This is a genomic window from Agrobacterium sp. 6Ca8, from assembly GCF_055382765.1.
The window spans coordinates 285158-342455 of the sequence record NZ_AP026434.1; the positions used below are offsets into that span (position 1 = coordinate 285158).

At 58.6% G+C, this 57298-nt stretch carries 50 protein-coding genes (2 of these 50 cut by a window edge); 28 read left to right on the forward strand and 22 right to left on the reverse strand.

The annotated features are described in order from the left end of the window. Positions 1-637, reverse strand: partial view of an SDR family oxidoreductase gene (locus tag ACZ5A6_RS15505; RefSeq protein WP_464111094.1) — the 5' portion only. Its footprint begins 197 nt before the window's first position; 637 of the gene's 834 nt are visible here — the first part of the coding sequence; the start codon lies at positions 635-637; its stop codon lies beyond the left edge, outside the window. 182 nt (positions 638-819) lie between these two features. Here ACZ5A6_RS15505 and ACZ5A6_RS15510 point away from each other — a divergent pair, with 182 nt between their 5' ends. Beyond that, positions 820-1737, forward strand: a complete 918-nt coding sequence (locus ACZ5A6_RS15510) for a YihY/virulence factor BrkB family protein (RefSeq protein WP_003511315.1) — start codon at positions 820-822, stop codon at positions 1735-1737. Here ACZ5A6_RS15510 and gluQRS read toward each other — a convergent pair. Continuing rightward, entirely contained in the window at positions 1705-2589 is an 885-nt protein-coding gene (gene gluQRS / locus ACZ5A6_RS15515; RefSeq protein WP_003511314.1) for a tRNA glutamyl-Q(34) synthetase GluQRS, read from the reverse strand. The genes ACZ5A6_RS15510 and gluQRS overlap by 33 nt on opposite strands. 72 nt (positions 2590-2661) lie before the next feature. Between gluQRS and ACZ5A6_RS15520 the strand changes: the two genes are divergently transcribed. Continuing rightward, positions 2662-3309 carry a DNA-3-methyladenine glycosylase family protein gene (locus ACZ5A6_RS15520; protein ID WP_464111095.1) on the forward strand — a complete coding sequence of 216 codons (648 nt, stop codon included), beginning with the start codon at positions 2662-2664 and terminating at the stop codon, positions 3307-3309. 15 nt (positions 3310-3324) lie between these two features. Here ACZ5A6_RS15520 and ACZ5A6_RS15525 read toward each other — a convergent pair whose 3' ends face one another. Next, positions 3325-4743 carry a helix-turn-helix domain-containing protein gene (locus tag ACZ5A6_RS15525; protein WP_035251494.1) on the reverse strand — a complete coding sequence of 473 codons (1419 nt, stop codon included), beginning with the start codon at positions 4741-4743 and terminating at the stop codon, positions 3325-3327. A gap of 118 nt (positions 4744-4861) precedes the next feature. Between ACZ5A6_RS15525 and ACZ5A6_RS15530 the strand changes: the two genes are divergently transcribed. The 8 genes from ACZ5A6_RS15530 to ACZ5A6_RS15565 all read left to right on the forward strand — a co-directional run bounded on the left by ACZ5A6_RS15530 (position 4862) and on the right by ACZ5A6_RS15565 (position 14917). After that, a complete protein-coding gene (locus tag ACZ5A6_RS15530; protein ID WP_003511311.1) occupies positions 4862-6394 on the forward strand; it encodes an acyl-CoA carboxylase subunit beta in 1533 nt (510 codons plus the stop codon). 100 nt (positions 6395-6494) lie between these two features. Continuing rightward, entirely contained in the window at positions 6495-7391 is an 897-nt protein-coding gene (gene yghU, locus ACZ5A6_RS15535) for a glutathione-dependent disulfide-bond oxidoreductase (protein ID WP_003511310.1), read from the forward strand. Positions 7392-7516: 125 nt separating this feature from the next. Continuing rightward, complete coding sequence (locus ACZ5A6_RS15540) at positions 7517-7894, forward strand: hypothetical protein (RefSeq protein WP_013761770.1); 378 nt, start codon at positions 7517-7519, stop codon at positions 7892-7894. Between the two features lie 35 nt (positions 7895-7929). Next, positions 7930-8493, forward strand: a complete 564-nt coding sequence (locus tag ACZ5A6_RS15545; RefSeq protein WP_003511308.1) for an RNA 2'-phosphotransferase — start codon at positions 7930-7932, stop codon at positions 8491-8493. Beyond that, positions 8490-10493, forward strand: coding sequence for an acetyl-CoA carboxylase biotin carboxylase subunit (locus ACZ5A6_RS15550; RefSeq protein ID WP_464111096.1), 2004 nt, complete (start codon positions 8490-8492; stop codon positions 10491-10493). The genes ACZ5A6_RS15545 and ACZ5A6_RS15550 overlap by 4 nt, the downstream gene beginning before the upstream one ends. A 118-nt stretch (positions 10494-10611) precedes the next feature. After that, positions 10612-12753 (forward strand): methylmalonyl-CoA mutase, encoded by a 2142-nt coding sequence (gene scpA / locus ACZ5A6_RS15555; protein ID WP_464111097.1) that lies wholly within the window; start codon positions 10612-10614, stop codon positions 12751-12753. A 13-nt stretch (positions 12754-12766) separates the two neighbouring features. Then, complete coding sequence (mce, locus tag ACZ5A6_RS15560; protein ID WP_003511303.1) at positions 12767-13183, forward strand: methylmalonyl-CoA epimerase; 417 nt, start codon at positions 12767-12769, stop codon at positions 13181-13183. 189 nt (positions 13184-13372) lie between these two features. After that, positions 13373-14917, forward strand: coding sequence for a glycerol-3-phosphate dehydrogenase (locus tag ACZ5A6_RS15565; protein ID WP_464111098.1), 1545 nt, complete (start codon positions 13373-13375; stop codon positions 14915-14917). 19 nt (positions 14918-14936) lie between these two features. Here the strand turns inward: ACZ5A6_RS15565 and ACZ5A6_RS15570 are convergent, their stop codons facing one another. Further along, positions 14937-16169 carry an ROK family protein gene (locus ACZ5A6_RS15570; RefSeq protein ID WP_464111099.1) on the reverse strand — a complete coding sequence of 411 codons (1233 nt, stop codon included), beginning with the start codon at positions 16167-16169 and terminating at the stop codon, positions 14937-14939. Positions 16170-16411: 242 nt separating this feature from the next. Here ACZ5A6_RS15570 and xylF point away from each other — a divergent pair, with 242 nt between their 5' ends. From xylF to ACZ5A6_RS15585, 3 genes are all read left to right on the forward strand, one after another. After that, positions 16412-17452 carry a D-xylose ABC transporter substrate-binding protein gene (gene xylF / locus ACZ5A6_RS15575; protein WP_003511300.1) on the forward strand — a complete coding sequence of 347 codons (1041 nt, stop codon included), beginning with the start codon at positions 16412-16414 and terminating at the stop codon, positions 17450-17452. An 80-nt stretch (positions 17453-17532) separates the two neighbouring features. After that, positions 17533-18846 (forward strand): sugar ABC transporter permease, encoded by a 1314-nt coding sequence (locus tag ACZ5A6_RS15580; RefSeq protein WP_003511299.1) that lies wholly within the window; start codon positions 17533-17535, stop codon positions 18844-18846. An 18-nt stretch (positions 18847-18864) separates the two neighbouring features. Beyond that, positions 18865-19647: an ATP-binding cassette domain-containing protein gene (locus tag ACZ5A6_RS15585; RefSeq protein WP_065659662.1), complete on the forward strand. Its 783-nt coding sequence runs from the start codon at positions 18865-18867 to the stop codon at positions 19645-19647. Positions 19648-19847: 200 nt separating this feature from the next. Here the strand turns inward: ACZ5A6_RS15585 and ACZ5A6_RS15590 are convergent, their stop codons facing one another. The 7 genes from ACZ5A6_RS15590 to ACZ5A6_RS15620 form a co-directional block, all read right to left on the reverse strand. Next, the gene (locus ACZ5A6_RS15590; protein ID WP_003511296.1) at positions 19848-20078 is read right to left on the reverse strand and encodes a hypothetical protein; all 231 of its coding nucleotides are present in this window, start codon (positions 20076-20078) and stop codon (positions 19848-19850) included. A 94-nt stretch (positions 20079-20172) separates the two neighbouring features. Next, complete coding sequence (locus tag ACZ5A6_RS15595) at positions 20173-20610, reverse strand: helix-turn-helix domain-containing protein (RefSeq protein WP_025595440.1); 438 nt, start codon at positions 20608-20610, stop codon at positions 20173-20175. Between the two features lie 69 nt (positions 20611-20679). Continuing rightward, positions 20680-21885 carry a hypothetical protein gene (locus ACZ5A6_RS15600; protein WP_464111100.1) on the reverse strand — a complete coding sequence of 402 codons (1206 nt, stop codon included), beginning with the start codon at positions 21883-21885 and terminating at the stop codon, positions 20680-20682. Continuing rightward, positions 21882-22595 carry a TfuA-like protein gene (locus ACZ5A6_RS15605; protein WP_464111101.1) on the reverse strand — a complete coding sequence of 238 codons (714 nt, stop codon included), beginning with the start codon at positions 22593-22595 and terminating at the stop codon, positions 21882-21884. The genes ACZ5A6_RS15600 and ACZ5A6_RS15605 overlap by 4 nt, the downstream gene beginning before the upstream one ends. Next, positions 22595-23701, reverse strand: a complete 1107-nt coding sequence (locus ACZ5A6_RS15610) for a YcaO-like family protein (RefSeq protein ID WP_464111102.1) — start codon at positions 23699-23701, stop codon at positions 22595-22597. Before ACZ5A6_RS15610 ends, ACZ5A6_RS15605 begins: the two co-directional genes overlap by 1 nt. 127 nt (positions 23702-23828) lie before the next feature. After that, a complete protein-coding gene (locus ACZ5A6_RS15615) occupies positions 23829-24257 on the reverse strand; it encodes a hypothetical protein (protein ID WP_003511290.1) in 429 nt (142 codons plus the stop codon). A gap of 8 nt (positions 24258-24265) precedes the next feature. After that, positions 24266-26218: a BTAD domain-containing putative transcriptional regulator gene (locus tag ACZ5A6_RS15620; protein ID WP_464111103.1), complete on the reverse strand. Its 1953-nt coding sequence runs from the start codon at positions 26216-26218 to the stop codon at positions 24266-24268. A 173-nt stretch (positions 26219-26391) separates the two neighbouring features. On the opposite strand from ACZ5A6_RS15620, the gene ACZ5A6_RS15625 reads away from it, so the two are divergent. Then, positions 26392-26877 (forward strand): hypothetical protein, encoded by a 486-nt coding sequence (locus tag ACZ5A6_RS15625; protein WP_065704399.1) that lies wholly within the window; start codon positions 26392-26394, stop codon positions 26875-26877. 188 nt (positions 26878-27065) lie between these two features. Further along, positions 27066-27389 (forward strand): hypothetical protein, encoded by a 324-nt coding sequence (locus ACZ5A6_RS15630; protein ID WP_236762999.1) that lies wholly within the window; start codon positions 27066-27068, stop codon positions 27387-27389. Positions 27390-27418: 29 nt separating this feature from the next. Here ACZ5A6_RS15630 and ACZ5A6_RS15635 read toward each other — a convergent pair whose 3' ends face one another. Next, positions 27419-28558, reverse strand: coding sequence for an ROK family protein (locus tag ACZ5A6_RS15635; RefSeq protein WP_464111104.1), 1140 nt, complete (start codon positions 28556-28558; stop codon positions 27419-27421). A gap of 94 nt (positions 28559-28652) precedes the next feature. Between ACZ5A6_RS15635 and ACZ5A6_RS15640 the strand changes: the two genes are divergently transcribed. The 6 genes from ACZ5A6_RS15640 (at position 28653) to ACZ5A6_RS15665 (ending at position 34889) form a co-directional block, all read left to right on the forward strand. After that, positions 28653-30026, forward strand: coding sequence for an ABC transporter substrate-binding protein (locus ACZ5A6_RS15640; protein WP_464111105.1), 1374 nt, complete (start codon positions 28653-28655; stop codon positions 30024-30026). A gap of 67 nt (positions 30027-30093) precedes the next feature. Then, entirely contained in the window at positions 30094-31005 is a 912-nt protein-coding gene (locus tag ACZ5A6_RS15645; protein ID WP_019564841.1) for a carbohydrate ABC transporter permease, read from the forward strand. Then, entirely contained in the window at positions 31005-32093 is a 1089-nt protein-coding gene (locus ACZ5A6_RS15650; RefSeq protein ID WP_019564840.1) for a carbohydrate ABC transporter permease, read from the forward strand. Before ACZ5A6_RS15645 ends, ACZ5A6_RS15650 begins: the two co-directional genes overlap by 1 nt. Before the next feature lie 5 nt (positions 32094-32098). Continuing rightward, positions 32099-33211, forward strand: coding sequence for an ABC transporter ATP-binding protein (locus tag ACZ5A6_RS15655; RefSeq protein WP_464111106.1), 1113 nt, complete (start codon positions 32099-32101; stop codon positions 33209-33211). 11 nt (positions 33212-33222) lie between these two features. Beyond that, positions 33223-33948 (forward strand): glycerophosphodiester phosphodiesterase, encoded by a 726-nt coding sequence (gene ugpQ / locus ACZ5A6_RS15660; RefSeq protein ID WP_112391320.1) that lies wholly within the window; start codon positions 33223-33225, stop codon positions 33946-33948. Between the two features lie 26 nt (positions 33949-33974). Then, positions 33975-34889 carry a TIM barrel protein gene (locus ACZ5A6_RS15665; RefSeq protein ID WP_162697984.1) on the forward strand — a complete coding sequence of 305 codons (915 nt, stop codon included), beginning with the start codon at positions 33975-33977 and terminating at the stop codon, positions 34887-34889. Between the two features lie 78 nt (positions 34890-34967). On the opposite strand, the gene eglC is transcribed toward ACZ5A6_RS15665, so the two are convergent. Further along, complete coding sequence (gene eglC, locus ACZ5A6_RS15670; protein WP_112391318.1) at positions 34968-36365, reverse strand: endo-1,3-1,4-beta-glycanase EglC; 1398 nt, start codon at positions 36363-36365, stop codon at positions 34968-34970. Positions 36366-36574: 209 nt separating this feature from the next. Here eglC and greA point away from each other — a divergent pair, with 209 nt between their 5' ends. After that, complete coding sequence (gene greA / locus ACZ5A6_RS15675) at positions 36575-37057, forward strand: transcription elongation factor GreA (RefSeq protein WP_065687892.1); 483 nt, start codon at positions 36575-36577, stop codon at positions 37055-37057. Positions 37058-37131: 74 nt separating this feature from the next. Here the strand turns inward: greA and ACZ5A6_RS15680 are convergent, their stop codons facing one another. Then, complete coding sequence (locus ACZ5A6_RS15680) at positions 37132-38514, reverse strand: O-antigen ligase family protein (RefSeq protein ID WP_464111107.1); 1383 nt, start codon at positions 38512-38514, stop codon at positions 37132-37134. Positions 38515-38650: 136 nt separating this feature from the next. Beyond that, entirely contained in the window at positions 38651-39988 is a 1338-nt protein-coding gene (locus ACZ5A6_RS15685) for an SGNH/GDSL hydrolase family protein (RefSeq protein WP_448805638.1), read from the reverse strand. Positions 39989-40408: 420 nt separating this feature from the next. On the opposite strand from ACZ5A6_RS15685, the gene ACZ5A6_RS15690 reads away from it, so the two are divergent. Then, on the forward strand, positions 40409-41557 hold the full coding sequence (locus ACZ5A6_RS15690) for a glycosyltransferase family 4 protein (protein WP_464111108.1): 1149 nt from the start codon (positions 40409-40411) through the stop codon (positions 41555-41557). 55 nt (positions 41558-41612) lie between these two features. Further along, entirely contained in the window at positions 41613-42707 is a 1095-nt protein-coding gene (locus ACZ5A6_RS15695; RefSeq protein ID WP_112391315.1) for a glycosyltransferase family 4 protein, read from the forward strand. 38 nt (positions 42708-42745) lie between these two features. Here the strand turns inward: ACZ5A6_RS15695 and ACZ5A6_RS15700 are convergent, their stop codons facing one another. The 7 genes from ACZ5A6_RS15700 to ACZ5A6_RS15730 all read right to left on the reverse strand — a co-directional run bounded on the left by ACZ5A6_RS15700 (position 42746) and on the right by ACZ5A6_RS15730 (position 52363). Then, positions 42746-43951 carry a glycosyltransferase family 4 protein gene (locus ACZ5A6_RS15700; protein ID WP_080801517.1) on the reverse strand — a complete coding sequence of 402 codons (1206 nt, stop codon included), beginning with the start codon at positions 43949-43951 and terminating at the stop codon, positions 42746-42748. 88 nt (positions 43952-44039) lie between these two features. Further along, positions 44040-45563, reverse strand: coding sequence for an O-antigen ligase family protein (locus ACZ5A6_RS15705; RefSeq protein WP_080801513.1), 1524 nt, complete (start codon positions 45561-45563; stop codon positions 44040-44042). 69 nt (positions 45564-45632) lie between these two features. Continuing rightward, complete coding sequence (locus ACZ5A6_RS15710; RefSeq protein ID WP_080801510.1) at positions 45633-46292, reverse strand: hypothetical protein; 660 nt, start codon at positions 46290-46292, stop codon at positions 45633-45635. Between the two features lie 10 nt (positions 46293-46302). Further along, a complete protein-coding gene (locus ACZ5A6_RS15715) occupies positions 46303-48558 on the reverse strand; it encodes a polysaccharide biosynthesis tyrosine autokinase (protein WP_065704374.1) in 2256 nt (751 codons plus the stop codon). A gap of 130 nt (positions 48559-48688) precedes the next feature. Then, complete coding sequence (locus ACZ5A6_RS15720; protein ID WP_113472758.1) at positions 48689-49597, reverse strand: hypothetical protein; 909 nt, start codon at positions 49595-49597, stop codon at positions 48689-48691. Positions 49598-49783: 186 nt separating this feature from the next. Further along, positions 49784-50902, reverse strand: a complete 1119-nt coding sequence (locus ACZ5A6_RS15725; protein WP_035199581.1) for an acyltransferase family protein — start codon at positions 50900-50902, stop codon at positions 49784-49786. Positions 50903-51034: 132 nt separating this feature from the next. Continuing rightward, positions 51035-52363 carry a hypothetical protein gene (locus tag ACZ5A6_RS15730; protein ID WP_112391312.1) on the reverse strand — a complete coding sequence of 443 codons (1329 nt, stop codon included), beginning with the start codon at positions 52361-52363 and terminating at the stop codon, positions 51035-51037. Between the two features lie 469 nt (positions 52364-52832). Between ACZ5A6_RS15730 and ACZ5A6_RS15735 the strand changes: the two genes are divergently transcribed. From ACZ5A6_RS15735 to ACZ5A6_RS15750, 4 genes are all read left to right on the forward strand, one after another. Further along, the gene (locus tag ACZ5A6_RS15735) at positions 52833-54068 is read left to right on the forward strand and encodes a glycosyltransferase family 4 protein (protein WP_111842175.1); all 1236 of its coding nucleotides are present in this window, start codon (positions 52833-52835) and stop codon (positions 54066-54068) included. 161 nt (positions 54069-54229) lie between these two features. After that, positions 54230-55717 (forward strand): lipopolysaccharide biosynthesis protein, encoded by a 1488-nt coding sequence (locus tag ACZ5A6_RS15740; RefSeq protein ID WP_065687884.1) that lies wholly within the window; start codon positions 54230-54232, stop codon positions 55715-55717. Next, entirely contained in the window at positions 55702-57027 is a 1326-nt protein-coding gene (locus ACZ5A6_RS15745; protein ID WP_112391309.1) for a polysaccharide pyruvyl transferase family protein, read from the forward strand. Before ACZ5A6_RS15740 ends, ACZ5A6_RS15745 begins: the two co-directional genes overlap by 16 nt. Positions 57028-57036: 9 nt before the next feature. Beyond that, a protein-coding gene (locus ACZ5A6_RS15750) for a glycosyltransferase family 4 protein (RefSeq protein ID WP_113048834.1) crosses the window boundary here: on the forward strand, positions 57037-57298 show its start. Its footprint extends 956 nt past the window's final position; only the first 262 of its 1218 coding nucleotides appear in the window; its start codon is at positions 57037-57039; the stop codon falls past the right edge of the window.

Sequence of the window (57298 nt, forward strand, 5' to 3'; positions counted from 1 at the left end):
CCAGCTGACGCTTGTATTCCACAGCATGGGCCGAGTTTTCCAGATCGATCTTGTCCCTGACGTGGGCAAGCGCCGTCGTGGTGAATTTCGACGTGATCGGCCCCGGTTCGATCAGGCTCACATGGATGCCGCTGCCCTGAAGTTCCATGCGCAGCGTGACGCCAAGGCCCTCGATCGCGAATTTCGATGCGGTATAGGCACCACGATAACGATAGGGAACAAGGCCGAGAATGGAGGAGCAATGCACGATGCGCCCTGAACCGCGCTGGCGCATGAAGGGAATGACCCGCCGCGTCAGATCGTGCCAGCCGAAGACGTTGGTTTCGAATTGCTGCCGCAGTGCTTCCACCGGCAGATCCTCCACAGCACCCGGCTGGCCATAGGCGCCATTGTTGAACAGCGCATCGATGCGGCCTCCGGTTCTGGCCGCAACCGTATCCAGGAGAGCCGCGATGGTTTCGGGCTTGGTATAGTCCATGATCAGGGTTTCTATGCCCTGATTTTCGAGCGCGGCCATATCGACGATGCGACGCACGGTGGCAAACACCCTCCAGCCGTCGCGGTGAAGCGCGCCGGCACAATGGGCTCCGATGCCCGAGGAACATCCGGTAATTATGATGACGGGTTTTTCAGGCATCTATGCCGCTCCGGAAAACCGAATGTTGCGCTGGCCCGATGGTCTGGCCTGTGAAAATTGTATTGCGCAAAATCTGTATGCCTGCGGGAACCGAAAGGCGGGCTTGTGCGCTGTACAAAGTAGAGCTGACTTCCCATATTCGGGGCGAAGTTACAAATGAAATGCCGATGAATGGAGGCGACATGGTTGCCGCAGTGCGCCTGGCAGGCAAGGTTGCCTTCGATGCCTATTCTCATTTTGCCGAGGATGACGGCTGGGCGATGGCGAGCCACATGGCGCTTTCCATCCTGCTGGCGCTGTTCCCGTTCCTGATTTTCGGTACGGCTTTGGCCGGTTTTCTGGGGGCTGACCAGTTTTCCGAGACGGCGGTGCATCTGATTTTTGACACCTGGCCGGAAGCGATCGCAGGTCCGCTTGCCGCGCAGGTGCAGCAGGTCCTGACCATTCCGCGCGGCGGACTGCTCACGATTTCGGTGCTGGCGGCCGCATATTTTGCCTCCAACGGCGTCGAGGCGCTACGAATCTCGCTCAACCGCGCCTATCGCGTCACGGAAACGCGCTGGTGGTACATCACCCGTCTTCTCAGTCTGCTTTATGTGTTGATCGCAGTGGTGGTCTTTACCGGCATCAGCATCGTGCTTGTTGCGGTGCCGGTCGCAACGTCATTTGCCGAGCAGCGATTTCCCTGGCTGACGGATGCGCTGAACACGGTTTCCAGCCTCGGACTTTACGGCACCATCGTCGTTCTGACGGTCGGGCTGGTGGCGGCGCATCTGTGGCTTCCGGCCGGCAAACGCCGCATCTGGGATGTCTGGCCTGGCATTCTGCTGACAATGATCTTCTGGGTCATCGGCGCGGCGATCTTTGCCTATTACCTCTCCACCTTCGCCAATTATGCCGCCACCTACGCCGGTCTGGCCTCGGTGATGGTGGTTCTGGTGTTTCTTTACATGGTGGGTGTCATCTTCATGCTGGGTGCGGAAGTGAATGCCGCTCTGATGAAATACAAGGTCCGGCAGATCATCCGCCGCAATATCGCCGGCAACAGTGCGCGCCGCGAGCAGGTGCTAGAGGAGCCCGACAAGCCGGCGGATATCTGACGGCGTTTTTCCTTCCGCCCGAAGCGCTGAAAGGCCGGTGCTGCCTTCGCTTTTCGAGAGCTTGCGCCCATCAGCACCCAAAATCAGCCGGTGGTGGTGATAAGCGGGTGGCGATAGGTCAAGCAATTGTTGCAGCAGCCGGTGAATGGCGGTTGCGTTAAACAGATCCATGCCGCGCACCACATGGGTGATGCCTTGCAGCGCGTCATCCACCACAACGGAAAGATGATAGCTGGAGGGGGCGTCGGAGCGCGACAGCACCACATCGCCCCACAGCGCCGGCAAAGCTTCGATTTCCCCGGTCTGCCCGTCGCCGCTCTCGCGCCAGAACAGCTTGCTGTGCAAGGTGCGGACCGCCTTTTCCATGTCGAGCCGCCAGGCGTGTTGCCTGCCTGATGCCAGAAGTTCGGCCCGTTCCGCCTGCGGCCTTTGCCGATCTATTGCGGGGTAAAGCGGCGCGCCGTCGGGATCGCGCGGCCAGAGCCTTCCCTCTGCCTCAAAGGCCCTGACAATGGCTTTCGTCTCACCCCGGCTTAAGAAGGCGGGATAGGCGAGGTCGGCCTCGACCAGCCTGTCGAGTGCTGTGCGATACTCATCGAAGTGCTCCGATTGCCGCCGCACCGGCTTTTCCCATTCCAGTCCCAGCCAGCCAAGATCATCATAGATCGCCTGCTCCAGCTCCGGAGTGCAGCGCGTCTGGTCGATATCTTCGATGCGCAGCAGAAAATGGCCACTGTTTTCCCGCACCATGTCGTGGTTCAGAAAAGCGGAAAGCGCATGGCCCAGATGCAGGGCGCCATTGGGGCTGGGCGCAAAACGATAAACCGGTTTTTGACGGACGGGCGAAGGCATGGTTTCTTCTGCCATGTTTTGAAGCGCCTCGCCACCCGGTGCCGGGCCAACGTGAATATGGGCTGTGCAGACATGAAAATCATCAGGGGCCTCGACGATATCAGCGAAGGTATGGCGCATCTTGCCCGCCTCGATCCGGCTCTTAGCCTTATTATCGAAAAAGCCGGTCCGCTGGAGTTGCGTATTCACGAGCCCGGCTTTGCGGGCCTTGCCCATATCGTCGTGTCGCAGATGGTGTCGCGCGCCAGCGCGAACGCCATATGGGTGCGTATCCTTGCCGGCACGGGCGGGGCGGTGACGGCGGAAAACTATCTGGCGGTGCCGGAAGAATTGCACGCCACTTTCGGCCTTTCCCGGGCCAAGGCAACAACGCTGGAAGGGTTGGCGCACGCGGTTGCGGATGGCCGCATCGATCTTGATGCCGTCAGTCGCAAGGAAGCAGATTTGGCCCTTTCGGAGCTGGTGGCGCTTCGCGGCATTGGTCCGTGGACGGCGGAAGTCTATCTGATGTTCTGCGGCGGCCACCCCGATATTTTTCCGGTTGGTGATGTGGCGCTGCGGGCTGCGGTGGGCCACGCGCTTTCGCTCGAGGCACGGCCGGATGGGAAATGGCTGGCGGCGCGGGCGGAACTCTGGACGCCCTGGCGCTCCGTCGCCGCCCGGCTGTTCTGGGGCTACTATGCAAATATCATGCGGCGCGCGATGGTGCCGCTGCCCTGATATGGCCGCGCGGCGCTAGAAGTCTGCGATCCGGTAGGGCAAGGCTCCGCGTGAGAGATGATCGACATGTAGTTTGCGTTTTAGCGGCGGTACGGCGCGCTGCACGCAATCGACCCTTTCGCAGACCCGGCAGGAAACGCCGATGGGCTTGAAGGAGGCGGTATTGGCGAGATCGAGTGTATCGGCATAGACGAAATTCTGCGCATGGGAAATTTCGCAGCCAAGCGCGATGGCATAACGTGGCCTGTCCGTGTTGAAACCGGCGCCGGCTTTTTCGATCTGTGTGGCGATGGAAAGATAGCGCACGCCGTCAGGTGTTTCCGCCAGCTGGCGTACTATCCTGTCGGAGCTTTCGAAGGCCTGATGAATGTTCCAGAGCGGACAGGCCGCGCCGAAACGGGCAAATTGCAGCCTTGTGGCGCTGTGGCGTTTGGTGATGTTGCCAGCCCGGTCGATCTTGGCGAAAAAGATCGGCACGCCTTTCTGACCAGGGCGTTGCAAAGTGCTGAGCCTGTGGGCCACCTGTTCAAGGCTCGCGCCGAAGCGCACGGCCAGAAGTTCCAGATCGTGGCGCAATTCCTGCGCGGCCCGGTGAAATTGCCCATATGGCAGGATCAGCGCGGCGGCGAAATAGTTGTGAAGGCCGATGCGACAGATTTCCGCGGCTTCGGCGCTACGGAAACCGGCGCCGGCCAGCACTCTGTCCACGGTTGCTCCCGCATGAAGCTGGGCGATCTGAAGCGCAAGCTGAAAACAGCGGGTCGGTGCTGCCATGTAGGAACTGAGCGCCAGCGTTTTGCCGGCCGGATCGAAATGCCGGATCAATCCGCCCGCCGCCTCCGTTCTGGTGATATGGACACCGAAGCGGCTGCGTAGATGGGCCGCGAGAATGCCGTAGGTCTCGCCGCCCTCTATCTCCAGTTCGTATGCAAGTTCTTCCGCCAGAAGATCGATCTCGGCAACGTAATTGTCGACGAAGTGAAAGAAATCGCGGACCTCTTCGTAAGGTGTTCTTTCCACCTGCGCGGTTCCCCGCCCCAGCCTGTCATCCAGCTGCACCAGCTGCTCGCTGTTTTGCCGGTAGGCCTGGTGGGCGCGCAAAAGCGCATGGGCAAAACCCGGTGCGTTCTGCGCAATCAGCTTCAGCTCCTGCAGCCCGGGCTCGTAATTCAGGAACAGCGGGTCTTTCAGGGCCTCGCGCACAGCGGAAACCAGCCGGTCGTTTTCGCCGGTTGCCAGCTCCGTCACGTCGAGCTGGAATTTTTCCACCAGCGTCACCAGAACGCTGGCGGAAACGGGTCGCTGATTGTTTTCGATCTGGTTCAGATAACTGGCCGAAATGCCGAGCCGTTCGGCAAACTGTGCCTGCGTGGAGCGGGCGTTTTCGCGAAGGCCGCGGACCTTGCGGCCGATGAAGAGCTTTTCCATAGCCATGTTGCAACTTTGCAAAAATAAATATTGCAAATATTTATGCCACGCATACGCGCACGATCAAGGCTTCTAGGCGAATGTTTTCTAAGCTATTGATTTTGAGGAAACGCATGGAGGAAACATGCCCAACATTCTGGAGCAATTGCAGACGCGCCGCGACGAAGCGCGGCTCGGCGGCGGCGTCAAGCGCATTGAGGCGCAGCATGCCAAGGGCAAGCTGACGGCGCGCGAGCGCATCGATGTGTTGCTGGATGAAGGTTCCTTCGAAGAGTACGACATGTACGTTACCCACCGTGCGGTGGATTTCGGCATGGCCGAACAGAAGGTGGCGGGCGATGGCGTCGTTACCGGCTGGGGCACCATCAACGGCCGGCAGGTCTATGTTTTCAGCCAGGATTTTACCGTGCTCGGCGGTTCGCTGTCGGAAACCCATGCCCAGAAAATCTGCAAGATCATGGATATGGCCGTGCGCAACGGCGCGCCCGTGATTGGCCTCAACGACAGTGGCGGCGCGCGGATTCAGGAAGGTGTTGCTTCGCTCGGCGGTTATGCCGACGTTTTCAAGCGCAACGTCATCGCCTCCGGTGTTGTGCCTCAAATCTCTGTCATCATGGGGCCGTGTGCCGGTGGTGCCGTTTATTCGCCTGCCATGACCGACTTCATCTTCATGGTGCGCGATACCTCCTACATGTTCGTAACCGGGCCGGATGTGGTGAAGACCGTGACCAACGAGATCGTCACGGCGGAAGAGCTGGGCGGCGCCTCCACACACACCAAAAAATCCTCCGTTGCCGATGGCGCCTATGAAAACGACATCGAGACACTTGAGCATGTGCGCCTGCTTTTCGATTTCCTGCCGCTGAATAATCGGGAAAAACCGCCAGTCCGGCCTTTTCATGACGATCCCGCACGGCTGGAAGCGCGCCTCGATACGCTGATCCCCGACAGTTCCAACAAGCCATACGATATGAAGGAACTGATCCATGCGCTCGCCGACGAGGGCGATTTCTTCGAGTTGCAGGAGGCGTTTGCCAGAAACATCATCACCGGTTTCATGCGTCTGGAAGGCCAGACAGTAGGCGTCGTCGCAAACCAGCCGATGGTGCTGGCCGGGTGTCTGGATATTGACAGCTCACGCAAGGCCGCCCGCTTCGTGCGCTTCTGCGATGCCTTCAACATTCCCCTGCTGACACTGGTGGATGTGCCCGGTTTCCTGCCGGGAACGGCGCAGGAATATGGCGGCGTCATCAAGCACGGTGCGAAACTGCTGTTTGCCTATTCCGAGGCGACGGTTCCGATGGTGACGCTGATTACCCGCAAGGCCTATGGTGGCGCGTATGACGTGATGGCCTCGAAACATATCGGCGCTGATGTGAACTATGCCTGGCCGACTGCGGAAATCGCTGTCATGGGCGCAAAAGGGGCCGCGGAAATCCTCTATCGCTCGGAGCTTTCCGATCCGGACAAGATCGCCGCGCGCACAAGGGAATATGAGGAGCGTTTCGCCAATCCCTTCGTGGCGGCAGAGCGTGGTTTCATCGATGAGGTTATCATGCCGCATTCCTCGCGCCGCCGCATCGCCCGTGCCTTTGCTTCGCTGCGGGGCAAGAACGTCGAAACCCGCTGGAAAAAGCACGATACCATTCCGCTCTGACCTGCTCTGGGGCTGGAAAAATACTTTGGCCACCTTACTATAATGATGTTCAGGCGCCCGACCTTCGGTGCCCTCCCGAAACGCACAAGGACTGATTTTTATGGCCGAGAACTCCTCCGCAGATAATTTTCCCGCCGGATATGAAGTGCCCAAGGTCTGGACCTGGGACAAGGGTAATGGCGGCCAGTTCGCCAATATCAATCGCCCGATCGCCGGTCCCACCCATGACAAGGAATTGCCGGTCGGCAAACATCCGTTGCAGCTTTATTCGCTGGCAACGCCGAATGGCCAGAAGGTCTCGATCATGCTGGAAGAATTGCTGGCCGCTGGCCACAAGGGCGCCGAATATGATGCCTGGCTGATCAAGATCGGCGAAGGCGACCAGTTCGGCTCCGGTTTTGTCGGCGTCAATCCGAACTCCAAGATCCCGGCGCTGATGGATCATTCGACGCCCGAGCCGACCCGGGTTTTCGAGAGCGGCTCGATCCTCGTCTATCTCGCGGAAAAATTCGGCGCTTTCCTGCCGAAAGAGGGCAATGCCCGCACGCAGGCGCTGAACTGGCTGTTCTGGCAGATGGGTTCCGCCCCCTTCCTCGGCGGCGGTTTCGGCCATTTCTACGCCTACGCCCCGATCAAGATCAAATATGCTATCGACCGTTACGCCATGGAGGTTAAACGCCAGCTTGACGTGCTTGACCGTCATCTGGCCGACAACCGTTATCTGGCGGGCTCGGAATATACGATTGCCGACATGGCCGTCTGGCCCTGGTATGGCAAGATAGCGCTCGGCCAAGCTTATGGCGATGCCGGTGCTTTCCTTGAAGCGGCCGGTTATAAGAACCTTATGCGCTGGACGCTTGAAATTGGCGAACGCCCTGCGGTCAAGCGCGGCGTGATCGTCAACAAAACCTCGGGCGATCCGTCCGAACAATTGCATGAACGCCACGATGCCTCCGACTTCGAGCAGAAGACGCAGGACAAAATCGGCAAGGCATAACGAAAAGACTAGAGCGCTTCTGGTTTTAATAGGACCATGAAAGCGCTCTAATTATTTGAATTTACGCATATCCGGACGTAAAAGCGGACCTGCTTTTAATGGAAATGCTTCTGGAAGGACAAAAGATGGCGAACCTGCCCGAAATGACCAAACACAAGGGATTTCCCTCCGGCATGCCGAGCACGGGCATCCAGTTCACCATCCGCCGCGCCAATCCAAAAGGGGTAACGCCCATCAAGATGATACCCCGAAGGGCGCGGGACGATTCCAAGGAACACCGCATCGATGCGGCCTTCCTGCACTCGCTCTGGCACCATTTTGGTCCCGAGCCGTTCGAGCGTGGTAATCTCGACGCTGCCCGCCTCAGCCTGCTGTTCGGCCGCGAGGTCTTGCCGGCGGAAAAGAATTTCGATCCGCTTTCCTACCAGGCGATGCTTGTCATCGACGAGCGCGTCGCCCGGCAGAATTTCCCGGAATCCTTCGAGAACTTTTTCGAGATTTGAGTGTGCTGTCATCCGCCAATAGGGAATGAAATTCAATGTCGACGGCCACCAGCAAATTCCTGAGCTATGTTCTGCGACATGCGCCCGAAAGCATCGGGCTTACCATGGATGCTCAGGGTTGGGCGGATGTCGGAGATCTATTGGCAAAAGCAAATGCGAGTGGCACGCTGCTCGACGAGGCCGGTCTGCGTGCGGTCGTTACCGAAAGCGACAAGAAGCGTTTCACCCTTTCGGAAGATGGGCACCGCATCCGGGCCGCGCAGGGGCATTCAGTAAAGGTCGATCTTGGTAGCGCTCCTTTAGAACCGCCGCCGCAGCTTTTCCATGGTACTGCGACACGTTTCCTAGATGCTATCCTGCAGGAAGGATTGCGACCGGGCAGCCGGCAGCAGGTTCATCTTTCGGCAGACAGCGTGACGGCACATGCGGTCGGCCAGCGGCACGGAAAACCCGCCATCCTAATGGTTGATGCCAGTCGGATGTTTGCCGCTGGCCACAGCTTTTTTCAAGCCGACAATGGTGTCTGGCTGACCGATGCTGTTCCCGCTGCGTATCTGACGCTGATTGAGAATCATACTTTTGAAGGCGATGGCAAATGATCAAGAAAATCCTCATCGCCAATCGCGGCGAGATCGCCTGCCGGGTCATCAAGACGGCGAAGAAGATGGGCATTGCGACGGTTGCCGTCTATTCGGATGCTGATGCCAATGCTTTGCATGTGAAGATGGCGGATGAGGCCGTTCATATCGGTCCGGCGCCCTCGTCGCAGTCCTATATCGTCATCGATAAAATCCTTGCTGCGATCGAGAAGACCGGGGCTGATGCGGTGCATCCCGGCTATGGCTTCCTGTCGGAGAACGCTGCCTTTGCCGAGGCGCTGGAGAAGGCGGGTGTGATCTTCATCGGCCCGCCGGTCGGCGCTATCCAGGCCATGGGCGACAAGATCACCTCCAAGAAGCTAGCGGCGGAAGCCGGTGTTTCCACCGTGCCCGGCCATATGGGGCTAATTGGGGATGCAGATGAGGCGGTGAGGATCGCCTCCGAGATCGGTTATCCCGTGATGATCAAGGCTTCGGCCGGCGGCGGCGGAAAAGGCATGCGCATCGCCTTTAACGATGCGGAGGCGCGCGAGGGTTTCCAGTCGTCAAAAAACGAGGCGAAATCTTCCTTTGGGGACGACCGCATCTTCATCGAGAAATTCGTCACCCAGCCGCGCCATATCGAAATTCAGGTGCTGGGCGATCAACACGGCAATATTCTTTACCTTGGCGAGCGAGAGTGCTCGATCCAGCGCCGCAACCAGAAGGTCATCGAGGAAGCGCCATCGCCCTTTCTTGATGAGGCAACGCGCAAGGCCATGGGCGAGCAGGCCGTGGCTCTGTCGAGAGCAGTCGGTTACCATTCGGCCGGAACGGTGGAATTCATCGTCGATGGCGAGCGCAATTTCTACTTTCTGGAAATGAATACGCGTCTGCAGGTGGAACATCCGGTAACGGAACTCGTCACAGGCATTGATCTGGTCGAGCAGATGATCCGCGTGGCATCAGGCGAAAAGCTGTCCTTCGGGCAGACCGATATAAAGTTGAACGGCTGGGCAATCGAAACCCGGCTTTATGCCGAAGACCCCTATCGTAATTTCTTGCCCTCCATCGGCCGGTTGACACGGTATCGCCCGCCGCAAGAGGGCAAGCAGGAAAACGGCACCGTGATCCGCAACGATACCGGCGTCTTCGAAGGCGGTGAAATCTCGATGTATTACGATCCGATGATCGCCAAGCTTTGTAGCTGGGCAAAGGATCGTGAAACCGCCATCGATGCAATGGGGCAGGCGCTGGATCGTTTCGAAGTGGAGGGCATCGGCCACAATCTGCCGTTCCTCTCGGCTGTCATGCAGCACGAGCGTTTTCGGGCCGGCCGTCTGACGACGGGTTTTATCGCCGAGGAATTTCCGGAGGGCTTTTCCGGGGTGGAGCCCGATGAGGCTTCCGCGCGCAAGCTCGCAGCCATCGCCACCGTTATCCACCAGCGGCTTCAAAACCGTGCGGTCGAAATTTCCGGTACCATTGGCAATCATCGTCGCATTGTCGGTCAGGACTGGGTGGTTTCGCTTGGTCAATCCCATCGAAGCGTCAGCGTGGAAACCGGTGCTGAAGGCATGGCAATCCGTTTTGAGGATGGTGCTGCGCTGACGGTCGCTATCGGCTGGCTTCCCGGCCGCAGCCTTGGCCTGTTCACGGTGGCGGGCGAGGTGATCGCCGCCAAGGTCGATCTTGCCGGTGCGGCGGTTCGCCTGCGCTGGCGCGGCATGGATGTTCTCGCCCATGTGCGCAGCCCGCGCGTGGCGGAATTGGCGCTGCTGATGCCGGAAAAGCTGCCGCCCGATACGTCGAAACTGTTGCTCTGCCCGATGCCGGGCGTCATCACCGGGATCTCGGTTGGCGAGGGGGACGAGGTGGAAGCCGGTCAGGCGCTGGCGACGGTGGAGGCAATGAAGATGGAGAACATCCTGCGTGCGGAAAAACGCGGCCGGGTCGCTAAAGTGTCGGCAAAGCCGGGCGATAGCCTCGCCGTGGATGAGGTTATCATCGAATTTGAATAGGGCTTGATACCGTTTTTGAGGAACGGATGAGGGGCGGAGCGGGTTACGGGGTAGGCTGGATTTCGGTCACGATCACCAGTCACAGTACTGAAAATGAAATGCAGAAGGGGAGATATGCATGTCGGGTGAAAAAACGGTGCGGGATTGGCTGCAGCTTGCCGAAAAGGAGCTGAAGCGTTCACCGGATGCACTCGTCTGGCATACGCCCGAAGGCATTGACGTTAAACCGCTTTACACGGCCGATGACCTGAAAAAGGCTTCACATCTCGATGGTCTGCCGGGCTTTGCGCCCTTCACGCGCGGCCCGCGCGCCACCATGTATGCCGGGCGGCCATGGACGATCCGCCAATATGCCGGGTTTTCGACTGCCGAAGCTTCCAACGCCTTTTATCGAAAGGCGCTTGCCGCCGGCCAACAGGGTGTTTCGGTCGCCTTCGATCTTGCCACTCATCGCGGATATGACAGCGACCACCCGCGCGTTGAAGGCGATGTCGGTAAGGCCGGCGTAGCGATCGACAGCGTCGAGGACATGAAAATCCTGTTCGATGGTATACCGCTCGAAAAGGTCTCCGTCTCCATGACCATGAACGGGGCCGTCATTCCGGTGCTCGCCAATTTCATCGTTGCGGGGGAAGAGCAGGGTGTCTCGCGTGCCGCGCTTTCCGGCACCATCCAGAACGACATTCTCAAGGAGTTCATGGTCCGCAACACCTATATCTACCCGCCCGAGCCTTCGATGCGTATCATTGCTGATATCATTGAATATACGGCGAAGGAGATGCCGAAATTCAACTCTATTTCGATATCCGGCTATCACATGCAGGAGGCAGGTGCCACGCTGGTGCAGGAGCTTGCCTTCACGCTGGCGGATGGGCGGGAATATGTGCGGGCCGCCCTTGCCAAGGGACTGAATGTCGATGATTTCGCCGGCCGCCTGTCGTTCTTTTTTGCCATAGGTATGAATTTCTTCATGGAGGCCGCAAAGCTGCGCGCCGCCCGCTTCCTCTGGTCGCGCATCATGGAAGAGTTCAAGCCGCAAAAGGCGTCGTCGCTCATGCTGCGCACCCATTGCCAGACATCCGGTGTGTCTCTTCAGGAACAGGACCCTTACAATAACATTGTCCGCACCGCTTTCGAGGCCATGTCCGCCGTGCTGGGCGGCACACAATCGCTGCACACCAATTCCTTTGATGAAGCCATTGCCCTGCCGACAGAATTTTCCGCCCGCATCGCCCGCAACACCCAGCTTATTCTCCAGCATGAAACCGGCGTCACCAAGGTCGTCGATCCGCTGGCCGGTTCCTACTACGTCGAAAGCCTGACGGATGAACTGGCGCAAAAAGCCTGGGCGCTGATTGAGGAGGTGGAAGCGCTTGGTGGCATGACCAAAGCGGTGGCCGAGGGCCTGCCCAAAAGATTGATCGAGGAGGCGGCCACGCGTCGGCAGGCGGCCGTGGACAAGGGCGAGGAAGTCATCGTCGGCGTCAACCGCTACCGTCTGGAAACCGAAGAGGATATCGACGTTCTCGATATCGACAACGCCGCCGTACGCGCTGCGCAAATCCGCCGCCTTGAGGACACCAAACGTCGCCGCGACGGCGGGGACGTCTCGAAGGCGCTGGCGGCATTGTCTGAAATTGCCCGTAGCGGCAAGGGTAATATTCTCGAGGCGGCAGTCGTCGCCGCCCGCGCCCGCGCCACCGTCGGCGAGATTTCCGATGCGCTGCGTGCCGTCTTCGGCGATTACGTTGCCGTGCCGGAAGTGGTGGAGGATATTTACGGCGAGGCCTACAAGGACGAGCCGGAGCTTGCCACGCTCGCTACGCGGCTTTCCGGCGTGGCAGAACGGCTCGGCGTCAAACCGCGCATCATGGTCGCAAAGCTCGGGCAGGACGGGCATGATCGCGGCGCGAAGGTTATCGCGTCGGCCTTTGGCGATATCGGTTTCGATGTGCTGGCCGGGCCGCTGTTCCAGACGCCTGCCGAGGCAGCCGATCTTGCGGCTCAGAACAAGGTGCATGTGGTCGGCATGTCGTCGCTTGCCGCAGGCCACAAGACGCTCGCACCGCAGCTTGTGGAGGCGCTCAAGCAGAAGGGTGCCCAGGACATCATCGTCGTCGTCGGCGGCGTCATTCCGCGCCAGGATTATCAGTTCCTGCTCGACCACGGCGTTTCGGCGATTTTCGGACCCGGCACCAATGTCATGGATGCGGCCAACAAGGTTCTCGATCTGCTGGAAGGCATCCGGCGCAACGCGTGAGAGGAATACGGCCATGTTCGGAAGATTGAACCACGTCGCCCTTGCCGTGCCCGATCTTAATGCCGCGGTTTCGCGATACAGGGCGCTTGGCGCTCAAGTTTCCGAGCCGCAATCCCTGCCCGAACACGGCGTGACAGTGGTTTTCGTTCAGGCTGACAATACCAAGATCGAACTTCTTCATCCGCTTGGAGAGAACTCCCCGATTACCGCCTTCCTCGAAAGAAATCCGGGTGGCGGCACGCATCATCTGTGCTTTGAGGTGCCGGATATTCTGGCCGTGCGAGACGATCTCGTCCAAAAAGGCATCCGCATTTTAGGTGACGGCGAGCCGAAGATCGGCGCGCATGGCAATCCCGTTCTCTTCCTGCATCCAAAGGATATGGGCGGCGTGCTTTACGAGCTTGAGCAGGTCACTCCGACACACGTCTGAAACACAGACCCCGTACCGACATCCCGAAACACGCTGGCGAAGTGATTCACCGGCGGCAGTTGCCGTTCGCTTGTGCTGAAAACATGGGTTTCGTTTGTTTTCTTTTGACATTCGTTTTGTTTTCGCTTTTATGACGATAATCTTTCAACGTAGGGGAAAATGGTCCCCGGCGCTGTCTTGGGAGGCCCTATGTCCGGCGAAAACATATTCGATCTTTTTGTCATCGGCGGTGGCGTGAATGGTTGCGGCATTGCCCGCGATGCCGTGGGTAGAGGCTATTCCGTGGCGCTTGCGGAAAAGGGCGATTTTGCCTCCGGTACGTCTTCGGCAGCCACCAAGCTCATCCATGGCGGCCTGCGTTATCTCGAACATTATGAGTTTCGTCTGGTGCGCGAAGCCTTGATGGAGCGTGAAATTTTGTGGGCCATGGCCCCGCACGTCATCTGGCCCATGCGCTTCGTCCTGCCGCTCCAGAAAGGCGGCGTGCGTCCGGCATGGATGGTCCGGCTTGGCCTCTTTCTTTATGACAACCTCGGCGGCCGCAAGCTTTTGCCGCCGACGCGCACGGTCGATCTTCGGCAAGACCCGGCAGGCAAACCTCTGAAGCCGGTCTTTGCCAAGGCTTTCGAATATTCCGACGGCTGGGTGGACGATGCCCGTTTCGTGGTTCTGAATGCGCGTGACGCGGCGGATCGCGGTGCGACGATCATGAACCGCACGCGGGTCGTTTCCGCACGGCGCGAAGGCGGCGTGTGGCTTATCGAGACGCTGGACGAAAAGACCGGCCGTTCAGCCACGCACAGAGCGCGCATGCTGGTGAATGCCGCTGGCCCATGGGTGGATAACGTGCTGTCCGGCGTGTTCGGCCGCAACGATGTGCACAATGTTCGTCTCGTGCAGGGCAGCCACATCATCGTGCGCAGGAAGTTTTCCGATCCGCGCGCCTATTTCTTCCAGAACCCGGACAACCGCATCATCTTCGCCATTCCCTATGAGCAAGATTTTACGCTGATCGGCACCACGGACCGCGACTATAAGGGCGATCCGGCCAAGGTGCGCATTTCTGAGGAAGAGATTTCCTATCTCTGTAATGCCGCCAGCGAATATTTCAGCGAGCCGGTGAAGCCCGATGATATCGTCTGGACCTATTCCGGCGTGCGCCCGCTTTTCGATGATGGCGCTTCAAAGGCGCAGGAAGCCACACGCGACTATGTGCTGAAGGTTGAAGAGGCAGAGGGCGAAGCGCCGCTGCTCAATATCTTCGGCGGCAAGCTGACCACCTACCGGCGGCTGGCGGAACATGCTCTGGAAAAGATCGGCGCAGCCATCGGAGAAAAGGGCAAGCCCTGGACGGCGGGATCGTATCTGCCGGGCGGTGACTTCGGGGCGAAGAGATATGACACCCAGGTGAGGGCGCTTGTCTCCCGTTACCCATTCCTTGATGGACGCCATGCCGAGCGGCTCATCAGAAACTACGGCACGAAGGCTGCGGAACTGCTCGGTGTCGCCACCGATGTTGCCGGCCTCGGCCGGCATTTCGGCGGCACACTTTACGAATGCGAAGTGCGCTGGCTGGTGGAACACGAATGGGCCTTTGCAGCCGAGGATATTCTCTGGCGGCGCACTAAACAGGGCCTGCGGTTGAGCAGGGACGAGGCTGCCGCTCTGGATGAATTCGTTTCCACGCTGACTGGTGTCAAGGAAAAGGGCGAAGCCGTGACGGAGCAGGCCTGAGCATCTACGAGTTTTCCCGTCAGTTCCCCGAGTTCCTTGCCGCTCTTTCAGGGCCATCAGCGCTCAATATATAGTCGTCGGCGGCGGACAGAGCGTGTTCCATATGCCCTTCGAACACCAGTTCCGGTTCGTTGGGCGCGATGCCGATTTTTGGCATTCCGCCGAAGCGTACCGACTGCGATTGCACAAGGCCATCGTGAAGGCCGCTTTCCAGAAGATCGAAATAGCGTGTGCCGGGGCCAGTGATGAAGACCGGCATATGGCCGTGCAGGCTGAACAGACGTGAAAGGCCGTTGCCGAGTGCAAGCCCGGCTGTGCGGAAGGCAAGCCGCGCCATGCGCCCGCCGGCGCGGGCGGAAGCGGCGATCTTGTCCACTTCGGCAATCGGCACGAATTTTGCCGGTTCCGCCTGCGGCGGGGCCTCGAATGCTGAACGCAGGATTGCATAAAACCCTGAATAGGCCTCGATACAGCCTCTGGTGCCGCAGCGGCAAAGGGCGCCATCGGCCAGATGCAGCATATGTCCGAAATTGGGGGCGCTAACCTCTATCCCGCCACCCGCGGCGCGGGCAATGCCGAGGCCAATGCTGTGGCCGAGCGATAGGGTGACAAGTGCCTCCGGTTTCGGGCCGTCCTTTGCCTGCTCCTGCATCCAGATGGCTTTTGCGGCCAGCAGCGTTTCGTTGTTCAGCGTCACGCGGATGCGGCCGTCCTGAGAAATGAGCTGCTGGAAATCTATCTTTTCGGTGCCGAGCACCGGCGACCAGACGAGCACCGCCGCTGCCGCGTCCACAAGCCCCTTGCTGCTGATCGACACCTGGAGAATGTCGTGCCGGTCGATGCGCGAACGGTCCGCAAGCCGTGCAAGGCCGGAGAGGATCGAGCCGCCGAACGACCCTTTTTCAGCCGTGATCCTCTGCTCGGTGAAGCGGTCCACCAGCTTGCCGGCATAGTCGACCAACGAATATTGCACGCTGTCGGACGAAATGATGACGATGGCGACGTGGCAGAAAGCACCATCAGGCCCAAAGAGGATGCGCGGCCGCCCGCGCCCGGCGGCGGCTAGCTGCTCTTTGCGCAGGATGAGGCCGGCCCGCTCGAGTTCCGTGGTGATTGCGGAAACGGTGGCGGAGGCAAGCCCGGTGAAGGAGGACATGTCCGTATGGGATAGGCTGCCATGAAGGCGCAGCGCTGCCATCACCGACAGGCTGTTTTTCTGGCGCACCAGTTCCGTGCTTGCAATGGCGGACATGGGCTGGGGTATGCTCCCTGAACGGCTTTTTTCCTGTCGTGCTTATCCCCTCTGATGGCGCACGCCACGAGCAAGATCAAGGCACCCGGATGCTGCCCGCAGCCGTTGTTGACAGCATGGGGAATCTCTGACATTAATTTTCTCGACTGTCGAGAAAATTGTGAAATCACAGAGCCCGACAGCTTTTTCCGGGCGTTTTCCCTGCATGGAGGTGCAGGCTTCGCCCTTACCGGGAGGACATCATGAATTCGTTTGCCAAGCTTTTGGCGGGTACAGCTGTACTCGTTTCCCTGCACACCGCAGCCATTGCTGCTGATCTCGTCGTTGGCGTTTCCTGGTCCAATTTCCAGGAAGAGCGCTGGAAGACGGATGAGGCGGCAATCAAGGCAGCTCTCGACAAGGCCGGTGCGAAATATATTTCCGCCGATGCGCAGTCGTCCGCCGCAAAACAGCTGACCGACGTGGAATCGCTGATTTCCCAGGGCGCCAATGCGCTGATCATTCTTGCGCAGGACAGCGACGCGATTGGCCCGGCTGTTGAAAAGGCCGTCGCTGAAGGTATTCCGGTGGTCGGTTACGACCGCCTGATCGAAAACAAGAACGCCTTCTACATCACCTTCGACAACAAGGAAGTCGGTCGCCTTCAGGCCGCCGAAGTCTTCAAGGTCAAGCCGGAAGGCAACTACGTCTTCATCAAGGGTTCGTCTTCCGATCCGAATGCGGACTTTCTTTTTGCCGGACAGCAGGAAGTCCTGAAGGCCGCTGTCGACGCGGGCAAGATCAAGAATGTCGGCGAAGCCTATACCGATGGCTGGAAGCCGGAAAATGCCCAGAAGAACATGGAGCAGTTCCTAACCAAGAATAACAACAAGGTCGATGCGGTCGTCGCCTCGAACGACGGAACGGCCGGTGGCGCAATTGCCGCTCTTGCCGCGCAGGGCCTCGCAGGTTCTGTTCCCGTATCCGGTCAGGATGCGGACTTCGCCGCGCTGAACCGTGTAGCGCTCGGCACGCAGACGGTATCTGTTTGGAAGGACAGCCGCGAACTCGGCAAGGAAGCTGCCGGCATCGCGCTGGAACTTGCGGGCGGCAAGAAGATGACGGAAATCAAGGGCGTTGCCGCTTTTGATGGCGGTCCGAAAAAAGTGACGATGCAGTCAGTCTTCCTCAAGCCCATCGCCATTACCAAGGACAATCTGAACGTCGTCATCGACGCCGGCTGGATCAAGAAGGAAACGGCCTGCCAGGGTGTAAAGGCCGGATCCGTCAAGGCCTGCAACTGAGACCGCTAGGTTGATGTTTGGGCGCCGCGCCACTGATACGTGGCGCGGCGCCTCTCAGATGTAAGGAGGACCGGCAGTCCATGGCCGACATGACACAATCCAATTCCACAGCGTCCCCCAAGACGGAAAAGACGGGCTCGATTTCGCGTTTCATCAGTGCCACGGAGCTTGATACCCGGCTGCTCGGCATGGTCGGCGCGCTTCTTCTGATCTGGATCGGTTTCCATATTCTTTCGGGCGGGCTGTTCCTGACGCCGAGAAACCTCTGGAACCTCTCCGTCCAGACCGCTTCGGTCGCGGTGATGGCGACAGGCATGGTGCTTGTCATCGTTACCCGCAACATCGATCTGTCGGTCGGGTCGATCCTCGGTTTTTCCGGCATGATCATGGGTGTCATGCAGGCGGAAATCCTGCCGCAGCTCCTCGGCTTTGAACATTGGGCGACATGGATCGTCACGCTTCTGGTCGGCATTCTCGTCGGCGGAGCGATCGGCATGCTGCAGGGCTCGATCATCGCTTTCCTGAACGTGCCGTCCTTCATCGTCACACTTGGTGGTCTGCTGGTCTGGCGCGGTGGCACATGGTTCGTCACCAGCGGCCGCACCGTGGCGCCGATGGATTCCACCTTCCGCCTGATGGGTGGCGGCACCAGCGGCTCGATCGGCGCGACATGGAGCTGGATCGCAGCCATTGTCGCCTGCGTCGCCATTGTCGCGGCAATCCTGAATTCCCGCCACCAGCGTCGCCGTTTCGGTTTTCCGCTGCGGCCCGTCTGGGCGGAATATTTCCTGGTGGCACTTGGCTGCGTCGTCGTCGTCGGTTTCGTGGCTGTCGTCAACAGCTATCCCTGGCCGGTCAACATTGCCCGCAACTATGCCGATGCCAATGGCATTACTTGGCCGGATGGTGGTCTGTTCATTCCGCACGGTATTGCCATTCCGGTGCTGATGGCGCTTGCCGTCGGTGCTGTCATGACCTTCATCGCGACGAGGCTTCGCTTCGGGCGTTATGTTTTCGCCATCGGCGGCAACCCGGAAGCGGCGGAGCTCGCCGGCATCAAGACCCGCTGGGTCACGGTCAAGATATTCACGCTGATGGGCGTTCTATGCGCCATCGCTGCGGCAATCTCGACTGCCCGCCTCAACGCGGCCACCAATGCCCAGGGTGAACTGGATGAACTTTATACGATCGCCGCGGCGGTCATCGGCGGCACGTCGCTCGCCGGCGGCGTCGGCACCATAGCGGGCGCGATGCTCGGCGCGCTCGTCATGCAATCGCTGCAATCCGGCATGGTGCTTGTGGGCATCGATACGCCCTTTCAGCGCATCGTCGTCGGTGTGGTTCTGGTCGTCGCCGTCTGGCTCGACACCATCTACCGCGCCCGCGCCAAGTAAGAACCGAGGAGAACCCCAATGACGGAACAAGTCACGCCCCTCGTGGAAATGCGCAATATTTCCATTTCCTTCGGTGGTATCCATGCGGTGGAAAACGCCTCTGTCGATCTTTTCCCAGGTGAGGTGGTGGCCCTTCTTGGCCACAACGGTGCCGGCAAATCGACGCTCATCAAGATATTGTCCGGTGCATACCGGCGGGATGGGGGCGAAATCCTCATCAACGGCGAGGATGCGGATATCCGCAATCCCCGCGACGCCAAGAAATACGGCATCGAAACCATCTACCAGACGCTGGCGGTGGCGGATAATGTCGATGCGGCGGCCAATCTTTATCTCGGCCGCGAGCTGAAGACGAAATGGGGAACATTGGATGATGTCGCCATGGAAGCTTCGGCCCGCGAGGTCATGGGGCGTCTCAACCCCAATTTCCGGCGGTTCAAGGAGCCGGTGAAGGCGCTTTCCGGTGGCCAGCGGCAGTCCGTGGCAATCGCCCGCGCCATTCTGTTCGATGCCCGCATCCTCATCATGGACGAACCGACGGCAGCACTCGGGCCGCAGGAAACGGCACAGGTCGGCGATCTCGTCAAGGAACTGAAACGGCAGGGCATCGGCATCTTCCTCATCAGCCACGATATCCATGATGTCTTCGATCTCGCCGACCGGGTGTTCGTCATGAAAAACGGCAAGGTGGTCGGCCATGCCCGCACGGAAGATGTGACGAAGGACGAGGTCCTCGGCATGATTATTCTGGGCAAGGTGCCATCAGGTGCTGTGGCGGGTCCGGGCGCGGTCGTTGCCTGACGACAGAATTCTGTCGTCTTTACTTCCACTACAAATCGAGGCCCGGTAAAAACCGGGCCTCGACAAATGCTGGGAACAAAAGTTCTTGGAGTTGACTAAAAAATATATGCGTCCGGTGTGTTTCAGCCCAGCCGGAACCGCAGACGAAAAATGTCTGCGGCTCTGCGCAATTGCAGACGCGGTCGTTAAAAAGCGGTGTTTTAATGGAGTTCGGCGTGTGCGAAACCGCTGCCGTTCATTTCTGCGCCGGCCGGTAGCGAGCCATGCTGATTGATGTCCTGGGCCAGCGACAGCAATGCCATTTCCAGGAAATAGGTCGACATCCCCAGTTCCAGAGATTTGGAGCGCTGGCAAAGATAGGAAACCATCCGCCCGAGTGCCAGAATCTCGTCCGCATTGTCCTCTTCAAGTATTGCTGTGGTAGACGCCATGCTTCCCTCTCGACAATCGACAGTATGAAAACGCGTTGATCCCGCGTTGTTCATTATCGACCACATCGAGCGTCACGCGAGCGTCACACCTGCGTCAATCGTCGCTCTTGTTTTCGGGCGCGCCGTTATTTTCCGCCGCTTCGGTAGCCGCAAGCGACGTCACGAGGGCAACGATGCTCTTGCGCACGGTTGCGCTCTTGATTCGGGCAAAGGCCTGATTGAGCGAAAATCCTTCATTCGACGCAACGAAAGACTGCATGGCATTGATCGTGCCAAGGGCGGGATTGGCGTTTCCAACATCCGGCGTCGCATTGGCGAACAAAGAGCTGACATCGACGCCGAGAACCGATGCAATGGCTTGCAAACGGGACGCGCCGACGCGATTGGCACCCTTTTCGTATTTCTGGACCTGCTGGAAGGTAATGCCCAACCGGCCCGCCAGCGCGCTTTGACTCATGCCGAGCGACTTGCGGCGCATTCGGATTTGTGTACCCACATGCACATCGATCGGGCTGGGTAGTTTGGCCTGCATCATGAACTCCTCCAGTTGTGAGGTTCTTAAATTGGATATTTATCAATTAATATTGTTGAAGGTAGACATTCAACACAATTTCCACGGGTATTGTGAGGTGTTACTGATAAAGTAAGGCTGTTTTCCGTCGGTATGCTGCGCTGGTTGACGGTTTATCACCTTTGTTGCACATCGCAATGCCCCGTTTCGGCTGGCAAAATGGCTCCAGCCGGCCACGCCGATGGCGTGAAAGCCCAGTCTTTCCCAAATTTTCCTGTTCTCTCGGTCGAAACCGTCGAGCGTTTCCGCATCACCGAAATGGGGAACCCAGACGAATGGCTTCTCTTGGTCGGAGCGCACGATATTTTCAACAAGCACGTTGTTATAAAGCCGAGGCAGGCATTTGTTGGTGTCGATGGCGGGTAAAACCGGAATGGGATTTCGCAGGATTGCGAAGCCCTGCTGTGCCAGCAATAGAACGGAGGCATCCAGTTTACGTTTCAAATCCATCGCATTACGGGCATTGCATTCATGGGCCACCGGATCGGCAACCAGCAATAGCGGGTGGCCATCGCGTCTTAGACCTGTGACCGAAACGAACTGGTCGACGTGGAAACCGCATTGGTGGATTTTTCCGAAGGTGATCGCCGGAGGCGACGTTTTTGCCAAGGTAAGAGCGATTGAGGCCGAGGCATTGCCGAGGTCTTCCGGCCGATATCCGAAACTGCCCACGGTTCTGTAGTCGAGTGCCTGAACCCGCTGCCATTGTTGCGGCCGTTCGGTTGCCGCATTGTTTGCCATACCCCTGTCGTCCTGCAGGCTGGAATGGCCCACCAATCGAAAGTCCGGCCCGACCAGCTGGTTACCGCCCGGCAAAGTGACATGCGAAGCGTTGGCGGCAAGCCCGAGACGATTGGCGAGCTCGCCAGCGATGGCGCTTTCCGATGCACAAACCAGTTCGGTTGCGATCCCATCAGCAGTCCGAACGTGGAACACGTCCTGTATCCACGGGTGCGAAACGCTGCTGGTTGCATCGAGCGGCAACAGTTCTGCGGTGCAGGTCGCTGCCAGCCTGGTGAGCCAGCTTTCAGCGGAGGCGAGACAGGGGCCATCGATAAGAACAAGGGCCGTGACGTCGGAAGGCAGAGCCGAAAGCAGGTTTCCGATCGGGATGAGCGGAGATACGCCCCCGTCAGCCCTGTCACCCGCAAAAAACGCGGCGGGCAAGGCAAGCGCGATTGTCCGGATCAGCCCTCCGCAATCGGGCAGCAGAGATGGGTGCGGGGCAGCGGTCAAGACGCTTTTTCTCCCGCCGTCTTCCGCGTGGCCAATTGCTGGAAAAATACCGTGTTCTGTAATTTCCACGATTGCGGCGGCGGGGATGGCAATTCTCCGCTGCCAAGCAGGCCTAAAAGCCGGGCCGCATCGTTGCGTTTGGCGGAAACCGCGTTTCCGGCCAGAAAATTTGCGGTCTCGAGGTTGAGGTTTGCCTCAGTTGCCATTGCACGCCATGTCCTGCGGTTAAAATGCAGCTTGCGGGCGGCGTTCAGCAAGGCGTCGTGTTCCTCTGGGGCGATAGCGGCGCGACACGCTTCGAGCGTCGCTTCGGCATCGACAAGCGCGATTGTCAGCGGGCGGTAGCCGAGTTCGCCGGGCGCGTGGCTGACTGCCACATCGGCGTCGGAAAAACGCAGCCCGTCCCGATAGGCTTCAAAGATTTCGCCGACGCCAATCATGCCGAAGGCCGCGCATTCCGTCGCTCTTAGCGCGCCCATGCTGGCGGCACCAAGAACAGTGACGCCGCCTGACAGCGCAAACAGGATTTCCTTGTGCCACACGGCGGCGCAGTCACCGTAGAGGCCGTCGATCAGCCCGATTGTCCGGGCACCCTGCTTTACCGCGTCGAAAATGTCGCCGCAGGCAGCCGGGCCACGAAGATCGAGGCCGGAAATCTGCGCGGGTGCGATGCCGTGGATGGACGGGCCTGCAAAAACCACCGGCTTCATCAGAGGCCTCCGAGGTTCAGGAACCGGTCGAGCGTCCGCTGGGATATACGTTGAAGGCCACCACCGGCAGGGGTGAGGCCGCTTGCCAGAACCCGGACGACATGCAGACCGGATACGCCCGTTTCCAGCGCAAAGACATGGATGTCGTCGATCCCGGCGGCGAAAAGATGCTCTGCAAGCTGACGCCACGGCGGTAGAGCCGGATCGCTATCCGCAAAATCGAGACTGGCCGGGATCCGGTCCATTGGCCGCACCTCGGATGCCGCCGGTCCCGCCGCAAACATATCCCGCTGGTAGCGAAAAGGAGAGAGATCGTCCCTTGCGCCGCTTATATCAGTCAGGCGCGACTGGATCGCCTCCAGCAGCGCGGCAATTGCCGCGTCATAGGTGCCAAACCGGCACGCTGCGCCGGCAGCGCTGCGGGTGGCAAGTCCGTCCTGCGCGTGGATTGACCGTGGCAGGCTCGCCATGACTACAGGCACGCCGAGCGTATTGGTGAGATCAAAGAAGCGGGGCGGTAGTCCTATATGTGAAAGGTGTTGAACAAGAGCATCGAAGGATGCGTCGACACCCATCGGCAACACGACCGGTTCCGGCGCGATACTGCGGGTTTCGAAGGTATCGACGAGAAAGCAGGCGTCGTTTTCGATGAGTTCGAGCAAGGCGTGCAGAACCGCGTGGTCATGGTCGAAACCCGCCGCAAGACCTTGCGAACTCATGAGAAAGGCCTGCCGGTCCCAAGGGAAATCCGCGCGAAAATCCATGCCCACCAGTTCATAGGGGGCAAAAACCTCCAGCTGCTGGCGTATGGATGTTCCCTTCACCCAGGCGCGTTCGTTTCGCAGATCAAGAGTGTCCGGGTCGACCCGGCCGATTGTTTCGAAAGGAACGAGAGGGGCGCCCTTGTCCCGCATCTCACGAATGGAGCCGAAAGTGGTGATATGTTTGCGGGTGTCTTCGGCGACGGCACCTTCGATCGCTTCCATGATCGCGGAAAGCCGTGCCTGCTCCGCGACAAGCCCCTTGCCCTGGGAGACCGACAGTCCGCGTGAATTGGGCCGCGTCGCGAACCAGACGGGTATGCCGATAATATCGAGACCGGTCACGTCTCCGACGCGGGTAATCCCGAACCGCCGAAGCAGTTCGGGATCAAAGAACGAAGCGTCCGGATGCCCTAAAGCCGCTGTCGCTGGTATATGTGCGCCGTCAGCGGTCAAGGCTGCGGAGCCGCAATCAAGGCGCCGCGTTGGTGTCGTCGGCAAGGATGGCGTCGAACAGCTCGCCGGTGACGGAACCCGCCGGGCCAACAGCCTTCAGGGCCGATTCGATCGGTGCCTGCACCATGCGGTTGAAATCCCAGCCGGCGTCGATCACTTCGCCGACAAAGGCAAAATCGGCCTCGGAAACGACAGCGCCGCCGGCGACGAGGGCTTCGATGCCCTGGATCTGGACCTGATCCAGCTCGTTTTCGGGCTGGCCGTCCTGACGAACGAGCATGGATTTTGCTGCCGCAGCAACGCGCGCGTAACCGTCCACACCGGGATGGCTGGCTTCATAGGCGGCAATCGTCTCATGCGAGACGGACGCAACCCTGAGCGGCGCCGTGCGAATGAAGAGAACGCCGAAACCCTTTTTTCCGACAATAAAGAAGTGCGAGGACATAATAACTCCTATTTGATCCCAGCTAATCGAAGTGCGTTATAGAATTTTTCATTCGCTACCGGGTCTCGGTCTGGGGACAGGCTGCTGATCTCCCTCGCCGTCATACCCGGATAGTTTTCCTGAAGCCTGCTGCCGGTTTCCCGGGCAGCGTCCAAATCACCGTAGAGCGCGTGGCTGGCGGTCAAGACGCGCAATGCCGGCTCGTCATTTTCCATGCGCGCGCACAGTTCTACTGCCGCGCCGTAATCCTCACGCTTGAACGCGATGCTGGCGCCCGCCCACCAGTAGATGTCGGGTGCGAGCGGATTGAGGTCGATGGCTTGCTGAAACTTTTCCCATGCGGTTTCGGCATCGCCGAAATGGGCGAGCGCATCGGCATGCTGGAGCAAAAGGTCGGCGGAGTTGGGCGCAAGCGCCTCCGCTTCGAAGAACCTTTCGGCGGATATGTCGAAATCCCGCTGGTAGAGCGCCACGACGGCGCACATCCAGTGGCCGACGCCAAGAGCGGGATCGATTTCGACTGAGGCGTCTGCCTCCGCCTTGGCGCGGTGCAGCAGGTGGGGGTCGTTGCCGCCCAGCATCAGCCATTCCAGCTGCAGGCTCTGCGCCACGCGGGCGCGGGCAACCGCCATGCTGTTATCCAGATCGACCGCCTTGCGGAACATCGAGCGGGCTCTTCGAAGAAGCGGCAGGTCGCACTTGCCGCGCAGAAGCTGCTGGCCCTCCAGCAATTGCCGGTAGGCCTCGCCGCTGTGGTTGCGGTCTGGTTCCACCTGAAGCCGCTCGATCTCGCGGGCAAGCCCCGCGGCCACCTGTTTGGACAGCAGTCGAAAAGCGGCGTGAATATGCCGCGCGGTCAGCACGACCTCCAGCGACCAGACGATTTCTCCGGTCGCTTCCTCGATCAGCGCTACCGACATGCGGGCATCGTCGAAAACCGTGGAGACGATGCGGTAATCCGCCCGCAACATTGCATAACTGTCGTCGGTCCGGTCGTGTGTCGCTACAAAGGTGCTGTGCGTCGAAAGAACGGTGAAGGTCCGGTATCGAACGAGACTATTGGCGACATCCTCGACAAAGGCACTCATCACCGGCGATACCGCAAGCCCGTCCACCCGCACCGGACGGCTGAAGGCGACGCGTGGTTTTGCCATCGGTTTTCGGCGGCTGCCCTCATCCGGTTCGGCGGGGGCTACTATCGTCGAGGCCAGACTTTGTATCCGCCGTCGAAGCGCCACTGTCTCGGCCTCCGGAGGGCGGTCCTCCTGGCGGAGCTGTTCCATCAGAAGCTGGAAAATTCCCTCGCAGGCGCTGGTGTTTCCCACCCGCGCATAGGCCGCCATGGCGGCGCGGTAGGTTTCCTCGCGCTCCGGCTCGATCTTCAGCGCGCATTCGGCAAGCGATGCGATGTTGTTCGAACTGGCGCGGCCGAACCGCGTCAACTCCTCCAGAAGCGGTGTGTAGCTTGAAAAGAACAGGTCCTTGAGACGGCGTCGCTCAGACAGCAGCCAGAGATAAAGGTGGTCCTGCCCAGCCTCCAGCCCCTCCAGCAGATCGCCGCCGAATTCGAGCAGGGATTGCAGCCTCTGCATCGGGTCTTCTGCTCTCGCGCCGGCAAGAAAGATCGCAAGGTCGGTCCGCTGCGCCAGCTTTCCGGCCTTCAGGTCGTTCCCTTCTGTCAGAAGGATGGCATCGTCATCGCTCGACAGCTTCTGGAGGCGCAGGATCAGCTGCCGCAAATTGCCGAGTGCCCTTTTTTGCTCGACGTTTTCCCATAACAGCGATGCGGCCTGCTGGCGGGAAAGGGACTGGTTGGGAGCAAGGATCAGGGCGGCAGTGAGGGCAAAGCCCTTGGACGGGAAAAACGCTTGCCGCACCGCATCGCAGCGCGGAGTGCCAAAAAGCCGGATCGGTATCAGTTCAGCGTTCCCAGCCAATTTCGTTCCCTCATGAATCACCATCTAACAATGTGTCCGGGAAATTGAAAGTCATCATTGGCGTTCCATTTGACGCTGGTGTGACGCCGCTTGCCTATTGTCGTGAATAGAGGCGCGGGCGACGGGCGGAAAACAGCAATCATGCATCAGGCAGGCATCGGGAATTTTCGAAATTGATAGCGTTTAACGGAAGCTACATGGCGTTCGAGCCGCGTACTGAACCTTACCAGCGTGCCGACGACGTCGGTTATGCGGTGTGTGAGTTCATGTGGTTCAAAGGGCGCCCGTTCTATCCGGTCTCGGCGCTGGCCCATGCGAAGGTTGCCCATGCCAGACTGTCGGCATGCGACGACGAAGATGAGGACAATCTCGATATTATTTTCCGCATGCCATTTGCGGCCGGCGGGCATTTTTTCGAGATCGTGCTGCGCTCCAACGAAGGCACTTCTTACGGTGGCTGGCTGTGGGGAGAAGAGCTGGAAATACTGAACGAGGTCGTCAACGGCTATCGCGTTCTGGCGGGGAAGTTCGAAGACAGGCGGATCCGGTTTGAATATTCCAAGCGGTCTCATCGCTACCGGACAGCCGAACCGCTGCCGGTCGAGAAATCCGTCTTCCTGATCCAGCGGGAGGTAAGGCCTTACGCGGGAAGGCACGATTTGCCGGGAAGCCCGGCACGTTAATGGCGGGGCTGATGCCGATGCGTTTCCGGGGGAGCGCAAAAGCGTGGGGCGAGAAGGGGTTCAACTGGCGCGGCGCGTATTGCGCGCATCGCAAATATGCCCGGTAAAGCCAAGGCTTTGTCGGGAGCAGCAGGTGAATTTTTTTATTTTTATTGTGTGGAAGATTTGTGATGCCCAATGGAGGTAACATGCGTAACAGGCGGGTGTCATCACAGCTATTAGCGGTGAGTTGCGCCTCGGGTGACGACGTGCTTTCCCTTGACGGGAGCGCCAACGACGGCCCGCGTCCATCAGTTGCGAACGACAGGCTTTATGTCGTGGGCGAGCCGGTTTCCAGGAAGGCGCTGAAATCTCGCCCGCCGGAGAACCAGGTTGAGGAAGAGGCTTTTCGCGTGGCGGAAATCAGCAATACCGTCATCGATGTCGATATCAGGCTTGCAAAATGGGCCTGGGCCGTGCTGGTGATAGCGCATTGCTGGCTGATCTATTTCATGGTGACCAATCTCGGCTGAGGCCTTCCCCGGGACATGCGCTGCGGCCTTTAACGCACTTCTCCGACGCCGTGCAGGATCATCGCCGCCGCACCGAAGGCCACGGGGTCTGTCGCAACCACATCCGGCAGCTGGATTTTCGGCTGTATCACCTTTGCGCCGTCGAACGGGTCCGAGCGTTCGTAATCCAGCCATTCCGCCAGCCGCTGTCGTACGATCCTTGGTAAGGTGCCGCCGACAAAGATTGCCGTGGGCGCCAGAACGGCGCTGACAGCGAAGGCGAGGCGCGCAACCTCGGGTCCCGCCCGTTCCAGCCACGCCTCAAACACGGCGGAATTGCGCAAGAGGTAATCCGTCCAAACCTCGGGTGCGCGCCCCGAGGGTTTTTCTCCTACATGTTCCACGCACCATGCCGCCAGGTCTTCGAAGGAGGGCCGCGAAGTGCTGCGGCCGCGCAAGGCGCCGATCTCGCCGGCATTGCCGAGATAACCGCGATAAAGCTCATTTTTGATAATGATGCCGCCGCCGATCCCCTCGGACAGATAGAGATAAGCGAAATTTTCGTGTCCGTCCGCATTGCCAAGCGTCAGTTCACCCATGGCTGCGGCATTGGCATCATTTTCTATGATCACCGGACAACGCAGCGCCTCGCGCAGCATGGCGGAAAGGTCAGGCCCGGCCCAGGAAATAACCTCTTCGGCAAGATCGAGCGACATGGCTTCCTTGCGAAAGCGGGTCGGCATGGCAATGGTCGCGCCGATCAGTTGGCTCCTGTTGATTGCATTTTTCGTCAGTAGTTCTTCGGATCCGTCCTGAAGTGCCCGTTGGACATCGGAAAACGCGTCATAGGAGCCGCGCATCTGCAATTCTCCGACAATCTCTCCGCCGAAATTCAACAGCGTCAACATCACCGAATAACGGTTGGCGTGTGCACCAAGGGCGTAACCGACAGTTTTTTTGAGCGTGAGGTCGATATGGGGCGCGCCACGGCCTTCCTGCCGGCGTGCACCTTCCTCGATGATACCGCGCTCAAGCAGATTGCGCGTCATCATGCTCACGGCAGCCGGCGTTATGCTGCAATAGTCGGCAAGCTCGACCCGCGAGGCCGAACCCTTGCGCCTGATATATCCCAGAAGCGCACCCTGTGTTGAGCCAATGCCTGCCAGCCCGCCCTGCCGTCTCTCAGTCAAAGTTTCACTCTCCCGCGCTTTACCTAGGGAAATGTCATGAAGCTGTTAATTAAGCAACTTAATTAAATAATCAGTTTCAACGGGAATGGATCACATGTTCAAGTCTCTCACCCTGATGGCCACGGTTGCCCTCGGCGCGCTTTTGCCGGCTGTCGCCTTTGCCGAAGACATCAACATCAAGCTCTGGACGCTCGCCGACAAGAATGCGCCGGGCCGCGTCACCAACATCGAAGCTGCCGCCGGCATCATGAACGCGCAGTTCAAGGCAGCAGGCGTCGACAAACGCGTCGTCATCGACATCAACAACAGCGCCGTGCAGGGCTGGGACTCCTTCGCGCTCGACACGCTGAAGGCGTTTTCGGTGGGGCAGGGGCCGGATATCTACATCCTACCGCATGAATGGATCGGCCAGTTCGCGCAGGACGGCTATGCCATGCCGATGGAAGACAAGATCACCGCTGCTCCCTGGGTCTATGGCGATATCCTGCCGGTTCTGTGGAATTCGGCCAAGGCGACGGACGGAAAGATTTACGGCATTCCGCAGGACGCGGAAATCCGCATGTTCTTCTACAACAAGGACATGCTGCGCAAGATCGGCAAGGACGAAGCCTTCATCGAAGGCCTTCCGGCCAAGGTCGACGCCGGCGAATTCACGCTCGACGATCTGACGGCCCTGTCGAAGGAAGTGGTAGACGGCAAGGCCGCACAATACGGCATGCTGCACCGCCCGAATGTCGGTATCGACTATCTGATGGTGTTCCAGTCCTATGGCGTGAAGTTCATGGACGAAAAGACCGGCAAGCTGATGTTCCCCAAGGCCGAAATGGCCAAGGCGCTCGGCTGGTATGAGCGCAATGCCAAGGAAGGCGTGACGCCCGTCGACAATACCGCCATGAGCTGGGAGGCGATCCAGACGGCCTTCAAGCAGGAAAAGGCCTTCATCTTCCATCAGGGTGTCTGGGCGGTTGCCTGGCAGGTGGGTGACAAGAACGGCGCGACCTGGCCGACAGATGGCAAGGGATACTTCAACAAGATCGGCTGGATTTCCGCTCCGGCAGCCGAAAAAGGCGGCAAGCCGGCCAACCTGTCGCACCCGCTGCTCTACACCCTCAATCCGAAGAGTGCCAATGCCGATATCGCCGCCGATCTCGTGGCGCTTGCGACATTGCCCTATTTCAACAACGAACACGCCGTGACATCCTATCATACGGCCATCAGCAACGCCCAGACGGCCATGCCGAAATACCGCGATAACTGGGTACTCTCCGCTGCTTCGCCGATGATGAAATACGCGCAGTTCGTGCCCAACCACACCAAGTTCGGCAGCTACAACAAGGTGCTGTTCAGCGGTCTGCAAGCGGTTGAGACCGGCAAGATGACGGCCGCGCAGGCGGTCGATTTCATCGCCGACGAGCTTGAGCTGCAATTTGGCGCGGAGATCGAAATCCGCGACGCCGCAAGCAACTGAGTTTGCCCGAAACCATGCCGCCCGGTTCTGCCGGGCGGCTTTTCCGCGTTCCCACCGGTATATCGTAATGTCTCAATTTCAGCTTCGGGCGCGCCGCCCGGCCCGGCCGATCTTTTATCTGGCTCCGGCTCTCGCCTTGCTTGGCCTGTTCTTTCTTGCCCCGATCGTCGTCAATCTGGTGATCGCCTTTACCGACATGGGCGCAAACCTGAGGGTCGGCAAATTCACGGTCGAGAATTTCCAGCGCATGTTTCAGCGCGACGTGCGCCTGCCGATGGTGTTGCTGACGACGCTGATCTATGTCGGCGCAACGCTGTTCATCTTCAATATCGGGCTTGGCGCGCTTCTGGCCGTTACGACCACGGCGATACCGGACCGGCTAGGCAACTTCTTTCGCGGCCTCTGGCTGCTGCCGCGCATGAGCCCCGCCGTGCTTTACGGCGTGCTGTGGATATGGATCGCCGATCCGACGTCTTCCGGCCTGCTCAACCAGTTTCTTGGCGCGCTCGGCGCACCCGCTCTCAACCTGCGCAACGACTTTCCGCTGTTTCTGGTGGTGGTGGCGAACGGTGTCGTCGGCGCGTCTTTCGCCATGGTCATCCTCACATCGGCCATCCGCTCCATACCGTCGCATCTGGCCAATGCCGCGCGCGTCGATGGCGCCAGCGAATGGGGTGTGCTTCGCCATGTCGTCGCACCCGCGCTCTCGGCACCGATCCGTTTCATCACGCTCTATCAGGCGCTCTCACTGATGACGACCTATGAATATATCCTGCTCATCACCGGCGGTGGGCCTGTCTACGATTCCACGACCTATCCGCTTTATATCTACCGGCGCGCCTTTGAAAACGGTGCCTATGCCTATGGTGCTGCACTTGCGCTTGGCCTGATGGCGATAGGCGTTGCCATCACCCTCATTCAATGGCGCATCAGCAATATGCGCTCGACTTTTGCTCCCGCCAAAATCGAGGTGCTGTGATGACGCTCGCCCACACCCACTCACCTGCCCACAGCAGGCGTGCCCTTGATTTGAAGCCGGACTGGACGCGTCTTGAAAGGCGCAGCCTTGCCCATCGCGCCGGTTTCGTTCCCGTCATTCTTGTGTTCCTGACGGTGATTTCGGTTCCGGTTCTCCTGCCCTACCTGTGGCTGCTGGTGAAATCGCTCACGACTTCCGACGACAATCTCAGCCGACTTGTGCTGTGGCGCAGCGGCGCAATCGCCGCTTTTGCCTATGGCGGGGCGATAGCAGTTGCGCTGCTTTCTACGCGCCTGCGCAATCCCACGCTGCTGTGGCTGGCATTTGGCGCCGTGGTTGCAGCGCTCGTCTTCGTGCTGGTGCTGCCGCATCTGACTATCGACAACTACAGTTTCCTCTGGAGCCGTGACATCGAGAAAACCGGCACCACGCGCATGGCGCTGATGCCATCCGTCTGGACCGCCATGCGCAGTTCACTGCTGTTTGCCGCTTCCCAGACGCTGATCGTCGCGCTGGTCGCCACGCCGGCCGCCTATGCGCTGTCGCGCTTCACCTTCGCCGGGCGTGAAAACGTGCTGCGCGGGCTTTTGCTGCTGCATGCCTTTCCGGCGCTCGCGCTCACCGTCGCGATCTTCGTGCAACTGCATTACATGGGCCTGCTCAACAATCTCTTCGGCGTCGTGCTGGTCATGAGTGCGCTTGAGCTGCCGTTTGCAATTTTTGTTCTCAAGGGCTTTTTCGATAACGTTCCCTGGGACATCGAAATGAGCGCCGTCACCGATGGCGCGACCCGCTTCCAAGCCTTTCGCATGGTGGTTCTGCCGCAGGTAAGAAGCGGGCTGATCGCGGTTGCCACCTTCACCTTTCTGCGTGGCTGGGAAGAATATGTCTTCGTCCAGACCCTGCTCATCGAAAAAAGCCAGATGACGATGAGCCTCTATCTCTTCTTCGTGGCACAGGACAGCGCCGGCGTGAACTACGGCATGATCGCTGCCGTAGGCATCATCTATCTGTTGCCTGTGCTGATCATTTACATCTTCACGCAGAAATACATCACCCAGATGAGTTTCGGCGGGATCAAAGGATAATCGCCATGGCCAGGATCACCCTCGACAATGTCACCAAAAGCTGGGGCGACACCCGCGTTCTGCAACCGATGACCCTCTCCATCGAAGACGGCGAATTCGTCGCCGTTCTCGGCCCGTCCGGATGCGGAAAGTCGACCACGCTTTTCCTGCTCGCCGGGCTCTACGCGCCGACCGCGGGTCAGATTTCTTTCGACGGCCACAACGTCAATCGCATCGATGCGCGCGACCGCAATGTCGGTATCGTCTTCCAGTCTTATGCACTTTATCCCAACCTGACGGTGCGGCAGAACATCGCGTTTCCGCTGCGCTTCAAGAATGTTCCGCGTGAAGAAGCAGCGCGGCGGGTGGAGGAGGCGGCAAGCCTCGTGCAGATCAGCGCGTTGCTCGACCGACGGCCCTCGCAGCTTTCCGGCGGCCAGCAGCAGCGTGTGGCGCTTGCCCGCGCGCTGGTCAAGGAACCGAACATCCTGCTACTGGACGAGCCGCTTTCCAATCTCGATGCGACCCTGCGCATCACCATGCGCGCCGAGCTGAAAAGCCTGCAGAAGCGCCTGAAGATCACCACGCTGATCGTCACCCATGACCAGATCGAGGCGATCACCATGGCGGACAGGATCATTTGCATGAACAACGGCGCCATTGCCCAGATCGGCACGCCCGATGATCTTTATCGCAGGCCCGACAATCTGTTCGTGGCCGATTTCATCGGCACGCCGCCAATGAATCTCTTGAAAGGATGGGCGCAGGGCGGGCAGTTGCAGATTGGCGATGCCCTGCTCGACCTTAATGCCCGCTGTGACGGCGAAGTCACCTTTGGCCTGCGCCCGGAAGATATCGCCCTCGTCACATCGTCCGAGGCGCGGCTTGAGGGGCAGCTTACCACGGTCGAGCCCATGGGCCGCGAGGTATTCTACACGATCGATACGCCTGCAGGCATGATCCACGCGCTGGAATATGGCGAGACGATACGCCACGCGCCGGGAGATCGTGTCGGGATCAGCTGCAAATCGGCGCTGACGCTCGTGTTCGACGCCGCTGGCAACCGCATCGCCGGGCTGCATGCCGATCTCTCCCACCATTCGACTATTCCGGCGCGTGAGCCGGAAGCCGTAAACTGACAGGAATTTCCATGCCTAAAATCGTCTCCCATCGCGGTGCCAACCATTTTGCGCCCGAAAATACCTTCGCCGCCGCCGACCTCGCCTTACAGCAGGGAGCGGATTACATCGAGCTTGACGTGCGCGAGAGCGCGGACGGCGTGCTTTATGTCTTTCACGACGAAACGCTGGATCGTACCACCAATGGTACGGGTCCCATCGGCCACATGCTGTCGAGCGAGATCGATGCGTTGGATGCCGGCAGCTGGTTCGGCGAAAACTTCAAGGGTGCGGCTGTACCGCGGCTCGATGCCTATCTCAGCCATTTGCGCGGCCGCTGCGGCGTCTATGTCGAGCTGAAATATTGCGATCCCGTCAAGGTGGCGGCACTGGTACGAAGCCTCGGCATGGTGCGAGATACCTTCTTTTTCTCTTTCTCCGAAGAAATGCGCCGGGGCCTGGCCGCCGCCGCGCCGGAATTCCGCAAGATGATGACGCTCGATATCGCCAAGTCGCCTTCGCTGGCTGCGGCTGTTCACCATGCCTCGATCATCGAGATCACACTTGCGCAGATGCGCAAGCCCGGCCTTGTCGCGGCATGCCGCAAGGCGGGTCTGGAAATCATGGTTTATTATGGCGGCGATGATGCCAACCTTCATAATGAGATCGCATTGGCCGGGGTAGACTACGTCAATATCGACCGCCCGGACCTGTTCGATACGGCGCGCCGCGCCGTACGGCAGCCTGAACTCGCATGACCTTCCTTACCCCTGGAGATGATGACATGAGCAATCTTATTGGAACCGGCTTCAACGCCAGCTCGGACGACGGTGAACTGGCCACACTCGAAAGCGATCTGCGTGCGCTTGCCGAAATTGGCTGCGACACCGTTGAAATCGCCGCAACGAGCCTTGATCTGATCGCAGGCGGTCGCATCATCGAGGAGCGCGCTCAACGGTTCGTGGCGCTCGCCAAAGAATTCGACTTCCGTTACACGGTGCACGGTCTTGTTTCGTCCAATTTCATGGACCCGGTAACGTGCCGCTACCAGATAGATGCAGCCAAGGCGCTGGCCGTCCTGTGCGATCGCATCGGCGCGGGCATCCTCGTTCAGCATGGTGGTGCCCTGCGTGCCGACCAGATCGCCGAGCGGGCCGATGCCGACAGCCGCGAGCGGGAAGCGCTTTTCGAGCTGGCGGAATTCTGCAAGCCCTACGGCGTGCGGGTCGCGCTTGAGAATATCTTCTCCACCGAACCCGGCCAATATCGCCAGACGCCTGCCGAGGTGGCCCAGACCGTTAAGGCCATCGGCCATGATAACGTCGTGGCGCTGATCGACTTCAGCCACGCCTATCTCGAATCCACCTATCGCGGGCTCGATTTTCGCGAACAGCTTCGTGCCATGGCGCCGGTTGCCGGCCATCTGCATGTGCACGATTCCTTCGGCCGGCCGCAGGGCTTTTATCAGCCGTATTTCGACCAGGAAAATACCGCTCTCGGCATCGGCGATCTGCATATGCCGCTCGGCTGGGGAGATATCGACTGGCAGGGCATCTTCTCGGAGCTGACCTTCCTGCCGGATACCGTGCTGATGATGGAAATCGGCCGCCGCTACCGTGCCGAACAGCCCGCGAGCCTTGAAACGGCGCGTGATCTCATGTCGCTCTACACTGAGCGGATGCAGATCGCGGCTGAATGACTGAACTGAACAAGGCCCAGCCGACAGGCTGAGGTCTGAAGCGCCGGCAGTTCTGAACGCAACTGCCGGCGTTTTTCGCTACGCGGCCCAGTCGGAAAGCGAATAGGCTTTGATGTAATCGATCATCATTTGCGAACCGTCGCTGAAATCAACCGCCGACGGCGTTCCTGCCATGCCGCCGACAGCAAGATTGACGACCATATACATGGGGTCGTGCATGTCATCAGGCGTATCCGTCTGCGCCACGGCGACGTCGTCGAAATACCAGGTAATATGTTCCGCATCCCACAACACGCCATATGTGTGGAAACCTTCCGTGCTCGGCACGCTGACATTGTTTATGACTGATGTCTGTTCTCCCGTTGCATTGGAGTGGGTGGACATGATCAGCGTATTGGGGTTTTGCCCACGCATCTCCACGACATCGAGTTCCGGTGGCCAGGAGCCGTCCTCAGGCAAAAGCCAGAAGGCCGGCCAAGCGCCCCGGTCGGTCGGCATGTCGGCGCGCATTTCGAAATAACCATAGGTCTGGCTGAACGACGAATAGGTGTTCAGCATACCCGAGGTATAATCATAGCCCTCAACCTCGTTGGCGATCGATTGCGGGGTTTCCGCGGCGGTGATAGTCAGGACACCGTTGTTGATGCTGAAGGGATTGACCTCTGATGTGCCGGCATAAGCGGGGTTGATGTACCATTGCGCCTCGCCATTCGTCGTCAGCGAGCTTCCCTTTTCCGGTGCCCACCAATATTTGGCATCCCAAGTCCCCTGATCGCCGCTGCGAAGTGAAAGTGCATCGAATTCGTCGGCAAAGGTCTGGGTGAGGGATGATCGGTCGAGGCTGAGCTCGAACTGGTCTGCCTGAAGATTGTCGATGGTCGTTCCGGCAAGAACGACGGCCTCGCCGTTGGCGAAGTTCAGCCAGAGATTATCGCCCTGTTGGGTGGCATTGCTGACGAGCTGCTCGAAGGACGTGATGCCGTAACCGTTAAGCCGGATCGTGTCGTTGGCGCTGAAATCCATGATGAGATCGGTGCCGTTGCCGCTCGTAAAAACGAATGTATCCGCACCGCCACCGCCGATCAGCACGTCGTTACCGCCCCCGCCATCAATGGTCTGGCTGCCCGATCCGCCGGTTATGATGTTGTCCAGCTCATTTCCGAAGGCATAACGACCATCTCCGGTTACCCGCAGGTTTTCGAAATTGTCGGGCAAGGTATAACTCATCCAGGTGTCGATGGTGTCGATACCCTCCCCGGCATTTTCGACGGCGCGGTTAATGCTGGAATAGAGGTAATAAATATCGTCGCCCGTGCCGCCCGCCATTGTCACATTGACGGAACTGTCGCCCCACATGGAATCATTGCCGGCAGTGCCTGTCAGCAGCGGTCCGGAACCCGTGGCGGAAAAAAATCCGGTGGAATTGTCGCTGTAGTAGAGTGTGTCTCCAAGCGCATTCAATACTGTCCGGGCCATTGACCGTCTCCTGTCCGTTAGCGTTGGCTTTCTCACTCCTCTTGGCCAACACCCTAACAGGGCGAAAAGCCTCCTGTTAGAGCCAGAAATGAGGGGTACATGGGCGGTTTCTGTGGTGCACGCTATTGCAGCATTGCAATGGGCGGTGGCAGGATTGGACGGCAAGGGAGATGCTCAAAGCGGCATCTTACGGGAATGGAGTGCCAGAATTGAGTGTAGCCTTTACCAAGGAAGATAGTGCCGAAACCGCAGCCGAAACGGTTCTGCCGGACCGGGTGATTTCGCCTCATCCCAATCTGGTGACGGAGGCTGGGCTGAAAGCGCTGGAGCAGCAGCTGCAATTGGCGCGCGAAGCCTGCGAAACGGCCAATGCCGTCGAAGACGTCAATGAAAGACGTCGGCTTTCGGCCAATCCTCTGCGGGACATTCGGTATTTCGCGGAGCGCGTTCGCACCGCCCAGCTGATGCCGAGCCCTCCTGCTGATGGCACCGTTGCCTTCGGCAGCGTGGTAACATTCAGCCGTGATGACGGGAGGACGCAACGGTTTCGGATCGTAGGCGAGGATGAAGCCGATCCGGCCAATGGATCGATGTCTTATGTCTCCCCGGTCGCGGGAGTGTTGATGGGAAAATCTGCCGGTGATGTTGTCAGCTTGGGTGGCAAAGAGATTGAAATCATCGAAGTGACCTAAAGCGTCCACTTGAAAACGGAACAAATTTTGGCTGCAAGGATTTGCGGTTTGGAGCGAGAGAACCTCGCCGTAATTTAGGCGGGTCGTGCCGTCGCCAAAGCGTCCTCTTCTGCCATTCCTGCCATCCTCATCATCGTATTTTTCAGAAAGAACCTGAAATCCAGATCAATGAAAGTATAGGCGAGTACGAGCCCCATATAGGCCATGAAAACGGGATTGAAATTCAGCTCTTCAAATTGATAGACGATGACGATTGCGATCGCCGAATAGGCGAAGAAACCGACTTTTCGTTTCCGGAGGATCGCGTAAACAAGCGCAAAGGCGCTGAGAATGGCAAATCCTATGCCAGATGCATAGGCCGTGGCGAGAAAGCCATTATGCGGCGTTCCGATCCTCGATATTCTCGACAGTTCTTCGTATCGAGCGGTAAAACCAATGCCCAAAGGATGATGGAGCATCACCTGAAAGCCGCCAGTGAGCGTATCCCAGCGCTCCTGCGCATTGTTGCTGCTGTTGCTGTCCTCGAGAAACCGTTTTGAAAAGATCTGTTCCGCAAAATCGAAAGCACCCAATGGCAAAACCGCTGCGATGACAAGGGCGGACAAGGCAAATCCAAAATAGGTGCTGAGCAGCATTTTGATGGAAAAATTTCTGATGTAGAAATAGACCCCGATCGCAAGAACCGCAAATACTCCGGACCGGTTGAGAGTAAGTGTGAAACTCGCCAGATAGACCAGCAAAAATACGGCAAACAGCGCGGGACGTTTTTGCCTTTCGGCAAGATACGCGACTGCCGCACCCGCCAACGCAAAGGCAGGTCCGGCTGTGTTGCCCACCGGCCAGATTCCACCCGCTTTTTCGACACGCAAAAGCAACGGGCTCAATTCGCCTTTTGCCGCAGCTGCCAGCACGGCGGTTTCATCGAACATGAAAGAGAGGCCAAGGGAGGCGAGCTGGTCGTGAATGACGATGTCCAGAAAAAGCAGGATCGTCACCGCGATGAAGCCAGCGAAGATGCCCCAGCAGAACAGCTCGAGAAGGTTCTCCTTAAACAGCATATAGGCAAAAAACAGAAAATAGACCGCGTAAAAATATGCCATCGCGGTGGTGTAAAATTCACCTTCGCCACGTTCGTCGGCAAAGACAGCCGAAAGTGCAAAAAAAATGCTTAGCGGAACGAGATAAAGCAGGATGATCGAGGGCGTCAGACAGCGAATGTAAAGCAGGGCAATAACGGGTAGCGTCATCAGGACAAGCATGTCGGTGATGTTGAGGAAGCGCAGGCCCAGATTGCTGGTCAGCACATTGCATTGAATGAAAAAGCCAATGGAAAAAACGAAGATCGCCAGAAAGAGACCGGGCACCTGTATGGTTTTTGAAGGATAAAGAGGCATCGCCAAAACGAAACCCGGCAACGGCGATTGATGCGATGCCGCCATATTTGTGCTTCTGGTCATTCCCGGCCTGTATCCTTCACTGGCGGACCTTGGTGCGGCCCTGTGGGAGAGGACGTCATCACCATGAGGCGACAGGGTGATGACGATGAATAGTGGTCTTGATGACGTCGCCGCGCAAGACAATTTTCTATGGTTTTCAGTCGCTCAGATTGCCTTTTGGCAGAGCGCCCTCAACGGCGATCACCCGCTGGATGTAAAGCGGTTCGTTGGAAACCGGTGCGCTCATGCCGAATGCCGGCATGATCCTCACATAGAAACCGTATCCGCTGGGGCTGATATCCGGGTCGATGGTGATCTCGTTGGCTGTCGCCCACATCCAGCCGCTATTGTCGAGGGCGTTCGCACCACCAAATTGAAGCGCGGAGCAACTGATCGTCCGGACTGCGCCGCCGCTTTTTGCAACCAGTGTGACATAGGGCGCACGCTGCCCCTCGGTATTTTTATAAAGCACTGCAAATGAAACGGTTTTGCCGATCATCGCGGCGGCCTCCGCATTGCGAAAATAACGAACCAGTGCGGCCGACTGGTTGCCATTCGCACGCAAACCGAGGCTGTGAACGAAAGCCGGAGAAAAGGTGATTTCTGCGGCTTTGATGGCGGAACCCGACGCCGCCAGGCTCCAACCCGATGGAGCGGACCCCGTCCAATCGGTGAAATCGCCGTTGACGATAAGATTGGCGACGGGAAGTTTCGGCCAACAAGGTGTCTGAAAGACGTTATCGGGCGCCGATGCCAGATAACAACTGAACAAGGTTCGGGCGATGAGCTGAGATCCGGCATCGTTCGGATGGACGTTGTCGCGGTAAAGCGCATGGTCCTTGCCTCTCGCTACAAATGACGCGTGTGTATCCACCAGCGTGAGGCCCGGGTGCGCTCGGGCAAGGTCAAGGATCGCATTATAGACCTTGTCGTAACCGGTGCTATCGCGCCAGGGGTTCTGGGTGGTGATGAGTTGGGGGGCACCCGGCCATTGCCACTCCATCATGCCAAGCGGTCCGAGCAGGGCGGCTCGTCCGGAGCTTAGGATACCACCCGGTGTCTCGAAACTCTGCATATTATGCCCATGATGCGTGATGCACAGGTCGGGACGCGGAATCTTCAACGCCGCCGCGCGCTGGTCCGCGAGCATGTAACCGGCCATGCCGCCGGGCAGTGCCGCAAGATAGACCGTGAGCGTTGGTCCCATGCCTGCGCGCAGCGTAACCGAATCCGCATAGGCCTTTGGCCCGGTGGGGGCGTTTGTCTGCCATTCTGCCCAGCGGTGCAGCACAACCCTTGTGTCATGCAGATCGCCGAGCATCATGGCGAACTGCTGGAATGGTCCGGCATCGGCATAGGCGGTGCTGTCACCATTCACGAAGATCGTGGCATTCTGACCCGCAGTCAAACGCGCGCGCAAGGGTGAGAGCGCGTTCAGGGAAGGGACCATGGTGGGGATGTTTCGGGGGGTGATACCGAGCGATACGCCGATCATGCCGGCACCTCTTCCGTTCCGGTCATATATATGCATATGTTGCGTTTGAGCGGTGTCATCATTCGTTCTCCTGGCCTGGCCCTAGGATAACTCCGCCGAAAGGCCGGGGGACAAAACGCAGGAAACGGGACGGCGAAAAGCAGTAAAATTATACGTCACGAATTTTTCTTCGACTTCTTTTAAAATATATAGATAGAATATTTTTCTTTTAATTTACGTATATCGGATTTTTATCCGCATAAAGGTTTGAATGTTATTTTTTCTAACCACAATCAAGCATTGTTGTTCTTATAATGAAATTGCCGGTGAAACTATCCCTGCCGTTGGCAAGTGCACTCGTCATTTTCACGCGCTGTCCATTCATGCCCGCAATTTAGGACAATGGCAACTTGAGTGCTCTGGTACTTCACAGGTGATGTCATGACATCCGCTCTATTTGTCAGTCACACAGGAGAGAAGGGTGGCGCCGAGCTTTTTCTGACGGACCTCGTCAAGGCCGGACCGCATTCCTGGCGAGCTTGTTTTCTCAGTGGCGGTGGTGCTGCTGATGATCTGGCAGCGGCCGGGAGGCCTCCGGTCATGTTATCCGCTGGCGAAAAAATGCTGTCGATCCGCCGTGATTCATCGTTTGGCGTAATGCTGCGTGGCGCGGCCGATGTTGTCGCCGTTGCTTGGCAATTGAGCCAGCAGGCGAGACATTACGACGTGATCTGCGCCAATTCGCAGAAGGCGCTGTTCGTCTGCGCGCTTGCCGCGAAACTCAGCCGCCGCCCACTTGTCTGGGTTTTGCACGATATAGTCACCGATCCCGCATTCAGCTCCGCCAATCGCCATGCCTCGCTGGCATTCGCGCGCCTTTTCGCAAGGCTGGTGGCCGTCAATTCGCAGGAAACCGGCCGGGCTTTCGTTGAAGCCGGCGGGCAGGCAGAAAAGGTCCGCATCGTTTATAACGGCTTCGACCCCGCAAAAGCTGTGGCCCACGATCCCGGCAGAGCTGCGCGGTTGCGTACGGAATTGGGCCTTGGTCCCGAACCGCTTGTCGGATTGTTCGGCCGGCTGAGCGAATGGAAGGGGCAGCACGTCTTTCTGGACGCGATCGCGGCGATGGATGGCGTTCAGGCCGTCATCGTTGGCGGCGCGCTATTCGGGCAGGACGCCTATGAGACGCGCATTCGCGAGCAGACATCCCGTCTCGGTCTGGATGGTCGTGTCCGCTTCCTCGGTTTCCGGTCGGATGTACCAGAGCTGATGGCATCGATGGATGCCGTTGCTCACACCTCTGTTGTCGCCGAACCGTTCGGGCGGGTGGTGGTGGAGGCCATGATGTGCGGGCGGCCGGTTGTCGCTACACACGGTGGTGGGGTTACCGAAATCATTAGGGACGGCGAAACGGGTCTTCTGGTACCGCCGGGCGACGCATCGGCGCTTGCGGCAGCACTAGGCTGCATCCTGTCGCAGCCGGCTCTGGCGGAAAGGCTGGCGCAGCAGGGCCGCGAGGATGTGAGCCGGCGTTTTTCGCTGGAGGAGACCTGCCGGTCTGTTTCCGCTTTGCTGTCGGAAGCAATGTGAGGCGCCTCTTGGCGATCAAGTCGGGCAGAAAGTGCAGGGAAGCGGAAGGGTCAGGATGCGTATTCTCGTAAACATGCCGAGCCAGTATGGCGGCAAACCTTCCGGCGTCGCCCGCGTGACCTTCAGCCTGCTAGAGCGGCTGCTGGATCAGACGCGGGACGACTACATCCTGCGCTCTCCCTGGACGCGGGCACAGCTGCCCGAAAACCTGCGCGAAAGCCGCCTTCAGCTGATTGAGACGCCGCGGCCGCGTATCATGGTGTTTGATGTGCTGCGTCAGGCCATGACGTTACCGGCACTTTGCCGCAAGCTCGGCATCGATGTGCTGTTCAACGCCGATCCCTTCGGAAGTCCCCGCGGCGGCAAACGGCGCGTCACACTGGTTCACGATCTTTATTTCAAGACCATCCCCGAACAGATCGGCTGGCGGGCAACGTTGACGACGGATTTGATCTTTCGACTGATGATGGCTGGTTCGAACCGGATCACCTGCGTATCGGAAGCGACGCGGAAGGATCTGGCGCAGTTTTATCCATCGGCTGCTGGAAAAAGCCTGACTATCCATTCTGACAGCACCCTGAATGTCGATCTAGCGAGTTTAAACGGCCCGCCGCCAGTTGCCGCGCCCTACATACTGGCGGTCGGAAACGCGACGTCGAATAAGAACTTTTCGCTTCTGGGCAAGGCTTTTGCCGTGATTGGCAAGGTTAGGCCGGATTTGCACGTCGTGCATGTTGGCCGCGACGATGCCGAGGAAATCGGCAGCGTGCTCGATGATCCGGAGCTGAAGGCGCGACTGATCCGGCTTTCCGGCATAGACGACCATCAACTGGCAGACCTTTACCGCCACGCCGCCTGCCTTTGCGTGCCTTCCACATATGAAGGGTTCTGCCTGCCGGTGCTCGAGGCGCAGCAACTGGGGTGCCCGGTCGTCTGCTCCAACCGTTCCGCAACGCCGGAGATCGCCGGAAAGGGCGCACTCACCTTCGATCCCGCGGACTCTGACAGCCTTGTCGCGGCACTTGAGCGGCTTTTTCGGGAGCCGGATCTGGCAAGCGATCTTCGCCAGGCGGGTTATGAAAACCGCAAGCTGTATTCATGGCAGAAGGCGGCGGAAAGCTATGCGCAGGTTTTCCATGAACAGACCTGACGTCTAGAAGTCATGTCCCCGGGGTGAAATCTTGCGGCTCATGCCCTGATGCCGCTGCGCAGCTCCGAATAGAGAGCTTCGTATGCCCCGATTACCCGTTCGGGCGCGACGCCCTGCGAAATGCGCGCTTTGGTTTCCGGTGTTTCCGCGAGAATGGCGGGGTTGCGCATCGCGTTAGTCATGCGGGCGGCAAGCTCGGCGGCGTTGCCCGGCGCGAAAAGGCGTTCCGGCCGGTCCCGACCGATCTGTTCGGCGACACCGGCGAGATTGGCGCCGAGAACCGGCACACCGCGTAGAATAGCTTCAGCGACCGTGCGCCCGAAAGCCTCTGGCCAGAGTGGTGGAACGATCAGACAATCTATACCGGCGAAGAAACTATCGGCGTCCACGTAGCCGGGAAATTCGACCGGAAGGTTGGCGGTTTTTTGCTCGTAGGCTTCGATGCCGCCCGGCGCGCGACCCGCCATGACCAGTCGCCAGCCCTTCGGCGGCAGGAGCGGCAGCGACTCGATCAGGAGATCTGCACCCTTGGGCGCCTCGATGCGGCCCAGATAGCCGAAAACAAGCGGGTCCCCAGGCGCGCGTGGAATGCGCTGTGTCTGTGAAGCTGGCGGCGAGATGGCATTCCAGATGACCGTGCGGCGGCTTTCCGGTACATGGGTGAAAAAGCCGGCCTGCACATGGCGCTCGACAATATCGTGGCCGACAGCGGCGACAGCGTCGACGGCGCATTGGCAACGCCGGTGCAGGTAGGAGAAGGCGCGGCATTTTTTGCTGGTGCCGTCGCAGATGTGCCCGTCGTGAAACAGGGAGCCGTTGGTGCACATGCTGGTGAAATCGTGCAGGGAATGGACGAGCGGAATGCCGCGCTTGCGGATCATCGGCCAGACCAGCGGTGTCAGCTCTGACAGCGAATGGGTGTTGACGACATCAGGCCGGAAATCATCGATGACGCGGGCAAGCCGGCGCACGAGACCCGGATCCAGCTGCACGGCGATCTTGTAGTATTTTCGCTTCCATCCGGGTTGCTGTTCCCAGTCCCCGATAAAAAACGGCGTGGTATGTCCGAGGCGGTAAACGGCGAAATCATCCCGCAGCTCCACGGCCTGTTGTTTGCGGGAGATCGCCGCCACCGCTACCGTGTGGCCCTTTTCCGCCAGCCCGCGCGCGAGGTCTTCCACGAATATCTCCGCGCCGCCGACCCGGTCCGGAGAAAACAGCGACGTTATTTGCAATATCCGCATGCCCAAATTCTCGCGTCTTTGTGTGGTTTGTAATCGTTACAACTATTGCGCATCAGCGAAATGAAGGCTGCTGCCCATCCGGACTGATCTAGGCCGGCATTGCGGGATCGCTTGGAGATGGTTCGCGCCGCCGCGAACGGTCCCGTCCAACCCCTGGTGGGTTCAGGCAAAGCGTGGCGACGGGCGCAAGGAATACCGCGTAAGCCATTGCGAAGCCGGGGATCTGCAGCGAAAAATCGAGTGTCGAATGCAATGCGACGAGCAGCAGCCCGGCAAGGCCGAGATGGGAGGCGTAACGGTAGTTTTTGCGTTTGCGCGCCCCGCGAATAAAAATGGCGATTTGGACGAGCACGAAAAAAGCCGCATAAAATGGAAATGCGAGGCCGAGCGTCAGCAGTCCCTCGGCATAGACATTGTGGGCGTGGGTGACGATGGCGTCCACCCCGCATTGCGCCGCGTGATAGGGCGCGTAGGTTTCCGTAAAGCTTGCAAGGCCGGTTCCCCAAGGCCAGCTGTCAGAAATGGCACGCGCGATGCCCGGCATGTAGCAGAAGCGCATGTCGTCTTCCAATCGCGTTTCCATGCGAAGCGCCACGCGATTGGCGAAGAGCAGGAACAGGCCAAGCGTAATGGCGAGCACGATCGCCGCGCGGCGCTTCGTGCCGCGCCGCTTGCGACGCAGGGCAGCCGCGTTGCGGCCTGTTTTGATGGGTGAGTTGAAGACGGTCAGAAGAATGAGGAAACTCAGTGCCGCAAAGCTTGATGCGATGCCGGCGCGCGATCCGGTCAGCATCAGGGCGATGAAGCAAAAGGCAGTGAGCACGCCGATGAAGGCGGCCTTGCGGATGAGGCGTTTCTGGCCGACTGGAACGGTCAGGCGATTTGCCACCAGCGCCCTGACCATTCCCCAGTCTGGAGCCGTCAGCCGTTTGTGCAGCATCACGACGAGGGTCAGGAGAATGAGACCGAAGAAGGTGGCGGCGGTATTACGGTTGACGAAAAGGCCGGTCAGGCTGCCGAGATAGAAGCGCTTCTGAATGAAGCCGAGTGTTTCTGGAAAAAGCAGAAATTGCACAATTGACAACAGTGCCAGCCATCCGCCGGCAATTGCGAACCATCGCAGCGCTTTTGCCGCGCGCTCGTCGGTATCGAAAATGACGAGGCCGGCCATGAAGGCGCCGAAGGGCAGGGCGGCGCTTAACAGGCCGAGCCGATCATCCGCCGGGGTGAGCGAAACCGTGGCGTCGGGCGCGAACTGCATAAACATGGCAGCGGTCGACCAGGCGGGATTGGGTGGAGCAATACCCGGCACAGATGATTGCAGCCACATCTGGATGATGAGTCCCCCCAGCAAAAGGCAGGTCGCCACAAGTGCCAAGCTTGAACCAGCCCGGGGCGGCCCGAACAACAGGATGGCGGGCACGAGCAACAAATAAATTGCAACGGTGACGACGATACGGCTCTCGATTTCGGTTGCGCCGCGATTGAGAAGCGCAAGCAGGAAGATAGCCCAGAAGATGACTATGGCGGCCGTCCGAAAATAGTCTGGAAACGCAACCGGTCGCGGTGGCGATGAGGATAGCGGTTCTGATTGGGCTTCGATGGACGACATTGGCTTTCGGCTTTGCAATAACTGTTGCTGCGACGATGTCTAAGGTAGAGGACGAGGCAGGCCGCTATGTCACGGAAGCGGCACGGTGCGTTTCATGCCGGCCTGCGGCTGCTGCGGACAGATCTTCCGCAGGGTCCAGCGCAGGATTTCCCCCTCCTTCCCGCAGACGACTGCCGTGTCCGCATTGCGGGCCGCATCGGCCTGAGGCAGTGTGTCTTTTGGAAATTGCTGCCACATCACGAAGCGCCCGCGTATCAGGTTGGCGTCTGCAGGCCCGTAAAGTTGGGAAAAATTCATCAGAACGGCGATTTCCATTGGCGAGGCGTTACGCAGCGAACGAACCATGGCAAGACGCAGCCACACATCGCCATTTGCAGGCAAACAGGAGAGCGCGTGACGAATATAGCTTTCGGCAAAGCCGAGACGCGCCGTACCGGCCTCCGACGTCGCATCTTGGCCATTTGCATCGAGATCTGCGAGAACGAGCCGTAACCCGGCCTTGACGATATCCGAACGGCAGATTTTCTCCGCAACGACGGGGTGCAGCCCATCGACCGTCTTCGCCAGAAGATCGTGCGCCAGGCCGCTTTTGTCGTCGGCAATTCTTGCCAAGGCGACGACATCGGAAAACCGCCGAGTTTCGGAAAACGCCTGTGCGGCGACGGATAAAACAAACACGGAAAGGATGAGAACCGGCACGACCGCGAAGAATTTACGCAGGCCCGCCATTCCGTCCCGCCTAATCATGGTAATATCGCGTGTAGCGCGCGTGATAATATTCGCTTGAACCGTAAGCCCGGTAAAGCTTCAGCTTTTCCGTGTCCACCTTGTTGAGGATGACACCGAGACACTTCTTGCGGATCTGGACTTCGTTTTCAATTGTATTGCGTACCGCCCTGCGGGCGGTTTTGCCCCACTCTGTGACGAAGACGAAACCGTCGATCCGGCCGGCCATCGCGCGGGCGTCCACCACCGGCCCGAGAGGCGGCAGATCGACGATGATGTAGTCGAAGAGACTGCTCGCTTCGGCCAGCAATTTGTACATTTGCGCCGATGTCAGCAGCTCGGAGGAGTGCGGTACGCGCTGCTTGACGACCGTTGGCAGGAAAGCGAGCCGCGTCTTTTCGTCGTGCAGCAGCACATCGCGCATATTGCGGCCTTCTAACAGCACTTCGAGCAGGCCTTCTGCAGCATGGCGCCCCAAAGCGCGCGTGGCGCCCGGGTTGCGAATATCCGCATCCAGCAGAAGAACCCTTGCTCCTTGTCCGGCCAGAAGCTGAGCCAGATTGATGGAGATCGTCGATTTGCCCTCGCTCGGCAACGCCGATACGACGCCCACCACCCGCGCGCCGGTTTTCGGGGGAATGCCAAGATCTATCGCAAGCCGTGTGCTGCGCAGCGTTTCGGCGAAGGACGATAGCGGGTGATCGACAGTGTAGCGGGCAACGCTGGACGGGCGTGTGGCGGTAGGCGGCCCCTCCTGTCCCTTTGGCAACACATCCGTGCCCGGCTTGTTCTGGACGAGCGGGGTGTTGCCCAGAAATTCCAGCCCGAGAACGTCGCGAACCTGTTCTCCGGTGCGGAAGAAACGGTCGCGGAACTCGCGAAACATGGCGATGCCACCGCCGGCCGCGGCGCCCATGATCATGAACAGCGCCAAAAGTAGCGGTTTGTTCGGTTTGCTTGGAATGTTGGGCGGAACTGCCCTCGAAATCACGCGTGCTTCCGTTACGGGGAAGGATTGCTGCTGCATCGCTTCCTGATAACGCTGCAGGAAGGTCTGATACATGTTCTTGTAAGTTTCCGCCTCACGCTGCAATTCGCGGAGCTGAACCTGGGTCTGGCTGGCCGAGTTGCTGACGCTGGTAGCCTTGGCAACGCTCTCCGCAAGTGATTTCTCTCTTGCTTCCGAAACCTCCAAATCGCTCTTGTAACTTTGCGCAATACGGCTGATTTCCTGGAACATCAGCCGGCGGTATTCTTGCATTTCGTTGCGCAGACGCACCGCCTGAACATGGTTGCTGCCAAGCCTGCGGGTGATTTCCGTTTCGATCTTCGAGGATTCGAGATATTTCTTGCGCAGATCGTTCGCGACCGAGCTCTCGAGAATATCGGTGACGACGGCGTCGACATCGTCTGTGGCAAGGATATGTTCGATGCGTTGTACCCGCGCTCGCGACCTGGCTGTTTCCGACTGCGCCAGAATAAGCGCGCTGTTGGACTCGGCCAGTTGCTGATCGGAAAGCAGGCCGTTATTGCCGGTCTCGATCAAGCCGTGTTCAGCGCGAAATTTCTGTACGGCAAGGTCGGTGTCGAGTGCCCGCTGACGCAACTCGGCAATACGGTCGGACAACCAGTCGCTGGCCCGCTTCGTCGCCTCGTATTTGGAGTTCAGCTTGTCCACCAGATAGGCCGACGCCACCGCATTGACGATCTGGGCGGCTAGAACCGGTGATGTCGAGTTGTAGGTCAGTTCCAGCGCGTAGGTCCGGCCGATACGCTTGACGCTGAGACCGTCCAGCAGCCGGTCCGACAGCGCCCGCTTCAGGGTGCCGTCATCGATGACGGTCTCTTTCGCCGGTGAGAACCATTGCGAAACGTTGACGAGCGAACGGATGGTGCCGAATATCGAACTCAGAAGCGAGGCGCGGTTTGCCCTGAATTCCTGATTTTCCGTCAGGTTCAAACTGTCGACGACGGCAATCCCGATGGTTTCCGATTGCAGGACCTCGACCTGGCTGAGAATGGAAGCCTCGTCCTCCACGACGCCGCCGATTGTCGAAAGCTGCTCGACGACCTGGCTGTTGTTGCGGTCGATCAAAAGGGTAGCCGAAGCTGAATAGATCGGAACGGCCGTCGCGGCGTAAGCGAGACCGATTGTCCCGGCAATGGCGACTGCCGCGAGAACGACGCGCCACTGTCGGCGGACCGTGGCAAGAACGGCGTCTATATCGATAAAGTCGGCTGTAAATCCGCTTTTGTCGATATCGGCCATAGTCAGGGGATCGTGCCTTTGCAACAACTGTCAGCCTCGCTCTTTTTGGCGGGCGTGGCACCCGCCAAGTCTCGGTTGCATGGTAGGACAGGCGGCCGCCATTCCCGCAGGAAGGGCGGCAAAACCGGGTTCAAACGGGACTTGTGCTGACTGGCGTGCTGGTGCTGCCGGTTGAAAGGGGCGCGGCAAAGAAGTTGTTGGTTGTGGTGGTTCCGCCGCTGCCGGTGCTGCCACCGCTGCCTCCACCGCCAACCGGTGCGGCTCCGCCGCCGGCCTGTGCCGTACCGGCTGGTGAGCCCGCCGCTCCCGAGCCGCCAATGCTGTTGCCGCTTGCAGGTGAAGAGCCTGCGCCACCGATCGGTGAGGCAGCAGCTGCAGCTGCCGCAGGCGCTGCCGGACCGGCCGCCGTTCCCTGAATATTTTCGCTAAAGGCGATCAGAAGATCGGAGGGCACGCCGGCACCCTTGGTCTGCAACTGGATTGCGGCGGCAAGTATCGTGTTGCCCCTCTGCATCGCCGTAGAATAGGCGAGTGCCAGACCTTCGCCGACAACTTCGGAGAAGTCCTTGTTGCCGACCTTCTGGGCCAGTGCGACGATGGTGGGCAACTGGCTGGAGTCGCTCAGGATCAGGCCAGAAAGCTGTTCGGAGAACTGCGCCGCGCTGGTGGAAACGGCAATGATCGGAAAGCCGTTCGTCACCTTTCCCGTCATTTCGGCGTTTGCCGCATCGGTGCTGGCAGCGATGCCGGCCAGATCCTTGACCGTTGCCTGCGTCGGAGACTGCTTGAACAGTTCCGCGGCAGCAAGGGAAACCGTGTCCGGATTGGAGCTGTTAACGCGAGCCAGAAATGCGGCGTTGGTTTCGTCGGCGGCCTTCACGGGTGTGCCAGTTGTCGCAGTCTGTACCGGCGGCGTCTGCTGCCCGGCAGCTGGCGGCGCTGGTTCCACGTTCTGGGCGTTGGCGACTGCGGAAAAAAGACCGAGGCTGGTGATCAATACCGCACCAGTGAGCGTCGAGCCAATACGAAGGCGGGACATCACAACTCTCCAAATTTTTAAAAAATACGATTTTAAGTAAGCTGAAATGCTGAATATGGTTATCCAACATCTAAAATTTTCTTTTTAAATCGCACAGCCTTAGCTAACGATCAAGTGCTAAAATAAACTTGTGAACGGAACTTCGGGGTATACTTAACAGCAGAAACGAGAACTTTTCTCTGGGCGTCAGGACACGGCGACTTTTCGCCGGGGTGTTATCAGCCGGTCACGAAGCCAGATATTTGCGGGCGTTTCGACAAGGACGTGAAATGCGTGGGCGATGGCGATGGTGCTGGCGACGACGATGAGATAGACGACATTTTTCCACTCCTGCGGCCAGGTGATGCCGCCGGAAGCAACCAGGAATGCCCGAAAGATGAATGGGTGCAGAAGGTAAAGCGCGTAGGAGGAATCGCCCAGTTTCGCCAGCGGCTGCGCAAAACGGGGCAGGGAGATGCCCCTGGTCAGGGTTGCCGCGGCCATCAGGAAAATCGCGCCACCGCCAAAAACGAGCAGCCGAGTATAGGAATAACAGCCCGGATTGCATTGGAATTCGAACCTTTTCAGATCGATAAGCGTCCAGATCGCCACGCCGCAAAGGGCCACCGCAATCCCCAGCAAGGGCGGCAGGCGCACGCCGCGCAGGAAAAGCACGGCGAGCAACATTCCCGCCACGAACTCCAGAATGATGGGCTGAAACCAGAAACTAAACGGCAAGGCGAGACTGAAGTTGGAGCCGATGAGCACTGCGGCGAGCAGCACAGCCGCTGTTGTCAGCACGGCGCGTTCCAGCGGCAGGAAGATAAAAACCGCGAATACGACATAAAAAAACATCTCGTAATTCAGCGTCCAGCCCAGATCGATGATTGGAAACGGATAGGCGTCACCATAACCCATGCTGTCATAGGGAATGAAGAGGTAGGAGGTTAGGACGGCCTGCAAGGACGGGAAGGCCTTGGCGCTGAGAAGAACGGCGACCGCGGCCATGGCGAGCCGCATGGTCAACACGAACCAGTAAAGAGGAAGGATGCGGAGAAGCCGGCGCACAAGAAAAGCCGAGCGCCCTCCCTCTGCTGCGAAATACGGCCGGGAGGCATAAACGATGACAAAGCCGGAAATGACGAAAAACAGATCGACGCCCGCACCCAGCCTCAGGAGATGGAGGTTGACGAGCGAGAACTCCCAGTTCACCTGCGCGTGCAGCGCAACAATCATGATTGCCGCCAGCGCACGCATCATTTGAAGAATATCGAGACGCTGCGCCCCGGAAACAGGCGCTTTTTCAATTTTTTGCATCGTCATCATCTATAAAAAGAAAAAATTTATACAGTAATATTTTGCGCTCGCAGCAGCGAGCAAAAGTGCTCTATTTCAGAAGGCTATCATGCAATAGGCTGACACGATATATAAAATTTGTCGGCTTTCGCCCGCACGCGTTCAGAAAACCTCCAGCACCGTAAGCTGGTCGCTGACGGAAAGCCGGTATTGCCCACCTTCCTTTGCGATCACCCGCTGGCTTACGGAACCGTCATCGCCGAACCGGTGCGCGATGACTTGGCTATGCGGGCCGGTTACCGAAAAGGCCGTTGCACGTTCGGCTGGCGGATTTTCGATCCGCGCCGGCCATTGCCAGCCGCGTATGCCAAGCCACACCGGAGCGAGCAGCGCGCCGTCTGGTCTTGTCAGGCGCAGGGAAAACCTTTCGGAATCATCGTTGAGGAAAGCGAGGCTGCGTTCCGCTGGCTCTGTTTGTCGACTTGCCTTGCAAAGTGCAAGAAGGGCACGAACGGCCCCGTAAGCAGGGGTCCGGCTCAGATCGTGGCGCAGCAGGCCAAAGGACGATTCCGGATTTGTCTCGTCTTCGGCAAAGCTGGAGACCATTTCATAGATGTAAGCCCGGCGGATGCCGCTGATGAAGGACCACAGGAGCGTGCGCGGCATGTAGCGCGCCTTGATGCCTTCGGTGACGGGAAAATGGAAGGTCTTTGGTTGCAGTGAGGTGTGGTACCCGATCTCAGTGGCGAGCACCGGCCGGCCGGCTGCTATATGCGCCGAGGCCGCGACAGATTTGGAGAGCGCCCCCGGCCCAGTCGTTTCGGGATGTTCCATTCCGGCGTAGGGGTGAATATTGCCGAAGTCGCATACGTTCTGCAGGTTTAGCGCCAGCGCCGTATTCGCCTGGATATAGCTTGGCGCGACAAGCGGTACGTTGCTCACGGCCGGAGTTGAGCGGATCGTTGCAAAAAGTGCAGCCTGATGCTCTGCCGAAATGCGCGGCGCATTGGCCGGGTCTTTCGTCAGCGTCGGTTCATTGCTGCCTTCGAAAACTTCGATGCCGCCGTCGCACCAGTCGTAGAAATCGGCAATCCTGTTCAGTGGCGTTGAGACGTAGGGGTTGAGATTGTCGTAACAGATGATCGTGAGGCGAACGTTGGCCGCCACAATCCTGCGCAGGCGCTGGAAAGCTGGGCTGTTGCGGCTGTCCCTTGCGGTAATCAGTCCCTCGTCACGCAGGTGGCCCACACCAAGGGCTTCCAGTTCAGGCAGGATGCGCTCGAAGCTTTCCGGATAAATGCCGTTCGTGCGGGCGAAATGGCCACACACGCCCACACTGTCCACAAAGGCTTCCGTTCCGGCCGAAAAAACGGATTGAGTCTGCGCGAAAGCGGGGCGCACACCCGTGGCGGCAACCAGTGCGAAAGGTGCAGCTGAAAGCAGGCCGCGCCGTGTCAGGTGGCCCATGGTGATCGGCTGTTTTCCGTTCATCTGCGTCTCCTGGTCATTCCGGCGAGATTATAAAAAGCAGCCGCGATCATATCGTCGGCGCCTCTCAATATGTCAGATTGTCCTGGAAGTTTTTGGCATCTTCATTCGCCATCAAATCGATGTTTCTGAAATGAAATAAATATATAAATTAATGATATTATCTGCGGACGAAACAGAATTCACCGCTTCCGCCCGTACGTTTTTTCATATGAGAATGAAGCTAACACGGGACAGGTTCTTTTCGCAACACGGCATGACTTTTGTCGCGCCGCGAAAAAAAGCACTTGAAATGCCGTCAGTTCCCGTGCTTTTTGAAAGTGGATTTTTGGTTATTCATATTTTCAAGCGTTAAATCTGCTTTGCCTTTTGTGTTTTTTGCACATGTCTCATTGGTCCCGGAGTATCCGGGAACATGGACGAGGCCAAGCGGAAGTCATAAATTTTCGATAAGGAAATAGAGCGTATCCGTATGCGAATTCTCCATCTCAGCAGCCTTTATCCGCCGCATATCGTTGGCGGGTGCGAACGCTCGGTCGAACATCTTGCCGAGGAACTCGTCTCCATGGGACATGAGGTCGGTGCCGCCTGCATAGAGCGGCAGGCCGAACCCAAAACGGTGCGCAATGGCGTCAGCGTCTACCGCATGTTCCACAATAACGATTTCTGGCTCGAGGACTGGCCACAATATACGCCGCAGCAAAGGCGTATGCAGAAGATCAAGCAGCAATGGAATTTCAACGTCGAGAAGCAGTTCGAAGCCGTTCTTGACGATTTCAAGCCGGATGTTCTCAATACGCACTCGCTGCTGGATGTGACGACGCTGGTATGGCGGGCGGCGCATAAACGCAACATTCCGATCGTCCACACGATCTGCGAATATGATCTTCTGTGCGGTAACGCCGCCATGTTCAAGGGCGGCAAGCCCTGCGAACACATCCATCTCGGCTGTCAGGTGGTGAATTTCACCAAGAAATTCACGCAGCGCTACATCGGTGCGGTGGCAAGCGTTGGCACGGAAATCCTTAAAACCCATGTCGATCACGGGCTTTTCCATCACCTGCCGGAAAGCATGCGCCGTGTGATCTTTTATTCCTGCACGGTTCCGGAGGGCGACCCGGTCGCACGCAGGCAGATCGACCGAACCGGCAAGCCGATGACCTTCGGCTATATCGGCCGCATCAACACGGAAAAGGGTGTCGGCACCATGGTCGATGCCTTCAGGGAAATCGGCCACGGTAACTGGCGCTGTCTTGTTGCCGGCCACGCGATGGACGATTCCATCGAACGCTTCAAGGCCCAGGCCGGCGACCTGCCGATCGAGTTCGTCGGCTGGGCAAAGCCGAAGGAATTCTTCGAAGAGATCGATGTGCTTATCGTTCCCTCCTTCTGGGCTGAACCTTCGCCGCGCACCATCTACGAGGCTTACGCGATGGGGGTGCCGGTCATCGGTGCGGCCTCGGGCGGCATTCCAGAACTGATCGGCGAGACCAACCACGACTGGCTGTTCGAACCGGGCAACGCCACGGACCTTGCCGCACGCATTCGCCGGGTGTTGACGCTTTCGCGCGAGCAATTGCCGACGGAGGCCGATTTCGGAAATATCGTCGAGGAATCCACCTCGCGCCGGGTGGGTGAGAACTATGTGAAGCTCTACGAGGACGTGCTGGCGAAAAGCAGGGAAAGCCGAACCTTACGCGCATCTTAGACCGGCAACGGACCGGGTCCGTTGCAAGCGTTTCTTCCAAGGAAAGAGCACATGGTAGAAAGCAATATCGGCAAAGTCCGTTTCCCCAAGCTGGACTTCGATCGTTTTCTGGCTGCTGCGGTGGTCGGGCTGTCACGACCGGCTTTGCAGGCGGCAGGTTGATGGCGGAGCAAAGTTCGATAGGCAGCGCCGCGATAACAGGCGTTTTCTGGTCCATCGTCCAGAACTGGGGTGGAAAGCTTTTTACCTCCATTCTTTTCATCGTTCTTGCCCGGTTCCTCAGCCCCACCGACTACGGCATGGTCGCCACGGCGGGCCTGGTTCTGATGCTAATCCAGATGCTGTCGGAGTTCGGTTTCGCAGATGCGATCGTGCAGAAACGAAATCTGGAGCCAAGCGACGTCAATCTGCCATTTTATGTGTCCGTTGCGCTGGCAACGGTGTTTGTCATCGTTGTTTGTCTGCTGTCGCCCAGACTGGAAAGCTGGTTCGAGGTGGAAGGGCTGGCACCGATCATCGTGGCAATCTGCATATTGCTGCCGCTGAATACCGCCTCGCTTTTTCAGGAAGTCAATTATCGGCGTGCGCTCGCGTTCAAGCCGCTGGCAATAAGAACCTTCATTTCGAATATTATCGGCGGTGGCGTTGCGATTGCTTTCGCCATCATGGGCCTGGGCGTCTGGAGCCTTGTCGTTCAGACTTATGTCGCAACCATTGTGACCCTGATCTGGCTCTGGCGCAAACCGCACTGGCTTCCGGGCACCACGCTCAAGCCCGACACTTTTTTCGAATTGCTTCGCTTCGGCTCGTCGGCTCTCGGTCTGCGTATCGTGGATTTCGGAGCCACGCGGCTGATCGACGTCATGATCCTGGGGCGTTACGGGGTTGCTCTCTTTGGGCTCTACACCGTCGGCAGCAGGCTCTATCAGCTTCTCATGCAGCTGCTTCAGGCGGCGCTATATGATGTTTCGTTGACGGTGCTGTCCCGCATATCGCACGAGCGGGAGCGCATGGCGGAACTGTACAAGCAATCCATCACCATATCTTCGATCTTTTCGACACCGATCTTCGTGCTCTCGGCTGCGTTGGCGCCAGAGATCTGCAACGTCCTGTTCGGCGCGCAATGGCAGGGTGCCGACGCGGTTGCGCGGCCGCTGCTGCTGCTGGGTGCATTGCAATGCGTCCAGTTTCAAAACGGCCCGTTTCTGTCCGCACGCGGCAGGCCGGACAAGGTGCTGATTGCCGGGACCGTCAAGGCAATCTCTACCATCCTGTTGATATTGCTTGTCCCGACGGAAAACATCCGGGAAATCGTCATCGTGTTTGTCTTCGGGCAGCTCACTTCGACGCCTTTCACATTTTATTTTGTCGCCCGGGAACTCGGCATCAAGCTGTGGAGAATTTTCCTCCTGCTTTTGCCAAGCTTCGGTTCCAGCGGTCTCTGCTTCCTGCTCGTTCAGTGGATGCGACCTGAAGTTAAAATGCTGGGTGCGGGCGACCTCGTATCCGGCATCCTGCTCGGTGGTATGTTTGGCGTCGCATATCTGTTGCTTTTGGCTCTGACCGCGAGAAGCGAGGCCCGGTCCGCCATCGCTCTCATCATGAGCAAAATCGGTTCTCGAAAGGAAAGAAAATGCGCAAGCTCGTGAAAAAAATACTCCCTGCACCACTGCGTCGGAAGCTGGTGCAATATAACGAGCGGCGCAATCTGGATAATGCGGTCCAGCAACTCTTCAATGATCTGCAAGAGCTGAAGCACAGTATCAAGCCTATCAATGTCGGAGATCGGCTGAACCGGCTTTTGATCGTGGCTGGTGATCCCATCACCCTGTTCGGTTCCGCCGGCGATGACGCGATGATCACGGCGACCGTGCAGAATGCCCGTGCGAGCAATCCCAATGTCGAGATAGACATCCTCGTCGACGGAGCGAATTTTGGCGACTCTGCTTTGCAGAGAGGCTTTGTTACCGTCGATATCTTTGGAAAGCCTGACTTCATCCAGGCCCTTGCCCAGCAATTTTCGGTGCGGAAGTACGATTGCATCGTCGTTGTCGGTGCCGACGTGATGGATGGCTATTATCATCCGCTGGTCAGCGCAAAACTTCTGGCAAGCGCTGATCTGGCTGCCGCCGCCGGGATCAAAAACGTTATCCTCGGTTTCAGTTTTAATGAAACGCCGCACCCCGCTTTGGCGAGGTTCTACAGCTCCCTTCATCCGGGGGTGTCGCTCAATGTGCGTGACGTTGTTTCCCTCGAGCGTCTGAACGCCTTTGCCACGGCCAAGGCGGCACTGGTTTCCGATTCTGCATTTAGTCTTGTCCCATCGGAACCCGATGAAGATACGATCTCGTGGATCGCGCGAAAGCGCGCCGAGGGATACAGGGTCATGGGCTTCAATCTGCATCCCATGCTGTTCAAGAATGCGGATAGCGCGCAGATCGCGGCGATCATCAGGCGCGGGGCCGAAGCACTGGAGTTCGTTGCCGATGCAAGACCGGTCTGCTGGCTGGTCATTCCGCATGACTACCGGAAAGACGTGGGCGATCAAGCCTGCCTCAAGGCCATTACCGAGCTTGCTCCATCTTCACAGACAGACAGGGTTCGATATCTGGATGGCAGATGGCCAGCCCCGGTTTTAAAAGGCGTTGCCGGTAAACTCGATGGCCTCGTCAGCGGACGCATGCATCTTGCGATCGCTGCGCTGGGCAAGGGCGTTCCTGTGATATGCATTGCGTATCAAGGCAAGTTCGAAGGGTTGTACCAGCATTTCGGTCTCTCCGCGGCTGAGCTGCTTTCGCCCGCCAAGTTCCATACGGATGATGGCATCAAGAATGCCTTGATCAATTTCGTGGATCAGGCCGATGAGATTCGCGAAAAAGTCGGGAAAAAGCTGCCTGAAATTCTGGACCTTTCCAAAAGGAATTTTCAGGTGTTCGAGACCTTCGCCAAGCAGCATTGAGTCATTTTCATGAAAGTCGCTTTTGTTTCCGTATTCCCTGCCGTTCCCGCCAACGAGGGTGCGCGGAACAGGATTCTCCAGCTGACACGCGCCGTGCGTAGCCTCGGACATGAAGTGCATTTCGTCTATGTCGATACTCCGATGATAGCTGATTTCGATCCCGCGGCCCATGAGGTCGAGTTTGGGGCCGGACATATGCACGTCGTGTCCAGGGAAACATGCGGGTTTGCAGCACGGCTCATCAACGACTTCAGGTTCGAGATTGGGTTGA

Excerpts from the sequence above, each read along its gene's own strand:
- ACZ5A6_RS15510 (WP_003511315.1), top strand. The coding sequence starts at position 820 with ATGGTTGCCGCAGTGCGCCTGGCAGGCAAGGTTGCCTTCGATGCCTAT.
- gluQRS (WP_003511314.1), bottom strand. The coding sequence starts at position 2,589 with ATGCCTTCGCCCGTCCGTCAAAAACCGGTTTATCGTTTTGCGCCCAGC.
- ACZ5A6_RS15520 (WP_464111095.1), top strand. The coding sequence starts at position 2,662 with ATGAAAATCATCAGGGGCCTCGACGATATCAGCGAAGGTATGGCGCAT.
- ACZ5A6_RS15525 (WP_035251494.1), bottom strand. The coding sequence starts at position 4,743 with ATGGCTATGGAAAAGCTCTTCATCGGCCGCAAGGTCCGCGGCCTTCGC.
- ACZ5A6_RS15530 (WP_003511311.1), top strand. The coding sequence starts at position 4,862 with ATGCCCAACATTCTGGAGCAATTGCAGACGCGCCGCGACGAAGCGCGG.
- yghU (WP_003511310.1), top strand. The coding sequence starts at position 6,495 with ATGGCCGAGAACTCCTCCGCAGATAATTTTCCCGCCGGATATGAAGTG.
- ACZ5A6_RS15540 (WP_013761770.1), top strand. The coding sequence starts at position 7,517 with ATGGCGAACCTGCCCGAAATGACCAAACACAAGGGATTTCCCTCCGGC.
- ACZ5A6_RS15545 (WP_003511308.1), top strand. The coding sequence starts at position 7,930 with ATGTCGACGGCCACCAGCAAATTCCTGAGCTATGTTCTGCGACATGCG.
- ACZ5A6_RS15550 (WP_464111096.1), top strand. The coding sequence starts at position 8,490 with ATGATCAAGAAAATCCTCATCGCCAATCGCGGCGAGATCGCCTGCCGG.
- scpA (WP_464111097.1), top strand. The coding sequence starts at position 10,612 with ATGTCGGGTGAAAAAACGGTGCGGGATTGGCTGCAGCTTGCCGAAAAG.
- mce (WP_003511303.1), top strand. The coding sequence starts at position 12,767 with ATGTTCGGAAGATTGAACCACGTCGCCCTTGCCGTGCCCGATCTTAAT.
- ACZ5A6_RS15565 (WP_464111098.1), top strand. The coding sequence starts at position 13,373 with ATGTCCGGCGAAAACATATTCGATCTTTTTGTCATCGGCGGTGGCGTG.
- ACZ5A6_RS15570 (WP_464111099.1), bottom strand. The coding sequence starts at position 16,169 with ATGTCCGCCATTGCAAGCACGGAACTGGTGCGCCAGAAAAACAGCCTG.
- xylF (WP_003511300.1), top strand. The coding sequence starts at position 16,412 with ATGAATTCGTTTGCCAAGCTTTTGGCGGGTACAGCTGTACTCGTTTCC.
- ACZ5A6_RS15580 (WP_003511299.1), top strand. The coding sequence starts at position 17,533 with ATGGCCGACATGACACAATCCAATTCCACAGCGTCCCCCAAGACGGAA.
- ACZ5A6_RS15585 (WP_065659662.1), top strand. The coding sequence starts at position 18,865 with ATGACGGAACAAGTCACGCCCCTCGTGGAAATGCGCAATATTTCCATT.
- ACZ5A6_RS15590 (WP_003511296.1), bottom strand. The coding sequence starts at position 20,078 with ATGGCGTCTACCACAGCAATACTTGAAGAGGACAATGCGGACGAGATT.
- ACZ5A6_RS15595 (WP_025595440.1), bottom strand. The coding sequence starts at position 20,610 with ATGCAGGCCAAACTACCCAGCCCGATCGATGTGCATGTGGGTACACAA.
- ACZ5A6_RS15605 (WP_464111101.1), bottom strand. The coding sequence starts at position 22,595 with ATGAAGCCGGTGGTTTTTGCAGGCCCGTCCATCCACGGCATCGCACCC.
- ACZ5A6_RS15615 (WP_003511290.1), bottom strand. The coding sequence starts at position 24,257 with ATGTCCTCGCACTTCTTTATTGTCGGAAAAAAGGGTTTCGGCGTTCTC.
- ACZ5A6_RS15620 (WP_464111103.1), bottom strand. The coding sequence starts at position 26,218 with ATGGTGATTCATGAGGGAACGAAATTGGCTGGGAACGCTGAACTGATA.
- ACZ5A6_RS15625 (WP_065704399.1), top strand. The coding sequence starts at position 26,392 with ATGGCGTTCGAGCCGCGTACTGAACCTTACCAGCGTGCCGACGACGTC.
- ACZ5A6_RS15630 (WP_236762999.1), top strand. The coding sequence starts at position 27,066 with ATGCGTAACAGGCGGGTGTCATCACAGCTATTAGCGGTGAGTTGCGCC.
- ACZ5A6_RS15640 (WP_464111105.1), top strand. The coding sequence starts at position 28,653 with ATGTTCAAGTCTCTCACCCTGATGGCCACGGTTGCCCTCGGCGCGCTT.
- ACZ5A6_RS15645 (WP_019564841.1), top strand. The coding sequence starts at position 30,094 with ATGTCTCAATTTCAGCTTCGGGCGCGCCGCCCGGCCCGGCCGATCTTT.
- ACZ5A6_RS15650 (WP_019564840.1), top strand. The coding sequence starts at position 31,005 with ATGACGCTCGCCCACACCCACTCACCTGCCCACAGCAGGCGTGCCCTT.
- ACZ5A6_RS15655 (WP_464111106.1), top strand. The coding sequence starts at position 32,099 with ATGGCCAGGATCACCCTCGACAATGTCACCAAAAGCTGGGGCGACACC.
- ugpQ (WP_112391320.1), top strand. The coding sequence starts at position 33,223 with ATGCCTAAAATCGTCTCCCATCGCGGTGCCAACCATTTTGCGCCCGAA.
- ACZ5A6_RS15665 (WP_162697984.1), top strand. The coding sequence starts at position 33,975 with ATGAGCAATCTTATTGGAACCGGCTTCAACGCCAGCTCGGACGACGGT.
- eglC (WP_112391318.1), bottom strand. The coding sequence starts at position 36,365 with ATGGCCCGGACAGTATTGAATGCGCTTGGAGACACACTCTACTACAGC.
- ACZ5A6_RS15680 (WP_464111107.1), bottom strand. The coding sequence starts at position 38,514 with ATGACCAGAAGCACAAATATGGCGGCATCGCATCAATCGCCGTTGCCG.
- ACZ5A6_RS15685 (WP_448805638.1), bottom strand. The coding sequence starts at position 39,988 with ATGATCGGCGTATCGCTCGGTATCACCCCCCGAAACATCCCCACCATG.
- ACZ5A6_RS15690 (WP_464111108.1), top strand. The coding sequence starts at position 40,409 with ATGACATCCGCTCTATTTGTCAGTCACACAGGAGAGAAGGGTGGCGCC.
- ACZ5A6_RS15695 (WP_112391315.1), top strand. The coding sequence starts at position 41,613 with ATGCGTATTCTCGTAAACATGCCGAGCCAGTATGGCGGCAAACCTTCC.
- ACZ5A6_RS15700 (WP_080801517.1), bottom strand. The coding sequence starts at position 43,951 with ATGCGGATATTGCAAATAACGTCGCTGTTTTCTCCGGACCGGGTCGGC.
- ACZ5A6_RS15705 (WP_080801513.1), bottom strand. The coding sequence starts at position 45,563 with ATGTCGTCCATCGAAGCCCAATCAGAACCGCTATCCTCATCGCCACCG.
- ACZ5A6_RS15710 (WP_080801510.1), bottom strand. The coding sequence starts at position 46,292 with ATGGCGGGCCTGCGTAAATTCTTCGCGGTCGTGCCGGTTCTCATCCTT.
- ACZ5A6_RS15715 (WP_065704374.1), bottom strand. The coding sequence starts at position 48,558 with ATGGCCGATATCGACAAAAGCGGATTTACAGCCGACTTTATCGATATA.
- ACZ5A6_RS15720 (WP_113472758.1), bottom strand. The coding sequence starts at position 49,597 with ATGTCCCGCCTTCGTATTGGCTCGACGCTCACTGGTGCGGTATTGATC.
- ACZ5A6_RS15725 (WP_035199581.1), bottom strand. The coding sequence starts at position 50,902 with ATGATGACGATGCAAAAAATTGAAAAAGCGCCTGTTTCCGGGGCGCAG.
- ACZ5A6_RS15730 (WP_112391312.1), bottom strand. The coding sequence starts at position 52,363 with ATGAACGGAAAACAGCCGATCACCATGGGCCACCTGACACGGCGCGGC.
- ACZ5A6_RS15735 (WP_111842175.1), top strand. The coding sequence starts at position 52,833 with ATGCGAATTCTCCATCTCAGCAGCCTTTATCCGCCGCATATCGTTGGC.
- ACZ5A6_RS15740 (WP_065687884.1), top strand. The coding sequence starts at position 54,230 with ATGGCGGAGCAAAGTTCGATAGGCAGCGCCGCGATAACAGGCGTTTTC.
- ACZ5A6_RS15745 (WP_112391309.1), top strand. The coding sequence starts at position 55,702 with ATGCGCAAGCTCGTGAAAAAAATACTCCCTGCACCACTGCGTCGGAAG.